This window comes from uncultured Duncaniella sp., from assembly GCF_910578445.1.
Taxonomy (GTDB): Bacteria; Bacteroidota; Bacteroidia; order Bacteroidales; family Muribaculaceae; genus Duncaniella.
Window position 1 is genome coordinate 57,672 of record NZ_CAJTQC010000008.1, and the last position, 48,629, is coordinate 106,300.

Annotated in this window: 41 protein-coding genes and 2 tRNA genes (1 of these 43 only partly in view); 7 read left to right on the forward strand and 36 right to left on the reverse strand. The window is 47.8% G+C overall.

Annotated elements, in window-relative coordinates; translation table 11 throughout:
• The 9 genes from recQ to QZ311_RS05295 form a co-directional block, all read right to left on the reverse strand.
• Positions 1–966: the start of a DNA helicase RecQ gene (recQ, locus tag QZ311_RS05255; protein WP_297064997.1), read on the reverse strand. Its footprint begins 1,209 nt before the window's first position; the window shows 966 of its 2,175 coding nt (coding positions 1–966); the start codon lies at positions 964–966; its stop codon lies beyond the left edge, outside the window.
• Positions 967–1,043: 77 nt separating this feature from the next.
• Complete coding sequence (clpX, locus tag QZ311_RS05260) at positions 1,044–2,312, reverse strand: ATP-dependent Clp protease ATP-binding subunit ClpX (protein WP_297065000.1); 1,269 nt, start codon at positions 2,310–2,312, stop codon at positions 1,044–1,046.
• Between the two features lie 18 nt (positions 2,313–2,330).
• The gene (clpP, locus tag QZ311_RS05265) at positions 2,331–3,017 is read right to left on the reverse strand and encodes an ATP-dependent Clp endopeptidase proteolytic subunit ClpP (RefSeq protein WP_297065003.1); all 687 of its coding nucleotides are present in this window, start codon (positions 3,015–3,017) and stop codon (positions 2,331–2,333) included.
• 89 nt (positions 3,018–3,106) lie between these two features.
• Positions 3,107–3,640, reverse strand: coding sequence for an RNA methyltransferase (locus QZ311_RS05270; RefSeq protein ID WP_297065006.1), 534 nt, complete (start codon positions 3,638–3,640; stop codon positions 3,107–3,109).
• Between the two features lie 180 nt (positions 3,641–3,820).
• Positions 3,821–4,081, reverse strand: coding sequence for a 50S ribosomal protein L27 (gene rpmA / locus QZ311_RS05275; RefSeq protein WP_123614463.1), 261 nt, complete (start codon positions 4,079–4,081; stop codon positions 3,821–3,823).
• 23 nt (positions 4,082–4,104) lie between these two features.
• Positions 4,105–4,425, reverse strand: a complete 321-nt coding sequence (gene rplU, locus QZ311_RS05280) for a 50S ribosomal protein L21 (protein WP_297065011.1) — start codon at positions 4,423–4,425, stop codon at positions 4,105–4,107.
• Between the two features lie 290 nt (positions 4,426–4,715).
• Positions 4,716–4,789, reverse strand: a tRNA-Pro gene (locus tag QZ311_RS05285).
• A gap of 192 nt (positions 4,790–4,981) precedes the next feature.
• Positions 4,982–5,055, reverse strand: a tRNA-Pro gene (locus tag QZ311_RS05290).
• Positions 5,056–5,226: 171 nt separating this feature from the next.
• Positions 5,227–6,351, reverse strand: a complete 1,125-nt coding sequence (locus tag QZ311_RS05295) for an AI-2E family transporter (RefSeq protein WP_297065014.1) — start codon at positions 6,349–6,351, stop codon at positions 5,227–5,229.
• Positions 6,352–6,499: 148 nt separating this feature from the next.
• On the opposite strand from QZ311_RS05295, the gene QZ311_RS05300 reads away from it, so the two are divergent.
• Positions 6,500–7,924 carry an MFS transporter gene (locus tag QZ311_RS05300; protein ID WP_297065105.1) on the forward strand — a complete coding sequence of 475 codons (1,425 nt, stop codon included), beginning with the start codon at positions 6,500–6,502 and terminating at the stop codon, positions 7,922–7,924.
• A 91-nt stretch (positions 7,925–8,015) separates the two neighbouring features.
• Here QZ311_RS05300 and rodA read toward each other — a convergent pair whose 3' ends face one another.
• The 9 genes from rodA to bamD form a co-directional block, all read right to left on the reverse strand.
• Positions 8,016–9,476: a rod shape-determining protein RodA gene (gene rodA / locus QZ311_RS05305; RefSeq protein ID WP_297065017.1), complete on the reverse strand. Its 1,461-nt coding sequence runs from the start codon at positions 9,474–9,476 to the stop codon at positions 8,016–8,018.
• A 52-nt stretch (positions 9,477–9,528) separates the two neighbouring features.
• The gene (gene mrdA, locus QZ311_RS05310; protein ID WP_297065020.1) at positions 9,529–11,391 is read right to left on the reverse strand and encodes a penicillin-binding protein 2; all 1,863 of its coding nucleotides are present in this window, start codon (positions 11,389–11,391) and stop codon (positions 9,529–9,531) included.
• A complete protein-coding gene (locus QZ311_RS05315) occupies positions 11,388–11,906 on the reverse strand; it encodes a rod shape-determining protein MreD (RefSeq protein WP_297065022.1) in 519 nt (172 codons plus the stop codon). The genes mrdA and QZ311_RS05315 overlap by 4 nt, the downstream gene beginning before the upstream one ends.
• 5 nt (positions 11,907–11,911) lie before the next feature.
• A complete protein-coding gene (gene mreC, locus QZ311_RS05320) occupies positions 11,912–12,766 on the reverse strand; it encodes a rod shape-determining protein MreC (protein WP_297065025.1) in 855 nt (284 codons plus the stop codon).
• Positions 12,767–12,914: 148 nt separating this feature from the next.
• The gene (locus QZ311_RS05325) at positions 12,915–13,934 is read right to left on the reverse strand and encodes a rod shape-determining protein (RefSeq protein ID WP_297065028.1); all 1,020 of its coding nucleotides are present in this window, start codon (positions 13,932–13,934) and stop codon (positions 12,915–12,917) included.
• A 95-nt stretch (positions 13,935–14,029) separates the two neighbouring features.
• The gene (gene purH / locus QZ311_RS05330) at positions 14,030–15,574 is read right to left on the reverse strand and encodes a bifunctional phosphoribosylaminoimidazolecarboxamide formyltransferase/IMP cyclohydrolase (RefSeq protein WP_297065033.1); all 1,545 of its coding nucleotides are present in this window, start codon (positions 15,572–15,574) and stop codon (positions 14,030–14,032) included.
• Positions 15,575–15,846: 272 nt separating this feature from the next.
• Entirely contained in the window at positions 15,847–16,122 is a 276-nt protein-coding gene (rpsO, locus tag QZ311_RS05335; protein WP_123614454.1) for a 30S ribosomal protein S15, read from the reverse strand.
• 157 nt (positions 16,123–16,279) lie between these two features.
• Positions 16,280–16,615 carry a DNA-directed RNA polymerase subunit omega gene (locus QZ311_RS05340; protein WP_123614453.1) on the reverse strand — a complete coding sequence of 112 codons (336 nt, stop codon included), beginning with the start codon at positions 16,613–16,615 and terminating at the stop codon, positions 16,280–16,282.
• Between the two features lie 54 nt (positions 16,616–16,669).
• Entirely contained in the window at positions 16,670–17,470 is an 801-nt protein-coding gene (gene bamD / locus QZ311_RS05345) for an outer membrane protein assembly factor BamD (protein ID WP_297065037.1), read from the reverse strand.
• Between the two features lie 195 nt (positions 17,471–17,665).
• Here bamD and QZ311_RS05350 point away from each other — a divergent pair, with 195 nt between their 5' ends.
• The gene (locus tag QZ311_RS05350; RefSeq protein ID WP_297065040.1) at positions 17,666–19,183 is read left to right on the forward strand and encodes a family 10 glycosylhydrolase; all 1,518 of its coding nucleotides are present in this window, start codon (positions 17,666–17,668) and stop codon (positions 19,181–19,183) included.
• Positions 19,184–19,653: 470 nt separating this feature from the next.
• Here the strand turns inward: QZ311_RS05350 and QZ311_RS05355 are convergent, their stop codons facing one another.
• The 7 genes from QZ311_RS05355 to panC form a co-directional block, all read right to left on the reverse strand.
• The gene (locus tag QZ311_RS05355; protein ID WP_297065043.1) at positions 19,654–19,875 is read right to left on the reverse strand and encodes a hypothetical protein; all 222 of its coding nucleotides are present in this window, start codon (positions 19,873–19,875) and stop codon (positions 19,654–19,656) included.
• Positions 19,876–20,076: 201 nt separating this feature from the next.
• Complete coding sequence (htpG, locus tag QZ311_RS05360; protein WP_297065045.1) at positions 20,077–22,119, reverse strand: molecular chaperone HtpG; 2,043 nt, start codon at positions 22,117–22,119, stop codon at positions 20,077–20,079.
• Positions 22,120–22,302: 183 nt separating this feature from the next.
• Complete coding sequence (locus tag QZ311_RS05365; protein WP_297065048.1) at positions 22,303–23,397, reverse strand: CapA family protein; 1,095 nt, start codon at positions 23,395–23,397, stop codon at positions 22,303–22,305.
• A 70-nt stretch (positions 23,398–23,467) separates the two neighbouring features.
• A complete protein-coding gene (gene folD / locus QZ311_RS05370; protein WP_297065051.1) occupies positions 23,468–24,349 on the reverse strand; it encodes a bifunctional methylenetetrahydrofolate dehydrogenase/methenyltetrahydrofolate cyclohydrolase FolD in 882 nt (293 codons plus the stop codon).
• Positions 24,346–25,680, reverse strand: a complete 1,335-nt coding sequence (gene ffh, locus QZ311_RS05375) for a signal recognition particle protein (protein ID WP_297065053.1) — start codon at positions 25,678–25,680, stop codon at positions 24,346–24,348. The genes folD and ffh overlap by 4 nt, the downstream gene beginning before the upstream one ends.
• A gap of 89 nt (positions 25,681–25,769) precedes the next feature.
• Positions 25,770–26,126, reverse strand: coding sequence for an aspartate 1-decarboxylase (gene panD / locus QZ311_RS05380; protein WP_123614444.1), 357 nt, complete (start codon positions 26,124–26,126; stop codon positions 25,770–25,772).
• The gene (panC, locus tag QZ311_RS05385; protein WP_297065059.1) at positions 26,123–26,971 is read right to left on the reverse strand and encodes a pantoate--beta-alanine ligase; all 849 of its coding nucleotides are present in this window, start codon (positions 26,969–26,971) and stop codon (positions 26,123–26,125) included. The genes panD and panC overlap by 4 nt, the downstream gene beginning before the upstream one ends.
• 302 nt (positions 26,972–27,273) lie before the next feature.
• Between panC and recR the strand changes: the two genes are divergently transcribed.
• Entirely contained in the window at positions 27,274–27,903 is a 630-nt protein-coding gene (gene recR / locus QZ311_RS05390; protein WP_297065063.1) for a recombination mediator RecR, read from the forward strand.
• Between the two features lie 34 nt (positions 27,904–27,937).
• On the opposite strand, the gene QZ311_RS05395 is transcribed toward recR, so the two are convergent.
• From QZ311_RS05395 to QZ311_RS05415, 5 genes are all read right to left on the reverse strand, one after another.
• Positions 27,938–28,453, reverse strand: coding sequence for a GNAT family N-acetyltransferase (locus QZ311_RS05395; RefSeq protein WP_297065065.1), 516 nt, complete (start codon positions 28,451–28,453; stop codon positions 27,938–27,940).
• A gap of 83 nt (positions 28,454–28,536) precedes the next feature.
• A complete protein-coding gene (gene trxB / locus QZ311_RS05400) occupies positions 28,537–29,481 on the reverse strand; it encodes a thioredoxin-disulfide reductase (protein ID WP_297065067.1) in 945 nt (314 codons plus the stop codon).
• Between the two features lie 148 nt (positions 29,482–29,629).
• Positions 29,630–30,259, reverse strand: coding sequence for a LolA-like putative outer membrane lipoprotein chaperone (locus tag QZ311_RS05405; protein WP_297065069.1), 630 nt, complete (start codon positions 30,257–30,259; stop codon positions 29,630–29,632).
• A gap of 29 nt (positions 30,260–30,288) precedes the next feature.
• Positions 30,289–33,222: a DNA translocase FtsK gene (locus QZ311_RS05410; protein WP_297065072.1), complete on the reverse strand. Its 2,934-nt coding sequence runs from the start codon at positions 33,220–33,222 to the stop codon at positions 30,289–30,291.
• A 211-nt stretch (positions 33,223–33,433) separates the two neighbouring features.
• Positions 33,434–37,009, reverse strand: a complete 3,576-nt coding sequence (locus QZ311_RS05415; protein ID WP_297065074.1) for a LamG-like jellyroll fold domain-containing protein — start codon at positions 37,007–37,009, stop codon at positions 33,434–33,436.
• A gap of 327 nt (positions 37,010–37,336) precedes the next feature.
• Between QZ311_RS05415 and QZ311_RS05420 the strand changes: the two genes are divergently transcribed.
• On the forward strand, positions 37,337–37,840 hold the full coding sequence (locus QZ311_RS05420; RefSeq protein WP_297065077.1) for a flavodoxin: 504 nt from the start codon (positions 37,337–37,339) through the stop codon (positions 37,838–37,840).
• Between the two features lie 103 nt (positions 37,841–37,943).
• Positions 37,944–38,099, forward strand: coding sequence for a 50S ribosomal protein L34 (gene rpmH, locus QZ311_RS05425; protein WP_107031019.1), 156 nt, complete (start codon positions 37,944–37,946; stop codon positions 38,097–38,099).
• A gap of 234 nt (positions 38,100–38,333) precedes the next feature.
• Here rpmH and QZ311_RS05430 read toward each other — a convergent pair whose 3' ends face one another.
• From QZ311_RS05430 to rsmG, 4 genes are all read right to left on the reverse strand, one after another.
• A complete protein-coding gene (locus QZ311_RS05430) occupies positions 38,334–38,939 on the reverse strand; it encodes a porin family protein (RefSeq protein ID WP_297065083.1) in 606 nt (201 codons plus the stop codon).
• A 120-nt stretch (positions 38,940–39,059) separates the two neighbouring features.
• Positions 39,060–40,955 carry a biotin/lipoyl-containing protein gene (locus QZ311_RS05435; protein WP_297065085.1) on the reverse strand — a complete coding sequence of 632 codons (1,896 nt, stop codon included), beginning with the start codon at positions 40,953–40,955 and terminating at the stop codon, positions 39,060–39,062.
• Positions 40,956–41,083: 128 nt separating this feature from the next.
• A complete protein-coding gene (locus QZ311_RS05440; RefSeq protein WP_297065087.1) occupies positions 41,084–41,725 on the reverse strand; it encodes an MBL fold metallo-hydrolase in 642 nt (213 codons plus the stop codon).
• Positions 41,722–42,342 carry a 16S rRNA (guanine(527)-N(7))-methyltransferase RsmG gene (gene rsmG / locus QZ311_RS05445; protein WP_297065091.1) on the reverse strand — a complete coding sequence of 207 codons (621 nt, stop codon included), beginning with the start codon at positions 42,340–42,342 and terminating at the stop codon, positions 41,722–41,724. The genes QZ311_RS05440 and rsmG overlap by 4 nt, the downstream gene beginning before the upstream one ends.
• Positions 42,343–42,550: 208 nt before the next feature.
• On the opposite strand from rsmG, the gene QZ311_RS05450 reads away from it, so the two are divergent.
• Complete coding sequence (locus QZ311_RS05450) at positions 42,551–43,390, forward strand: S1-like domain-containing RNA-binding protein (protein WP_297065094.1); 840 nt, start codon at positions 42,551–42,553, stop codon at positions 43,388–43,390.
• Positions 43,391–43,491: 101 nt separating this feature from the next.
• On the opposite strand, the gene QZ311_RS05455 is transcribed toward QZ311_RS05450, so the two are convergent.
• Together QZ311_RS05455 and QZ311_RS05460 are read right to left on the reverse strand one after the other, a co-directional pair.
• The gene (locus QZ311_RS05455) at positions 43,492–45,501 is read right to left on the reverse strand and encodes an ABC-F family ATP-binding cassette domain-containing protein (RefSeq protein WP_297065097.1); all 2,010 of its coding nucleotides are present in this window, start codon (positions 45,499–45,501) and stop codon (positions 43,492–43,494) included.
• Positions 45,502–45,661: 160 nt separating this feature from the next.
• The gene (locus QZ311_RS05460) at positions 45,662–46,252 is read right to left on the reverse strand and encodes a helix-turn-helix transcriptional regulator (protein ID WP_297065099.1); all 591 of its coding nucleotides are present in this window, start codon (positions 46,250–46,252) and stop codon (positions 45,662–45,664) included.
• A 1,032-nt stretch (positions 46,253–47,284) separates the two neighbouring features.
• Here QZ311_RS05460 and QZ311_RS05465 point away from each other — a divergent pair.
• Entirely contained in the window at positions 47,285–48,517 is a 1,233-nt protein-coding gene (locus tag QZ311_RS05465) for a site-specific integrase (RefSeq protein WP_297065102.1), read from the forward strand.
• Positions 48,518–48,629: the final 112 nt, after the last annotated feature.

Sequence of the window (48,629 nt, forward strand, 5' to 3'; positions counted from 1 at the left end):
GCGGCCTGTCTCCTGATAGTAGCCCTCAAGCGACTTGGGCATATCATAATGTATAACAAATCTAACGTCGGGTTTGTCGATTCCCATTCCGAAGGCTATGGTGGCCACGATCACATCCACTTTCTCCATCAGGAATGCGTCCTGATTGGAGCTGCGGGTCGCTCCGTCCATGCCGGCGTGATAAGGAAGAGCCTTGATGTCATTGACAACAAGCATCTCTGCGAGTTCCTCGACTTTTTTGCGGCTCAGACAGTAGATTATGCCTGATTTGCCGGGGTTGTTTTTGATATATTTAATGATTTCCTTGTCGATGTTCTGTGTCTTCGGCTTCACCTCATAATACAGGTTCTCGCGGTTGAACGACGACTTGAATACCTTGGCATTTGTCATGCCGAGGTTCTTCTGGATGTCATGCTGCACCTTGGGCGTGGCGGTGGCCGTGAGCGCGATCATCGGTCGCGGATTGATTTCGTTGATGATGGGGCGGATGCGCCTGTACTCAGGTCGGAAGTCATGACCCCATTCCGAGATGCAATGGGCTTCGTCGACCGCATAGAAGGAAATCGGTATGGTTTTTAGAAATTCAATGTTCTCCTCTTTGGTCAGCGACTCCGGAGCGACATAGAGCAGTTTCGTGCGTCCGGCGGTGATGTCTGATTTCACCTGATCGATTGCAGAGCGGTTGAGCGAGGAGTTAAGGAAATGGGCCACATGGTCTGCCTCGCTGAAATGGCGCATTGCGTCCACCTGATTTTTCATCAGGGCTATCAGCGGGGATATAACAATGGCCGTACCTTCCATCATGAGGGCGGGAAGCTGGTAGCAGAGCGATTTTCCGCCTCCGGTCGGCATGAGGACGAAAACGTCGTTGCCGTCAAGGAGACTGCTCATGATAGCTTCTTGGTTGCCCTTGAAGGAGTCAAAACCGAAATGCTCTTTAAGTGCGTCGTGAAGTCGTTGATTCATGGGATATGCTTCAGGTTGGTGGAGGAGTGAAATGTGAGATTAGAGGGGAGTATGTGATGTGCGTCGGAGGTCTCCGCTCAGCCTATGTAGGCTTTGCGGATTTTCTCCTCGGCAAATGCGCGGTCGATGACCAGCTCTTTGATGTCGGTCGACGGGGTCTCATACATGGGGTCCATCATGATGGTCTCCACAATCGTACGCAGTCCGCGTGCGCCGAGCTTGTATTCAATCGCCTTGTCGACAATGAATTCAAGAGTCTCGTCTGTGAATACGAGCTTGACGCCGTCCATGGCAAAAAGCTTTTCGTATTGCTTGGTAATAGCGTTTTTAGGCTCTGTGAGTACTCTCAAAAGGGCTTCGCGGTCAAGCGGGTCGAGATGAACGAGCACCGGCAGGCGGCCTATTATCTCAGGAATGAGGCCGAACGATTTGAGGTCCTGAGGCGCAATGTATTTCAGGTAGTTGTCAGAATCGACCTTTGACCTGACTGATGAGCCTGTGAAACCTACGACGTGAGTGTTGAGGCGATGTGCGATTTTACGCTCGATGCCGTCAAACGCGCCTCCGCAGATGAAGAGAATGTTCTTTGTGTCTACGGCAATCATTTTCTGCTCGGGATGTTTGCGTCCACCGTTCGGCGGGACGTTGACAATTGAACCCTCAAGCAGCTTGAGCAGGCCTTGCTGTACACCTTCGCCCGACACGTCGCGGGTGATCGACGGATTGTCACCCTTGCGGGCGATTTTGTCGATTTCGTCGATGAAGACTATTCCGCGTTCGGCTTTGGCCACGTCGTAGTCAGCGGCCTGAAGAAGACGGACAAGCAGGCTTTCGATGTCTTCGCCGACATAGCCGGCTTCGGTGAGGACCGTTGCGTCGACTATGGCAAACGGCACATCGAGCTGTCGTGCGATTGTCTTTGCAAGAAGCGTCTTGCCCGTTCCTGTCGGGCCGACCATGATGATGTTGCTCTTCTCGATGTCGACATCGTCCTTGTCCTGCGCGAGACGCTTGTAGTGGTTATAGACTGCGACAGACAGGTATTTTTTTGCGTCTTCCTGACCGATGACATACTGGTCGAGGAACTCGCGTATCTCTACCGGGGTCGGGAGAGGCTTGGCTGTGTCGTCGGCCGATGGAGTGTCTTTGCGGTTTTTTGAGCCGGCAGGGCGGAGTGAAGGGTTCTCCTGATAATAGTCTTTCAGGAGGCCTTCAATCTGTTCGACACACTCGCTGCAGATATACGTGTCGCCGAGCGGACTCGGAACGAGTATGTCAGTATATGACGGCTCTTTGCCGCAAAATGAACATTTGATTCCTTGATTCGAATTGGATTTTTTTGCCATTTCGTGTCTTGGTTGTTATTATTTCTTTTCGGGGAGGAGCACACGGTCAATCATGCCATATTCCTTGGCTTCGTCTGCTGTCATCCAGTAGTCGCGGTCAGCGTCGGCTTCGATGCGTTCGAGCGACATACCCGAGTGGTCGGCTATGATTTTGTAAAGTTCAGCCTTGTATTTTAGGATTTCGCGTGCTGTGATTTCGATGTCCGATGCCTGGCCTTGTACGCCTCCGAGCGGCTGGTGGATCATTACGCGTGAATGGGGGAGAGCCATGCGCTTGCCTTGAGCGCCTGCCACGAGAAGTACGGCTGCCATTGAGGCCGCCATGCCGATACAGATGGTCGACACGTCGCTCTTGATATGCTGCATGGTGTCATAGAGACCAAGACCTGCGATGACGGAGCCACCGGGCGAATTGAGGTAGATCGAGATGTCTTTGCCCGGGTCTACGGAGTCGAGGTAGAGCAGCTGGCCTTGTACGACTGTGGCGGTGTAGTCGTTGACATCTGTGCTCAGGAAGATGATGCGGTCCATCATCAGGCGGGAGAACACATCCATCTGTGCGACGTTAAGCTGGCGCTCTTCGATGATTGTAGGAGAGATGTATGAGGATGTTATCTGTTGAGCCGAAGATGCGGCATATTGGTCGAGTGCGAGCCCGTTCATTCCGAGATGGTGCACTGCGAAATTTCTAAAATCTTTATTCATAGATGTGTAACTTGTTTTCGCTGTTTTTGTAATGTAAAGTTACAAAAAAAATCTCTTTCGGTCAAAAAAATATTTCTAAAATGTCCTATCTAAAACGAAGATAGGTGCTCGAAGAAATGCCAGATGGCTATTCCGCCTGATACAGATACGTTGAGCGAGTGTTTTGTGCCTCTCTGGGGGATTTCAAGACAGATGTCGCATTGGTTGACCACATTTTGTGCGACACCCTCGACTTCATGGCCGAGTATCATTGCGTAGCGTCGTCCGCGTTGAGGCGAAAATTCCTGTAGCTCGATGCTGCCCTTTACTTGCTCGAGGCAGCATAGCGTATAGCCGTCGCGCTGAAGCTCGGCGATGCACTCTTCGGTGGTGGCGAAATATTTCCATGCCACCGAGTCTTCTGCGCCAAGCGCTGTCTTGTGGATTTCAGGCGATGGAGGGCAGGCGCTGATGCCGCACAGCATGATGCGCTCGACTGCAAATGCGTCACACGTGCGGAAGATAGCTCCGATGTTGTTAAGGCTGCGCACGTTGTCGAGGACTACTGTCAGCGACATTTTTGGCTGCCGTTTGAAGTGCTCGATGTCTGCGCGGTGAAGGTCGCGGATAGTCTTCTTTTCCATAATGGGGTCTTTATACAAGCGGTATTGTCGGGGCGAAGAGGCTTCGAGGCCTTATGTGGCGACTCCCTGCCAACAAAGTTAACAATTTTTTTTGAAAAAATGCTCTGCAGGGGAGCAAACTTTGTTGAGTTTGCTCCCCTGCAGAGTGATAGTGTTCCGAATTGAAGTGGAAGTTGTCGTTTACGCTTCAGCCGGTTTTACGTTAATGAACTTGCGGCCTTCCTTGCCTTCAGTGAAGACAACCACACCGTCGATGAGTGCGAAGAGGGTGTGATCCTTGCCCATGCCTACGTTGAGACCGGGGTGATGCACTGTTCCGCGCTGACGCTTGATGATGTTACCTGCCTTGCAGTACTGGCCACCGAAAATCTTTACACCGAGTCGTTTGCTTTCTGACTCACGGCCGTTCTTAGAACTACCAACACCTTTTTTATGTGCCATTTCTTTTTAGGATTTTAGTGGGGTTAAGCTACAACTTCTTTAATTAACACTTTGGTGAAGTACTGACGGTGGCCGTTTTTGCGACGATAGCCTTTGCGGCGTTTCTTCTTGAAAACGATAACCTTCTCGCCTTTTACAAGGGGAGTGAGGACTTCACATACAACCTTTGCGCCTTCCACTGTGGGAGCGCCAACTTTAACTGTTTCGTCGGCCTGAGCGAGGAGCACGCGGTCGAATTCGACCTTGTCACCTTCTTTAACAGCTTCGCCGAGATAGTGAACATACAGGAACTTTTCAGGCTCTGCCTTGAACTGCTGTCCCTGAATTTCTACGATAGCGTACATTTGTTATTAATTGGTTTTCAGGTTATTCCGTCGGGCGAGCGCATTTCGCTGGGCGTTTGCGGCTTCTTTTAAGAGCCCGATACGGCTAAATCGGTTGCAAAGGTATGAAAAATCGCCTGATTACGCAAAGAAAAAGTAGATATATTTTAGGATTGATTCCATTTTTTTGTGTTTGGAGTCGAATTGTGGGCGCTGTCGTGTGTCGTCCGTTTGTGTTTTGTCCGGTGGGTGATTATAGAAATAAAAAAAAGATGAGATTCGCGAAGGAATCTCATCTTGCATTTCTTAAGTCGGGGTGACTAGACTCGAACTAGCGACCTCACGCCCCCCAGACGCGTACTCTAACCAACTGAGCTACACCCCGATTAGGAAACAAATGGTGCTTTGTTTTTCAAAAGCGATGCAAAGGTAGGAACTTTTTCTGAAACTACCAAGAAAAATCGAGAAAAAATTATGCGACTCTGAAAAATGAGGGCGAGGAAGTGGGGATTTGTCGTTTTGCGGAAATAAAAAAAAGATGAGATTCGCGAAGGAATCTCATCTTGCATTTCTTAAGTCGGGGTGACTAGACTCGAACTAGCGACCTCACGCCCCCCAGACGCGTACTCTAACCAACTGAGCTACACCCCGATTAGGAAATAAATGATGCTTTGTTTTTCAAAAGCGATGCAAAGGTAGGAACTTTTGATTTACCATCCAAATCTTATGGCTAAAATTAACTCATTTTAATTAAAATAGTATAAATGCAGAGCTGAATGTTAAATTAATTTGCAATTGACATCGCGTTGAACCGTAATGAGGCTACTGCGATTCTTGTTTTTTGGCAATTTGCCGACGATGAGTCTTCTTCTCATAAGGCCTGATAAAATATTCTTCATAATAGGCGAGGAGGAGTGTGGTGAGCGGGATGGCAATTATAAGTCCGATCATGCCGAGCAGTGTCCCCCATACGGAAAGCGACAGGAAGATAAGTGCAGGATTAAGGCTCATTGCCTTTCCGATTATTTTTGGGGTAAGCACGAGGTCCTGTATCACTTGCACTATACAATATACAGCTATCATTTTCCAGAACAGTGTCCAGAAGCTTATATCTCCTCCGACTGACACCACTATACATATTATAGTAGCCGGAATCAAGGATATGAGCTGAAGATATGGAACCATGTTCAGCAATCCTATAAACATTCCGAGTACTATGGCCATAGGTAGGCCGATGATCAGAAAGCCTATGCTGAACAGTATGCCTACGATGAATGCCACGAGGGCTTGCCCGCGGAAATATTGATTCATGGAATGTTTGACATCGCGCCCGATTTTAAAAACGACCCTGCGGTATTTCGGCATCACCATGCGTTGGAATCCTCTTGAGATCTTGTCGTAGTCAATCATTATGAACACTATGTATAGCAGCACTATCACCCAGCTGAACATGCTCATCACGAGCGAAATAGAACCGGTGATTACATGCCATGACGCTGAGAGCCCTTCTTCAAACATTTTCATCCATTCTTCGTGGGAGAGCTTGCGCGCGATAAATTCGAAATCCACATTGTTGCGGAGAAATTCGTGCAGGCTTTCCGGGATGAATGGTATTTTGATTTCGTTTTGGGTATAGCTTTTCAGAAGTGTGGCCATCTGGGAGGACTCTCTGATGATCATCGGGACTATGAAGTAGAGAATGACGAGCAGAAAAAAAGTCATCTCGAACAGTGTCACAAGCGATGCGATGACACGGCCTTTAAGATTGAGCAACTGGCGGTTGAACTGGACAAACGGCTCGAAAAGGTAGGCAATCAGACATCCTACGCAGAATGGCAGCAGGACGCCTTTGAGAATGCTGATGAGCCATATTGCTCCAACAAACAACACGCAGTTTATGACGAGCCTTACGGTTCGGTCAAGGTCGTAACGTTGACGGACAAGCATGATTATTATATTTATTATATGTATAATTTGGCCACGAAATTACTCAATATATTCCAAAATTTCATTATTTATATTAATTTTGTCAACCGTTTATCATCCATGATAAATTTTTAATAACCCTATATAAATGGAAAAAGTAAATCAATCAATCGTTGAGTCAGGCCGTCGGTTGCTTTCTGACAAGGCTTGGGCTCGATGGACAGCGTTGGCGCTGGTAGCGTCGATGATGCTGTTTGCCTACATGTTTGTCGACGTTATGTCGCCATTACAGTCATTAATCCAGACACAGCGCGGATGGTCGCCTGATGCTTTTGGCTACTACGCCGGAGCGGAATACATATTAAATGTGTTCGGATTCCTGATACTCGCAGGTATAATCCTTGACAAAATGGGTGTGCGCTTCACCGGCACTCTTTCGGCTTCGCTCATGGTGGTCGGCGCGCTCATCAAGCTCTATGCTATCAGCGACGCTTTTCAGGGAACCGGGCTTGAGATATGGCTCAATTCATGGTGGACGGCAATGCCCGGCAGTGCGAAGCTTGCGGCTCTTGGCTTCATGATTTTCGGCTGCGGTTGCGAAATGGCCGGTATCACAGTCTCCAAAGCGCTTGCCAAATGGTTTGAGGGCAAGGAAATGGCTCTCGCAATGGGCCTTGAGATGGCCATAGCGCGTATCGGTGTGTTCTTCATCTTCACCATTTCACCCCGTCTGGCCGACAGCGTGATTCCCGCGTCAGTAGTAGTCCCTGTGGCTTTCTGTTCGGCGCTTCTCTGCATCGGTCTGCTGAGCTTTATCGTCTTTACTTTCATGGATGCCAAGCTTGACCGCGAGATGGGAGCCAACAAGGTGGCCGAGGCTGAGTCTGACGAAGAATTCAAGCTTTCGGATGTCGGTGCGATTTTCGGCAGCAAGCTTTTCTGGATTATCGCCCTGCTCTGTGTGCTTTATTATTCAGCCATCTTCCCCTTCCAGCGCTATGCCGCCAACATGCTTCAGTGTAATCTCGGCATTTCCGAGACTCAGGCTTCCGACATCTTCCGCTGGTTTCCTGTCGGTGCTGCCTGTCTCACTCCTTTCCTCGGCTATTTCCTTGACCGCAAGGGCAAGGGTGCAAGCATGCTGATTCTCGGTGCTATCCTTATGATTGTCTGTCATCTTACGTTTGCATTTGTAGTCCCGTCGACCAAGAGCGAGCTCATCACTTATTCTGCCATCGTCGTGCTTGGCGTTTCGTTTTCGCTTGTGCCTGCGGCTCTCTGGCCTTCAGTTCCCAAAATCATGGATAAACGTTTCCTCGGTAGTGCTTATTCGCTGATTTTCTGGGTGCAGAATATTGGTCTGGCGTTCGTTCCCATTATGATTGGTAAAGTTATCACTTGGTCTAATCCCGGAGTGACCGACCCGATGCAGTATGACTACACTATTCCTATGTGTTGTTTTGCCTCTCTTGGTGTGCTTGCACTGATATTCGGCATTATCCTCAAGGCGATGAACGCAGTCCATCACTATGGTCTTGAAGACCCCAACATAAAAGAAGATTTTGAAGACGTCCGTATCGACGGTGAAGCGTAAATTCTTTCGTATAAAACACTAAAAGACAATCTCCCGGAAAATTATTTCAGAATTTTCCGGGAGATTGCTTTTTTTTATGCTGTAGGCGAGGTCAGAATGACCGTTCGCGTCGTGATGCGTCTATTCTCAGAAGTATAAACAAAAGGAATGTGAAGCCCCACAGGGACGAACCTCCATAGCTGAAGAAGGGTAGAGGGATACCGATTACAGGGCATAATCCGATGACCATGCCTATGTTGATGGCGATATGGAATATCAGGTAACTTGCCACACAATATGCGTAGACTCGTCCGAACACGTTGGGCTGGCGCTCCGCTATATGGATGATTCTCAATATAAGTATCAGGAACAGCAACAACACGCCGGCAGAACCGATAAAGCCTTCTTCCTCACCGACGGTGCAGAAGATGAAGTCGGTATGCTGTTCGGGTACATATTTGAGTTTCGTCTGTGTCCCGTTAAGGAATCCTTTCCCGAACAAGCCTCCTGAGCCGATGGCTATTTTTGACTGGTTTACATTGTAGCCTGCGCCTCTGAGGTCTTCTTCCATGCCAAGTGCGACCTTGATGCGCATCTGTTGGTGGGGTTGGAGTATGGACGTAAACGCATAATTGACTGAAAACAGAAATATGACTGAAACCATGGCGGCACTCACTGTTATTATGAGTTTCCTTGCCTTGGTCTTGAACATCAATAAGACGCAATAGGCAAGAGCGGCCATGATGACTGTTATGAAGAATATCATGCCGGGCACGGGGACTCCGATGATTTCAAGGGCTGTGACAATCGCACCTGTGCCGACAAACCACAACAAGACATTGCGGGCCGCTTCGAATTCCTTGCAATATATCGCAAGCATGGCCACGATAAGCACCATTATCATAATGAATACCGCAGCCTGTCCTGCCGGTATTCCTAAAAGAAGTGTCCCGGTGAATTTGACGGCTACGACAAAAAATGTCACCGCACAGACCGCTGCAAGCAGAATCAATCCGCTCATGCCTTCACGATACAGGACAAAAAATAGCGACAGATAGACAAGGGCCGACCCTGTTTCTTTCTGCCCGAGAATCAGAATCACAGGCAGGAAAATAATCATCAGGGCAAGCATGTAGTTCTTCCGGGACGCGTTGAGCACGAAATTATAACTCGAAAACAGTTTTGCGAGGCAGAGTGCGGTGGCGAACTTTCCGAATTCCGCCGGCTGTAGGCTCATAGGCCCGATTACAAGCCAAGAGCGTGAACCTTTGATGTCCGGCGCTATAAATATGGTGACGAGCAGCAGTAGCAACAAGCCGCCATAGATGACGTAGGCATAATTTTCATACACTCTGACATCTATGAGCAGCAGGACGAGGCCGAGGACAAGCGACAGTCCTATCCAACGGAACTGTTTGCCTGAAAACTCGGTGAAACTTAACATGTTGGCATGGTCAAAGTCATAGCTTGCCGCATAGATGCTCACCATTCCGGCCATGACGAGTATGATATAGAGCACGACTGTGAACCAGTCGACATATCTGAATACAGAACCGCTGTTTTCTTGTTGCACTTTCTTTAGCCTTTAAAAATTGGGGAAGATTCTGATTCGCAGAGGAGCATTCTTAATGCTTCCTTGTTCCGGCGAATTGTATTGTGTTTGATTGTAACATCCGTTCTTCGAGATACTTTCGTTCGGGCGGTATGTGGCCTCGAAGATAGCGTTCCATGACAAGCGAGCCGATCGGGACACCGAATGTCGCTCCGAAGCCGGCATTTTCGACATAGACTGCAATTGCGATTTTCGGGTCATGATAAGGTGCAAAGCCCATAAAAGCCGAGTGGTCTTTGCCGTGTGGGTTCTGAGCCGTACCCGTTTTGCCGCATACTTCAATGTCAGGCAGGTTGGCGAGGCGGCACGTACCTCCTGTCACAGCCATGCGCATACCTTCGGCAATGTCGTTATACCAGTGAGAGGCGATGGTCGGAGTGTGCTTCTCAAGATATTCGGCGGGAACAATCGTATCCTGTATCTCTTTGACGACATGAGGGGTGATGTAATGTCCGCGGTTGGCTATCGTTGCACACAGATTTGCAATCTGGAGCGGTGTCGCAAGGATTTCGCCCTGTCCGATTGATATTGATATGATGGTGTTCGCACTCCAATGGCCTGCTCCATACCATTTATTGTAGAAATCGACATTTGGAATAAAACCGCGGTATTCTCCCGGAAGGTCTACGCCGAGTTTGTAGCCATAGCCCATCGAGACCATGTGTTTCTTCCAGATGTCAAAAGCGTTGGCCGAACTGCCATATTTGCCACGTTTGTCGATCATGGCTTTAAATCCCCAGCAGAAATATGCGTTGCATGAGGTCTGTAGGGCCGGTTTCAATGGTAGTGGCGAGCCATGTCCGTGGCAGCCTACGCGCAGGCCGCCTGAAATGAATCCGTGATAGCAGGGAAACATCGTGCCTGTGGTGATAATCCCTTCTTCAAGAAGAATGAGACCTTGAGTCGGCTTGAATGTAGAGCCGGGAGGATATGTCGCCTGAATCGCACGGTTGAAGAGCGGTTTGTCGGGGTCTGTCATCATTTTATTGTAGTTCGCTCCACGTTCTCGCCCGATAAGCAGGCTCGGATCGTAGGATGGTGCGGATACAAGACAGAGTATTTCGCCGGTTGACGGCTCGATGGCCACCACTGCGCCCTTCTTGTTCATCATAAGTGATTCGGCATATTGCTGCAGTTCGATGTTGAGCGATAGCTTGATGTTTTTTCCCGCGACTGCATCGCGGTCCAGCGCACCCTCCTCATAGCGGCCCTGTATGCGTCCGAGGGCATCGCGCATCAACACTTCAGCTCCCTTTTTCCCACGTAAATGTTCTTCGTAGGTATGTTCGATTCCGATGTCTCCGATATAGTCACCGGGCATGTAATAAGGGTCTTTGTCTATGTCCTTCTGTGATACTTCGCGAATATTTCCAAGGACATTTGCCGCAGTTTTGTAGTTGTATTCGCGCAGGATGCGTTTCTGGATATAGAAACCGGGAAAACGATATAGCTTTTCCTGCAGGCGTCCATACTCTTCCGCCGTGAGGTGGGTGAGCAGCTTCTGCGGTGAATAGGACGAATAGCCGGGATTGCGACGCTTGTCTCTCATGTCGACAAAACGTTTGCGCAAATCTTCGGGAGAGATGTTGAGGGCGCGACAGAAATCGAGAGTGTCGAACTCCTTTACATCGCGCGGAATCATCATGACGTCGTATGCCGGCTGATTGTACACTACAAGGCGGCCGTCGCGGTCGTAGATTATGCCACGTGATGGATACACCGCTTTGCGGAGGAATGCATTTGAATCGGCATATTCCTTGTATTTCGAATCGAATACCTGTAGATTGACAAGCCTGCAGATATATATCATGGCGATAATCACGATGAAACCGCCTATGACGTAGCGCCGTTTTTCGAGATTATAATCTTTTCTCACTTCTTTTCACTTCGTGGTGTCATGAAGCTGTCAATTCCGACCATGAGCGCCATCGAAAGTATCGTACTGAATACAATACGCAGCAGAAGGCGCACAGGATTGAAAAATGTGAACGCTTCAATCAGAAATATGATGGTACAGTAGAGCAACGTCATTGTCAGAAGGTATTTCAGATACGTTGCTGTTCCGAGCGAGTGCATTGACGGTTCCGGACGCGTCAAATCCTCTTCGCGCGGTACGTAGAGTCTGAGTATCGGTCTGCGGCACATGGCAAGTATCGTGCATGATACTGTGTTCATTCCGTATGTGTCGGAAAAAATATCCACGATCAGTCCCAGAAAAAAACTGATGGTGAGAAGCCAATTGAGCGAAAGCGTTATAGGCAAGCGCAAAATCAGATAGATGAACACCAATGGGACTGCAACATTGAACAGGCATATGTGGTTGAATACAATTACCTGAGCAAGCACCAGAATGATGCCGAGAAGGATGAATTTAAGCACCGTTTTACTCATAGGAATCAATTGATGTTTTTGATTTCGATATCCTTTTCAACTTCAGCGAGTTCCTCTTTCATGTTGTCGCGGATGACTCTTACTGTCGAAAGGGTTGAGAAATCGGTGAATAATTTTATGCGTAGCGTATAGAAGTTGTCCTCGCGGTCGCGTGAGCCGGAAAGGATTGTGCCGACAGGGACTCCTTCAGGGAAAACAGATGAATAACCGCTTGTCACAACCGTGTCGCCTTTGACAAATTTTGCGTGCTTTGGAAGCTCTTCGAGGATTGCTTCTCCGGGATCACGGCCGTCCCATACGAGAGAACCGACCTGATCTTCTCCTTTTACCTTACATGACAGTCTGAGATATGGATTTAGGACTGATATGAGTCGGGCGGTATGGTCGCCCACGACGTTTACGATGCCGACAATTCCATTCTGGTCGATTACGCCCATCTCCGGTTCGATTCCGTCAAGACGCCCTTTTTCAATTGTTATATAATTATGTGAGTGGTTGATTGAATTGTTGATTACGTGGGCAATCAGGAAATGATAGCGGGTGAGGGCTGAATCAACTGTCATTGTGTCAGCGTAGACTTTTTCCCGCTCTGCACGCAGACGGTCCTTGAGCATGTAGTTCTCAAGTTCGAGTTCCGATATGCGTACCTGCAGATCCTCGTTTATGTCGCGCAATGAAAAGTAGGATGTGACATTATGTGTGGTGTTGTAGACTCCTGACGCGACGATGTTGGCTGACGATAGAAAGACATGGTGCTGAAATGGATTGCGTGAAAACAGCAATGCAAATCCAGCCACAAGGTAGAGCGCGAACAGGAACCACGAACTGTATTTTACGAAAAACTTTAGAAGCTCGCTCAATGTAAATGGATATAAAAGCTATACGAACAGCAAAGCATAAGAGCCTGACATACAATAGTCTGATGTCTAAGCTACTTACGCAATGCTAATTCTTGGTTGTCTGTAAAGAGTCTGAATGTAGAGAGGCGGTGTGTGGAATCCGCTGGTCTTAGCGGATTAGGAACGAGAAGGTCTCGATGTTCTTCAATGCAACACCCGTGCCTTTTGCAACGGCGAGCAAGGGGTCTTCGGCAATGTGGAACTGGATGCCAATCTTGTCGGTCAGACGTTTGTCGAGACCGCGCAACATAGCACCGCCACCTGCGAGGAAGATGCCGTTCATGACGATGTCGGAATAGAGTTCCGGAGGTGTCTCGTCGAGAGCCTGCAGGACTGCGGCCTCAATACGAGAGATTGATTTTTCGATGCAATGGGAGATTTCCTGATAGCTGACGGGAACTTCCATCGGAAGCGCCGTCATCTTGTTCGGGCCATGTACGATGAAGTCTTCCGGGGGATTCTCAAGCTCGGTGAGGGCTGAGCCGACGTGTATTTTGATTTGTTCGGCAGTGCGCTCTCCGACCTTTACATTGTGGACGCGGCTCATGTGTTCCATGATGTCGTCTGTAAGGTCGTCGCCTGCAACCTGAATGCTCTTGTTGGATACGATGCCGCCAAGAGAGATGACTGCGATTTCGGTTGTGCCACCGCCTATGTCGACAATCATGTTGCCTTGTGGTGCGAGGACATCGATGCCGATACCGAGGGCTGCTGCCATAGGTTCGTAAATCATGTAGACGTCACGGCCACCTGCGTGTTCCGAAGAGTCGCGGACCGCACGGATTTCGACTTCTGTCGATCCGGAGGGAATACCGACCACCATCTTCATTGAGGGCGAGAACCAATTGCTCTTGGAGCTTGCTTTTTTTATGAGGCCACGGATCATCATTTCGGCGGCATTGAAGTTGGCAATAACGCCCTTGCGTAGCGGACGTATTGTCTCGATGCCATCATTTTCTTTGCCTTGCATGAGTTTGGCCTCGCGACCTACAGCAATGAGTTTGCCGGTGCGTTTTTCGATTGCCACAATTGACGGTTCGTCAATGACAATCTTATCATTGTGTATTATAATCGTATTGGCCGTACCGAGGTCAATTGCGATTTCTTTGGTGAATGAAAATAATCCCATTAGTTGTATTGAGGTTCGAAGTATTTTTTTATCTTTGACAAGTCCCCGAGAGTCATAAATTCGCTCAGGGACTTGTCGAAGATTATATGTAAGGATTAGTGCTTGAAATGACGGAAACCGGTTGTGACCATTGCCATGTCGTGAGCGTTGCAGTAGTCAACGCTTTCCTGATCGCGGATTGAGCCTCCGGGATGGATGACGGCTGTCACGCCCGCTTCGTGTGCGATTTCAACGCAGTCGGGGAAGGGGAAGAATGCGTCTGACGCCATTACTGCGCCATGAAGGTCGAATCCGAAAGAGTGTGCTTTTTCGATTGCCTGTTTGAGCGCATCTACGCGGGATGTCTGTCCGACACCGCTTGCAAGGAGCATTCCGCCTTTGGCGAGGACAATCGCATTGCTCTTTGAATTCTTGACAATCTTGTTGGCGAAAAGAAGGTCGGCTGCCTGCTCGGGGGTGACTGCCTTGTCGCTCACCTGTTTGAGATCATCGACAGTCTCGATTTTAAGGTCGCGTTCCTGAACAAGAGCGCCGTTGAGGATTGAACGGAACTGCATCTTGGTGTCAAGCTCTTTCTTGATGACGAGGATGATGCGGTTCTTTTTCTGTTTGAGTATTTCAAGAGCGCCGTCGGTATAAGCGGGGGCGATGATAACCTCAAAGAATATTTTGTTTATTTCCTCGGCTGCTGCTTCGTCCACAGTACCATTGGTGATGAGCACACCGCCAAAAGCGCTTACAGGGTCTCCTGCGAGAGCGTCTTTCCATGCTTCTGCGATGGTGGGACGGGTTGCAAGGCCACAAGCGTTGTTGTGTTTAAGGACAGCGAATGTCGGATCGGTGAATTCTGAAATCAGAGAGACGGCTGCGTCGATGTCAAGAAGATTGTTGTAGGAAATCTCTTTGCCATGAAGCTGTGTGAACATTGCGTCGAAGTCGCCGAAGAATGTGCCTTTCTGATGGGGGTTCTCACCGTAGCGCATTGATTTTGCATCGTCAAACGCAATGCGGAGGGCGTCGCTCTCGTCAATGGCGCATGGAACTGAGGTTGATGCAAAATAATTGTAGATGTCAGTGTCATATCCTGACGAGACTGCAAAAGCCTGAGCGGCAAACCAGCGGCGTTCTTCGAGCGTGGTTTCAGCTCCGTTGCGTTTGAGTGTCTCGGCGAGAGGCTTGTATTGTGCTTTAGAGGCTACAATCACGACATCATTATAGTTTTTGGCGGCTGCACGGATGAGCGATATGCCACCTATGTCGATTTTCTCGATGATATCTGCTTCCGGAGCTCCTGAAGCCACAGTCGCACGGAATGGATAGAGGTCTACGATTACAAGGTCGATTTCGGGAATTTCATATTGGGCTATCTGTCCCCGGTCTCCTTCGTTGTCGCGACGGTTGAGTATTCCTCCGAAAACTTTAGGGTGGAGGGTCTTGACGCGTCCGCCAAGTATCGAGGGGTATCCTGTCAAATCCTCTACGGCATCACATTCATAACCTAAACTTTCAATGAAAGAACGAGTGCCCCCTGTTGAAAGGAATTTAACACCGTCGGCATGGAGCAACGACAAAATTTCATCCAGTCCGTCTTTATAAAAGACTGAAATAAGCGCGGTCTTGATTCGTTTGTTGTCAGACATCGGTAGTAATTTCTGAACTTATTTTGGAAACTATGATTTTGAAAGTGCAAAGTTAATGAAAAATACTCACTATTTGAAGAAATTTAAGCTCAATTGTTGGCCGGTTAAATTGAAAATTAATATTCTTCTACTATGGAACGGTGATTTGCTGATGCGTTTTCCCCGGATTGCTTCTTGAACGGGCGGTTTGGATAAAAAAGAAAGTGGCCTGATTTTCGTAATCAGGCCACTTTTTGTAATCTTCAAGTAGAGATTTCCACAAATGGGGAAACTTACTTTCTGATACCGAGTTCTTTCTGAGCGATGATGGCACGGTAGCGGTTGATGTCCTTGCGGATGAGGTAGTCGAGAAGACGACGACGCTTACCTACCAAAGCCTTAAGAGCTCGAGCTGTCGTATAATCTTTGTGATTTGACTTGAGGTGTTCAGTCAAATGAGCGATACGGACTGAGAATAATGCAATCTGTGCTTCAGGTGAGCCAGTGTCAGTCTTGCCCTTACCGTACTTCTCAAAGATTTCTACTTTTTCATCAGAGTTCAAGTGCATTGATACAGATGTTTAAAAGTGGTTAATGATGTATATAAAATGAATTTTGCTCTAAAGAGCGCACAAAGGTAAGCATTAACTTTGACAAATCCAAACCTTTGCGGAAAAATCAGAGATTAAACGTGCACATCGATTCCAAAGACGGACTCGACATGGTTTAGTCCATGTTCAGGTGGTCTTTCGCCGGGTTGCGGAAATGAATCTTGTGTTCGAGATATTCCTGAGTCGCAATCAGGGTCGGTTTGGGGAGTCTTTCGTAGAAGCGGGAGATTTCAATCTGTTCGCGGTTCTCCGAAATTTCCTCAAGGTTGTCGCTGAGTGATGCGAATTCCTGAAGTTTCTTTTCGAGGTCATGTTTCATCTCGCCTGCAATCTGGTTTGAGCGCTTGGCGATGATGCATACGGTTTCATAAACGTTGCCGGTGTCCTCGCTCATTTTGATGAGGTCGCGGGTCTGAGTGTTGAGAGGTGCGTTGGTCTTCTTGTAGTCCATTATATCTCTGTGGTTTATGTAGTTGTTGCTTGTTGTTTGTTTTACTCCTTCGAATCAGTCCTTGACATAGCGCTGGGCGATTTTAAATATATTGTCGGCCTCTTCGCGGTTGGGAGTGTCTGGGTAGTTGTTGATGTAGGAGTAGTATTCGTCAATGACTTCGCGGAAGCGGTCGGCTTTCTTTTCGTCGATACTTTCGCGCGCTTCCTGATACCGGGCCTTCAGGACGAGCAGTTCGAGGTCTTCTTTATATTTCGAATACGGATAATTCTTGATGGCGTTTTTTGCGACGATTACGGCGCTTTCATAATTATTACCCTGATAGCTGCCGAGGTTGTAATAAAGCTGGGCGTTTTCGAGCTGCTTAAGTGTGAGCTTGTCCTGAAGTTCAAAGATGGCGTTCTGTGCAATCGACACTTTGTCGCTCTTCGGGAAATAGTCAAGGAATGACTGGAGCTCTTCAATAGCCTTTATTGTTCCTGACTGGTCGAGCTGGGGCTCCGGCGAGTCAAGGTAATATCCATAACCTGTGTAGAAACGGGCCAGCTCTGTGTATTTCCCTTTGGGGAAGCGGCTGTAGTATGTCTTGAAGTATTCTCCTGAGGTCTGATAATCCTTGTTCTCGTAGTTTGAAAGGGCGAGGAGATAAAGCGCATCTTCCGCTTTTTCAGATCCTTTGAATTGAGTGACGATGTCTTCAAGCGCGGTTGAAGCCTGAGTGTATTTTTTCGCTTCGAAAGCTCGTTTCGCATAATCGAGGCGATAGTTTGCGTCATTGCTTTTCAGCACACGCTGATACTCTCCACATGAGGTGAAGATCATGGCGGTGGCAAGCATGACTAAGTACTTTCGCATTTTTGTGATCACAGATTATTGGGTGGTCTTCGTGAGAATTGATTTTTCAACTTGCAAATTTAACGCATTTTTGGCAATTTCGAGCAATCGGAATCTGATATTTTTAATAAAAATAACATTATTAGCTATTATTATTGCCGAATGAGGCTAAAATTCGATAAATTCAGCTAAATTTGTCAATAAAATCAATAGATAATGGTCCATAATATTAGCATAAGACATTTTTTTATAAGCCTTCTGATATTTTCGGCGGGGTTGTGTGCACTCCCGGCGTGTGGTGATTCGCCAAAGCGAGAGATGCGCGGTGTGTGGCTCGCTACCGTATGGGGGATTGACTGGCCGTCCGTCAGTGGAACGACGCCGGCTATACAGAAGAGACAGAAAGCTGAAATGGCTGAGTTGCTTGACCGTTGTGAAGAAATGAATCTGACATCGGTCTTTTTTCAGGTGCGCGGAATGGCTGATGTGATGTATGAGTCGAAACTTGAGCCGTGGTCATCGTTCGTTTCAGGAAAAAGAGGCGTGTCTCCCGGGTGGGATCCGCTGGCGTTTGTCGTCGATGAATGTCATCGGCGCGGACTGGAGTGTTATGCATGGGTCAATCCGTTCAGATGGAGTTCGGGAACGAATTATGACAGTGAAATAGACCGGAAATGGAAAGACAGGGGCTGGCTGCTTTCACATGGGAAATATACGGTTTTTAATCCGGGTCTTGAAGAGGTCCGTGACCATATTGTAGATATATGCCGTGAAATAGTTACAGGATATGCGGTCGATGGGCTTGTGTTTGACGATTATTTTTACCCAAACCGTATCCCCGAGACATCTGCCGCTCCTGACTATGGTCTTTGGCAGGAGCAGTCACCGTGGATGAGTTTCGGAGATTGGCGGAGGGCTAATGTGCATAAAACAGTGGCCGACATACATTGCATGCTGCTTGATACGCGTCCTGATATCAGATTTGGCATCTCGCCGGCCGGCGTTGCCGGAAAGACACATACATCTTCCGAGAAATGGGGGATGCTGCCGTGTGGGGTGAAAGCTGACGACTGGCAATATAAAGAGATATATTCCGATCCTCTCGGCTGGCTCTATCAGAGAACTGTCGATTTCATATCTCCTCAGATTTATTGGCCTACCACACACTCGACAGCGCCTTATGAGCCCTTGGTGCGCTGGTGGAGCAATGCGGCCGGTCTATATGGCTGCCATTTCTATTCGAGCATGACGCTTGCTCCTCTGGAAAAGAACAATACGCCATCGCAGCGCAGTGAGCTTTTGCGTCAGGTTGAGGCAAACCGGACTCTTAGTATGACGGGCGACTTCGGGTCGGTGTTCTATAGCGCAAAATTTCTTGGCAAATTATCGCAGGATATTGCGCGTAGGCATTATTCATGCAAGGCTTTGTCGCCAATGATATGTCGCAAGGGTGTGGAAAAGCCTTTGCCTCCGTCTTCACTTGCGTTGAAAGGAGGGGTGTTGTCATGGAGCTATGATAAGTGTGGTCCTGACCCGATAAGGCGTTATGCTGTCTATGCTTTCCCGGCACATCTGTCGAAGAGTGAAATAATGGACGATGGTGGCGATGGGATAGACAATAGGTATCTTGTCAGAATCTGCTATGGCTGTTCGATAGCTGTTCCTATGGGGATGAGTTATGCAGTCACGGCGATTGACGGTAATTCGGTTGAATCAGAGCCGGTATTTATTTAAGTCATCCGGTTTTAGAGGGTGTTTAATAACAATAGTTAAAATCTGAGTGGTGTATCTTTTAGGTAAATTGTTGTAAGCGAGGAAGAAGCATAGTGCGCTATGCGACTGACGAGCTTCAAAAATTTAGCAAAAGAGACACCAAGGCTTGGGTAACTTAAAATTTTTTATTCATGAAACAGCATACAGAAGAAAAGACAATACCATCGCCTCCGAAAGTTTTGAGTGCCTATGACTCTTTATTTCAGTCACATAGCACGCTATGCTCCTTCAATTCAGAGCCATATCCATCTCAAAACTTTCGCTCAGATTTTAACTATTGTTATTAAACACCCTCTTAAAGGGTGATGTAGGAAATTTGATGTGGGCGCTCCGTCTCAGAGTGCCCACATCTGTGTTTTAACGAATCAAGATTTTGCTAATCAACTTATTGGAGTTGAAATCTGTTGACGATGCCGTGTGTCTGCATAGTGTCAGCTTGCTGTCTTAGGGTGAGTTAGACGTTTTGAATCCTGTGTCACGTAAAATCGGATGACTGCATAAATGATGTTTTGCATCGGTGTCAGTGTGTCCTCCGGATTTTGTCCGAGAATAAACTCCATGCTTAGGGCATTGCTGATTGGAGCGCGGTCGGTTGGTTGGAGAGAGTTGATTGTGTCGATGACGCGCGGACTGATGACAAATGAAGTTTTCATGATGAGGCGATTTTGAGAAGTGAGAAAAATGAGGAGGTGGTTGATTTGGGAGAATGAGTGGTTGACATTGCAAAGATAGTAAGATGTATGGGCTTAATCATTGCCCGTCTGAATTAAAATATATTAACAGTAAAAAAGCGCCACCTGCCATATATTGCAGGTGGCGCTTTTTTTATTGTTAACAGTAGTGGTGGTAATGCGTTAAAGCATCTTTACTGACCGGTTGATAAATTCATTGAGGTCACGGCCGCGGAGAAGTCCGTTGGCAAGAAGGGCGAGGTCGATGGCCTGTTTTACGACCGGTTTCTCAGAAGCATAGCGAGCTATGAGTTCTTCTTTTTCCTTGCGGTTCTTCTCGACATTGTCGGAAAGCTGCTTTTCTTCAGCCTTTTGTTCGTCGGTAGGATTGTTGTCCTTGATTTCGGAGCGGAGAACGGTAATCTTTTCGTTGTCTGCGTCAATCGAACTGTTGATTGGAGCAAGTTTTTCGGAAAGAGCCTTTTCGGCTTCGTCGAGGATTTTCGCAACAACCGGCTGAGATGTGTTGACGATAAGGTTGTAGCTATCGGGTAGTTCAGCATAGAAACTCATGCCGGGCTGGGTTGCAGCCATGTCTTTCATGCGTCGCATGTACTCATTCTGAGTGATGAGAATCGGGTTGGCTGCCGGGTCGAGTGACTCGAACGACACAAGGAAGTCGGCTTTTTCTACGGCAGGAATCTGGCTGCGGAACAAGGGGGTCAGGAGCGAAATCTGTTCCGGAGTAAGTCCGCTGTCCTTAGCTTCCTCTTTCGGGATGAGTTTTTCGGCGACATCACTGTCGACACGTACAAAACGGGTCTTTTCAAGCTTGCTTTCAAGCATTGAAATGAAATGCCCGTCGAGCTGTCCGTCCATGAGCAGGACATTATAGCCCTTCTCATTTGCCGAATGTATGTAGTTGTACTGGGCGGTTACGTCAGTTGCATAGATATAGACTACATTGCCGTCCTTGTCTGTCTGAGATGCTTCAACGAGTGTGCGGTATTCATCAAGGGTGAAGTATTTCCCCTCTGTGTCACGGAGGAGGGCGAATTTCATGGCCGAGTCACAGAATTTCTCGTCGGTCAACATGCCATACTCGATGAAAATCTTGATGTCGTCCCATTTAGATTCGAAATCAGACCGGTTTTCTTTGAAAAGTTCATCAAGACGTGAAGCCACTTTCTTTGTGATGTAGCCTGAGATTTTCTTGACGGCTGTATCGCTCTGAAGATATGAACGGGAGACATTAAGAGGAATGTCGGGAGAATCAATCACACCCTGAAGAAGCATCATGAATTCCGGAACGACCCCTTCGACAGAGTCTGTCACATAGACCTGATTGCAATAGAGCTGGATACGGTCTTTACGGATGTCAAGATTGCTCTTTATTTTGGGAAAGAACAGGATGCCTGTAAGTGTAAACGGATAGTCTACGTTCAGATGTATCCAGAACAATGGGTCTTCCTGTCCGGGATAAAGCTCATGGTAGAATTTGCGGTAGTCCTCGTCGGTCAGTTCAGCCGGCTTTTTAGTCCATGCCGGTTCGATGTCATTGATGATCTTGTCTTTGTCTGTATCGACATATTTACCGTCTTTCCATTCCTGTTCTTTGCCCGAAACGACCGGGACAGGCAGGAAACGGCAATATTTCTTCAACAGGGTGTCTATGCGTGCCTGTTCAAGAAATTCCTTGTTGTCATCATCGATATAGAGCACGATGTCCGTACCGCGTTCGGCTTTGTCGGTCGGCTCCATTGTGTATTCAGGGCTGCCGTCGCAAACCCATTTGACAGCTTCAGCGCCTTCCTTGTAGCTCAATGAGCGGATTTCGACTTTCTTGGCCACCATGAACGCGGAGTAGAAACCGAGTCCGAAATGACCTATAATAGCATTGGCAGTGTCCTTATATTTATTAAGGAATTCTTCCGCTCCTGAGAATGCAATCTGATTGATATATTTATCAATGTCTTCCGACGTCATTCCGATGCCATGATCGCTTACGGTAAGCGTGCCTGCCTCTTTGTCAATGGTGACGCGGACTTTCATTTCGCCGAGTTCGCCTTTGAATTCGCCGAATGAGGCAAGTGTTTTCAGCTTTTGTGTCGCATCAATGGCATTGGATACGAGTTCGCGAAGAAAAATTTCGTGGTCGGAGTAGAGGAATTTTTTTATGACCGGAAATATGTTTTCGGTCGTTACTCCAATCTGTCCTTTTTGCATAATATATCGGTTTAAGTTTTTTATATTTATTACTTAGAACAATATAGCAAACAAAATGCCAGAGTGGAAAACTGACAAATTCTGTTAAAAATACTGCAAAAATGACAGATTATTCTTTAAGGATTAAGTGTAAAGTATTAAGGATAAAGTAAAGGATGAAGGTTGCGGGGAAGTCCGACATGGTTATAATCCGTTGGGGACAACCGGGCGCGAGGAGACAATGGAGGTGGTGTCGCGAGGGACATTGATGTTGTGTCGGTTGAAAATATTGACCGCATTGCGGATGAAGCCTTTGCGGAAGTGTTCCATCGACTTGTGCAGCTTCCGGCTCTCCGCAGGGAGAAGTCGGAAATTATCGCCCTTCTCCAAGGCCGGTTGTGTGAACACAAGGCGATAGCTTGCACTGCATACGTATGCCCGTCCGAATATGTCGCGTGCAAGCTTGACACGGGCCATTGCTCCTCCACGGGTGTCGGTGGTGCGCATTGAAGAGATGAAGTTGCCCAATGAGTAGACTGTGAAGCATGGACGGCCTGTCGGCTGGTGAATTTTCAGCTTCATCGGTTGGATTACGTGCGGATGTCCGCCGATTATGAGCTCCACTCCTGCATCAGCAAGAAATTTTGCCAGACTTTTCTGAGAGGCGTTTGGCAGGAGTTTGTATTCTTCTCCCCAATGGATACATGCAGCTATGATCTCCGCACCTTTATTTCGGGCGTTGCTTATGTCTGATGCGATACGGGCACGGTCGATATAGTCGATTTCGATGTCGGTCCTTTTTGTAATGCCGTTCGTGCCGTATGTGTAATTGAGAAAAGCGACTTTAAATCCGTTGATGTCATGTATCATCGGGAGCAGTGAATCGCGGTGTGCGATGTTGCGATATACTCCTATATACGGCACGCCTTTCCCTTCCAGCGTATTTATTGTCCTTATGACGCCTTTGTCGCGTCTGTCAAGAATGTGGTTGTTGGCGGTCAGCAGGAGATTGAAACCGGCCTCTGTGAGTGCATCGACATAGTTGTCATGCGCACAAAACATCGGATATCCTGAATAAGGGGCTCCTCCCAGTGGTGTCTCAAGGTTTACCACTGCAAAATCGGCCGATGAGATGTATGGCGAGAGGGATGAGAAGTAAGGAGAGTAGTCAAGTGAGCCGTCGGGCTGTAGAGCCGCATCAATCTGCCGCTGATGTTGCATAGCATCACCGGCAAACACAATCTCCGCGCTGTCCTGTGGAATCAGCATGGAGAGAAGTGAGAGGAAAACAGCAATCATGCTCACGTTTTTGGAATAGGGTTATATAAATTTCAGGGATGCCCATAACGGCATCCCTGAAATATGTCGATTAATTGTAAATCTCTTTTTTTGCGGCGAGAAGGGTGTTGCGCATAAGCGAACAGATGGTCATTGGTCCTACACCACCCGGCACAGGTGTGATGAACGCACACTTTTCGGCAACGTTTTCGAAGTCGACATCTCCACGCAGTCTGAATCCGCTCTTGCGTGTAGCATCGGGGACGCGTGTAGTTCCGACGTCAATCACGGTTGCACCCGGCTTGACCATGTCGGCTGTGACGAATCCCGGGCTGCCGAGTGCGGCGATAATGATATCGGCTTCGGCGCATGCCTCTTTGATGTTGTTTGACGCACTGTGTAAAACTGTCACTGTCGCATTTCCGGGGTTGGCCTTCTGCATCATGAGCGAAGCAACGGGCTTGCCGACAATGTTGCTACGTCCGAGCACCACGCATTTCGCGCCCTTGGTCTCGACACCGTAGCGCTTGAGCAGTTCCATGATTCCCGACGGGGTTGCAGAAACGAAGCAAGGCAGACCGATTGACATGCGGCCGACGTTTACGGGATGAAATCCGTCGACATCTTTGCGATAGTCGATTGCTTCAATTATTTTCTGCTCGGAAATATGTTTTGGCAAAGGAAGCTGCACGATGAAACCGTCAACTTCGGGATCGTTGTTGAGTTCAGCAATGGTTTCAAGAAGCTTGGCTTCGGTCACATCATCCTCGTAGCGGATGAGGGTCGAGCGGAAGCCGCAGGCTTCGCATGCCTTTACTTTGTTGGCTACATAAGTCTCGCTGCCTCCGTCATGACCGACGAGGATGGCTGCAAGATGGGGGCGGCGCTTACCTTGGGCCACCATTTCTTCGACTTCAGCTGCGATTTCGCGCTTGATGTCGTCTGCTGTCTTTTTTCCGTCGATAAGTGTCATCTTCTCATTCCTTTCATGTTACGCATCATTGCCATCGGATTTTTAATGCCCGATACGGCTTTCATCATTTTGCGGGCGTCGTCAAACTGCTTGATGAGTCTGTTGACTTCCTGAATATCAGTGCCCGAGCCCTTGGCTATACGCTTGCGGCGGCTGCCGTTGAGGATTTCGGGGCGTTCGCGCTCTTCGGCTGTCATCGAGCGGATGATGGCTTCGATGCCCTTGAATGCATTGTCGTCGATGTCGATGTCCTTAATAGCCTTGCCGACACCGGGAATCATTGAAGCGAGTTCCTTCAGGTTGCCCATCTTCTGGATTTGCTGTATCTGCTGGAGGAAGTCGTTGAAATTGAACTGGTTTTTGGCTATCTTGCGCTGAAGTTCGCGGGCCTGCTTTTCGTCGTAGGCGTTCTGAGCTTTTTCAACGAGTGACACGATGTCGCCCATGCCGAGGATTCGGTCGGCCATACGCGAGGGGTGGAAAAGGTCGAGCGCATCGAGTTTTTCGCCTGTGCCGACAAACTTGATGGGCTTTGTGACTACCGTACGTATCGAGAGCGCGGCTCCGCCTCGGGTATCACCGTCGAGCTTGGTGAGCACAACGCCGTCGAAATCAAGACGGTCATTGAATTCCTTGGCCGTGTTGACAGCGTCCTGACCTGTCATCGAGTCGACAACGAAAAGTGTCTCCTGCGGTTTGACAGCTTTCTTTATTGCTGCGATTTCCTGCATCATCTGCTCGTCGACGGCCAGACGGCCGGCGGTGTCGATGATGACGAGGTCGTGATGGTTGGCTTTGGCGTGTCGGATTGCATTTTCGGCAATCTCGACAGGATTCTTATTGCCGTCTTCTGTATAGACAGGGACGTTTATCTGTTCGGCGAGAACCTTGAGCTGGTCGATAGCGGCCGGACGATATACGTCGCATGCTACAAGCAGCGGACGTTTGCCCTGTTCCGATTTGAGCTTGCGTGCGAGTTTGCCTGAAAAGGTGGTCTTACCTGAACCTTGCAGACCTGACATGAGGATGACAGTAGGGCTGCCTGACAGATTGACCTGAGCTGTCTCGCCACCCATGAGGCGGGCAAGTTCGTCATGTACAATCTTGACCATAAGCTCACCGGGCTTGATGGCGTTGATCACGTTCATGCCCAAAGCCTTCGCTTTGACTTCGTCGGTAAACTGTTTTGCCACCTTGAAGTTTACGTCGGCTTCAAGAAGTGCGCGGCGCACATCCTTGAGGGTCTCGGCTACGTTGATTTCGGTGATTTTGCCTTCACCTTTCAGTATCTTGAAACTTCTTTCAAGTCTCTCGCTTAGATTCTCAAACACTTGGAATTGCGGGGGGATAGGGGGTTAGAAAAACTTTTGCTTATAAATACTTAACGGCTTGAATGCCTGCCACCGTTAAGTCTTCCGGCTTATTCCGGCAGAAGACGGTTGGTGCGGGTGTCGGGGAAGAGCACCACAGGCTTGTGGTTTTTGGCTTCTTCGGGCGTCATCTGTGCATAGCACATGAGGATTACCACATCGCCCACCTGCACTTTGCGGGCAGCAGCTCCGTTGAGACAGATTACGCCAGAGCCTCTTTCTCCGGGGATGACGTAGGTGTCAAAACGTTCGCCGTTATTATTGTCTACTATATAGATGCGCTCTCCGGGGAAAATTCCGGCTGCGTCAAGGAGATCTTGGTCAATGGTGATGCTGCCGATGTAGTCCAGACGGGCTTCAGTGACAGTCACACGGTGGATTTTGCACTTGAGTAGTTCGAGTGTCATTTCCTTTTTGGATATTTTATGTTGTCAATCAGGCGGACATCTCCGCAGAATACTGTCACACATCCTACTGCGCTGTCTGTCGCATTCCAGTCGCTGACCGGCTGCATTGTCAGTGCGTCGACGATTTCATAATATTCCACCTCCATTTGCGGGAAAGAGTTGATTTCGTCGATAACATAGCGCTTTGTTTCTTCTACGCTATGGTCGGCCGCCCATGAGAGGCTGCCTTCTAGTGCCTTGTGGATGGCGGGGGCGATTGCTCGCTGCTCAGGTGTCAGACGGACATTGCGTGAACTCATTGCAAGACCGTCGTCTTCACGTTTGATAGGGCAGTCGACAATTTCGAGATCAAAACCCTCAAGCTCGACCATTTTTCGGATTACGGCAATCTGCTGGAAGTCTTTCTCTCCGAAATATGCACGTGTCGGGCGTGTGAAGTCGAAGAGCTTGCTGACAATCTGAGCCACGCCGTTGAAGTGGCCGGGACGCATTGCGCCTTCCATCACTTCGGCCACCGGTCCGAGAGCGAACTCGCGGGTGTCTGGCTCGGGATAGATTTCTTCAACCGAAGGGATGAATGCATAGTCAACGCCAGCTTCACGCATTAAAGCTGTGTCGGCTTCTTCTGTGCGCGGATAGGTCGCAAGGTCGTTAGGGTTATTGAACTGCGTCGGGTTGACGAATACGCTTACCACTACAGTGTCGTTCTCACGACGGGCGCGCTCAATCAGTGACAGGTGTCCTGCGTGGAGCGCTCCCATTGTAGGGACGAGTCCGATGCTGCCGTTTTCACGGGCAACGTTGAGCTTGGCTTTTAATTCTGCTACAGTGCGAATTATTTCCATTTCTTTTCTGGTATGTCTGAAATTTCAGAGTGCAAAATTAAACATTATTTGTACAACAAGCAAATAAAAAAGTTTATTGATTCCACTGTATGTTGTCCCGGATATTTATCAATATGTGTGTGCACGTAGATTTGATGTGTGTGCGAATTGAATTTTTGTGGCTTTGAGTTTGGTTCATAGACGGCGACATTCCGAATGTTGTCGAATGCCGTATTCAAAAAAATTCAAAATGAGACAGAGGCTATGGTATATTGCTGCAAATTTCGTAACTTTGAAGTTAGATTAATATATTGAACGAAAAAATGCAACAGGAATTTGCATCAAAGCTGCTTGAGGGTGCTGTCACAGAGTTGTCACGGCTGCCCGGTATAGGGCGGAAAACTGCATTAAGACTCGCGCTCCACATACTTCGTATGGATGAAGGGATAGGAGTGGCACTGGGAGAGTCTATCATAAATATGCGGCGTGGCATCCGTTACTGTTCTGTTTGCCACAACATATCTGAAACAGAAGTGTGTCCGATTTGTGGTGACGTCAGGCGTGACCGCACGACGGTGTGTGTGGTGGAAAGTGTCAAGGATGTTATGAGCTTTGAAAACACCGGTCAGTACACCGGACTTTACCATGTGCTTGGCGGCGTGATTTCACCGATGGATGGAGTAGGACCCGACCAGCTCGCGATTGATTCGCTTGTCGAGCGTGTGGCTGCCGGTGATATCAGCGAGGTTATTCTCGCCTTGAGTGCTACGATGGAGGGGGAGACTACTAATTTCTACCTTTTCCGGCGTCTTGCCGAATTCAGCGATGTCAGGATTACGCAACTTGCCCGGGGTGTATCAGTGGGAAATGAAATTGAATATACTGATGAAATTACACTCGGACGCTCGCTATTGAACCGTACCTTGTTCGCCGATTCCATACGCCGTAATTGAGGCATATGGATTGTTGGCGGCGCATTGCCAACGATTATAAGAATTTCTGATAAAGATATGCGTCGGTATATGAGTCGGCTTTACGCAACCATGATTTGAACCTGCCGGAGATTCGATAGCCTGCTTTTTCAAAAAGCCTGCGTGAAGGGATGTTGTCAGCTGCAACGGTGCTGAACAGTTGATGCAGTGAGTATGTCTCACGGCAGTATCTTGCTGTAAGTTCAAGCGTCCTAAGCCCGTAGCCATGACGTTGAAACTCGCTCGAAATCAGTATGCCGACTCCGCAGCGAGAATTGGCCGCATCGAAATCACACAAATCGAGTGTGCCGATGGTTTTATTATTCTCGTTGAGTGTTATCATCAGTCTTAGCTGCTTTGCCGAGTAGATGTCGGAATCATAATTATTGACATAGTCCCATAACTGTTTTCGGGAGTATGGGGCAAGTGTTACTCCTACGCTCCATAGGCTGGGGTCATTTTCCCACTGATAGAGAGTGTCTACGTCAATAGGCTCTAAGGCTCTTAATGAAATGATACCGTCGCTTAGCATACATATATAATTATAAAATTGTCCCGCAAGACCACCATCTCGTATTGTGATGTGCTTACGGGACAATTGATATGAAATCGTGGTTACAGACCTTCTTCGTTAAGGAAACGTTCGGCATCAAGAGCAGCTTTGCATCCCATTCCTGCGGCACAGATTGCCTGGCGGTATGTCGGGTCAGCGACATCGCCTGCAGCGAATACACCGGGTATGTTTGTCTGTGTACCGGCGTCTTTAACCTTTATGTAGCCGGCTGCGTCGCAGTCGATATACTGGCGGAACACCTCGGTGTTAGGATTGTGGCCGATAGCAAGGAAGAAGCCGTCGATGGGAAGGTCGTAATGCTGTTCGTTGCTTGTGCCGACATTCTCAACAAGATGAGCTCCTTCGAGATATTCCTCGCCATAAAGCCCTGTGGTGTTAGTGTTGAAAAGAACCTTGATATTGCTCTTGTTCAATACTCTTTCCTGCATCACTTTCGAGGCACGTAGATGAGGCTTGCGAACGATGAGGAATACTTCGGATGCAAGATTGCTGAGGTAGAGCGCTTCTTCGCATGCGGTGTCTCCGCCTCCGACTACAGCCACGCGTTTTTTGCGATAGAAGAAACCGTCGCATGTCGCGCAGGCCGAAACGCCGAGGCCTGAATATTTCTTTTCGTCAGGAAGCCCGAGATAGCGTGCCGATGCTCCGGTCGAAATGATGACGGTGTTTGCTTCAATCTCAAGTCCGTTGTTTGTTTTTGCTTTGAACGGACGGCTCGAGAAGTCAACTTCAGTTATGAGGCCTGTGCGTATGTCAGCCCCGAATTTCAACGCTTGAGTTCTGATGTCATCCATCAGTTGTGGACCTGTGATGCCGTTGGGCTGTCCGGGAAAGTTCTCTACTTCTGTCGTGATGGTGAGCTGGCCACCGGGCTGCATCCCTTCAATAACAAGCGGAGCAATGTTTGCACGCGAGGTGTAGATAGCTGCTGTATAGCCGGCAGGGCCTGAACCGATAATCAGACAGCGAGTTTTGATTTCAGCCATGATTCTTTAATGCTTTTACTAAGGTATTGTTATACAAAAAATGATTTAGAGGTTTTGCCATGAAACACGTTCATATAACGCTTCATAACGTCTGCTTGTCGCCCGTTTTTCGAAAAGTTAACGTTTTTCGACCTGATTTTTAGATGTCTCATCTGAGATCCACCACAGGTATGCCGGGATATTTCTTTGCATCGAAACGGAAATCGGATAGAGGCAGGGCATTACCGGCCACGACAGACTCGACTTTGATTGTTATGACACGGCGGTTGCTAAGTGTCAGTTCAATGGAAGTAGGGTAGAGTGTGGAGGCTGCCAATGTCAGGACGACACTTTTTATATCGTTTTTCTGATTCAATGCTGTAAGTCTTATTTTCTTTTCTGTCGATGGCGATTTAAGCAGAGCGGCCTTATATGACTTACGGAATGAATTGATGATAGCGAAGGGATTGACTTGTTGGAGTTCTTCTGGTGTTGGTTCTGTGATATTTACCTCACCTGTCTGGGTGGAATATGTCCACTGGGTCTTTCCGTCATACCATGATGAGATTTGCGGTGAAGATATGGTGAAGCGGTCGCCACATATTGTTAGAGTCCCGTTCTGTCTGTGTCCATCGGCTGTAATGACATATTTAGCAGTCAGCGATTTCGACATCTTTACTTTCGCTGCAGTCTTGTCGAGGATGGAGGTGGCTGTTTCAGCCGCATTGCATGTCAGAATCATCCCGACAAGCATTGCCAGCAGAAAAAAGAGCCGTTTATGTGATGTAATAGTGTTCATTGGGGGGTAAATTGACTTTTTGTCGGATATCAGTTGTTTTCAAGAATCCGTTCGAGTGTCATTGAATCAACAAGGACCTGTCGCGGTTTTCCTCCCTGAGAAGGCCCTACAATTCCGGCAGCCTCCATCTGGTCCATAATTTTGCCTGCTCGGTTATAACCGATGGAGTAGCGTCGCTGTAGAGAAGATGTCGATGCCGTGTCGGTGGTCACGACAAGACGTGCGCATTCATCAAACAGAGGGTCGCGGTCGCCTACGGATGCGAGTTTGCCTGTGTCGCCTGATTCGGCGATGTATTCCGGAAGTTCATATGCCGAAGGATAACCGACTTGTTCATTGATGCTGTCGCATATGGCACTTACTTCAGGAGTGTCGATAAAGGCGCATTGAACGCGGTCAAGCTTGCCGTTGTTGCTGAAAAGCATATCGCCACGTCCGATCAGCTGGTTTGCTCCGGGACGGTCTATGATTGTGCGTGAATCGACCATCTGGAATACGCGGAATGCTATACGCCCGGGGAAATTTGCTTTGATGACACCTGTGATGACATTTGTCGATGGACGCTGGGTGGCAAGAATCATATGTATTCCCACCGCACGTGCTTTTTGGGCGATACGGGCGATTGGCGTTTCAACTTCTTTTCCGGCCGTCATTATAAGGTCGGCGAACTCATCGACAATGACCACGATGTAGGGGAGAAAGCGGTGTCCTTTTTCGGGATTGAGATGACGGTGGATGAACTTGTCGTTATATTCTTTAATGTTGCGCATCGAGGCCTCTTTGAGCAGCGCATAGCGGTTGTCCATCTCGACACAAAGCGAGTTGAGAGTTGCGACCACTTTCATCGGATCGGTGATGATTGCTTCCTCTTCTTCAGGAAGTTTGGCGAGATAGTGGCGTTCAAGACGTGCATAGAGGCTGAATTCAACCATTTTAGGGTCAATCAGCACGAACTTCAATTCAGCAGGGTGTTTCTTGTAGAGAAGAGAAGCGATTATGGCATTGAGGCCAACGGATTTACCCATACCTGTTGCACCGGCCACAAGCAGGTGTGGCATTTTGCAAAGGTCGGCCATGAAAACCTCATTGCTGATGGTGCGTCCCATCGCCATCGGAAGATCCATATGGCTGTTTATGAATGTCGGCGATTCAATTATCGAGCGCATTGACACAATCTGTGGGTCTTTGTTTGGAACTTCGATGCCGATTGTTCCTTTACCCGGGATTGGCGCGATGATTCGTATTCCGAGTGCTGCAAGGCTGAGTGCGATATCGTCTTCAAGACGTTTGATCTTTGCGATGCGCACGCCTTCGGCCGGAATAATTTCATAAAGTGTGACAGTCGGGCCGACTGTGGCTTCGATTTTTGAAATCGGAATTCCGTAATGGTTAAGCGTATCAGTGATACGGATTTTATTCTCTTCCATCTCCTGAGCATCGACACTCACCCCGGAGTTGTTGGAGGGACGCAGGAAGTCGACTGATGGAAATTTATAATGCGAAAGATCTGCGCGAGGATCGAACGGAGCCATATCGACAACTTTCTGCTGTGACCGGACGGCTTTGTCAGACGCGAAAAGGGGCATCTCGGTATAGTTGTCTTTTGTCTCATCTGTCGTTTGATTTTTGTCGGCAAATAGAGGCGAAAGATTGTCGTTCTCATCATTTGCGACAGATTCGCCATCGGAGCAGCAGTCGTTTTCTTCAGTGCCGGACTCATCCATGACCACCGTTTCCCCAAATTCGTCATCTACAGTCGGAATTTCAGCATCAGAAGTGCTCTGAGACTTTTCGGATTCGGTTGTCTCTGTTGTTTCAGCTTCCTGAGTTGTAAAAAGGTTTTCGGTTTTCACCGGTTTTGCGATAGACTTTTCAACGGCTTGCCTCGGAACTGGCTGTGCTACGCCGTATAGTGGCTGCTGTGGCGCTTGTGGATACAATGGCGCTGTGGTGGCTTTGAGGTCCTGAAGACGTTGTGCTTCTGCTCTTTCAGCCTCTATCCGTTCTTCTTCGGCAATGCGGGCGGCCTCGGCGGCTCTGAGTGCTTCTTCCTGAGCTTCCTTTTCGCGACGCTCGGCTTCTTCGGCTTCTCGTATCCGTTCGCGTTCTGCACGTCGCTCGGCCTGACGCGCACGATATGCCCTTATGCCTTCCGACATGTAGTCGGTTATATGTCTGAGCTCTTTCAGGTAGAGTATGACGACAAGACCACCCATTATAAGGCTTAAACCGAGTGCACCCCAGAATCCGGTGAATATCATGAGCTTTTCGTTGAGCAGGTGACCGTGCTGGCCGCCCCAATAGATTGGAGACGACAGCTCATATGTAGCGAATCCGCAAATCACTGATAGTGCGACTGCTGTCAGGAGGCAACGCAATGTCAGTGACCAGAACGGAGGACGATACACTTTTAGCATCGACAGACCACACATGGCAAGGTAGTAAATCAGTATGAACGAGCCTATTCCGAGCCACTTGTATATCAGGGTGTGTGCCAGCCAAGCCCCCAACGGGCCTCCGGCATTCTTAATCATGTCCGGATCAAAGTCACCGTTGAGCAGTGCGCTCTGGTCGTTGCCTATGTGGGAGAAATATGACATTGCAACTATCAGCGAGTAGCCGGCCGCAATTATGAAGACTATTCCGAGAAACATCACTGTGCGTGAGTCTCCGATGAGTCTTAGGGTTCTTGCAAACGCTGAAGGTGATTTTTTCCGTCTGCGGTGGCTGCTTTTTGGCGCGCTTGAGGCTGGAGCTGGAGCAGGAGCAGGCTCTGGTCTGACTCCGGAAGCCGGATTTCCTTGATATCCGGCGTTGGTATTAATCGGCTCTTCGGCTAAGCCGCCCTGATTGGCAGTCGGTGCAGAGGTATATTGGGAGCTGACTCCGTTAAGCATGGCTTCGGGGTCAAACGCAGTATCGGTATACGACGATTCGTCTATAGGGGAATATTGTGATGGCATAGTTGTAAATGAAGTGTGCTTTTTCATACTGAAAAAACGGAAAACAAAATTACAATTTTTATTTCAGAAAAAAAATCTCAGTATAAAAATCATCAATGAAAAATTACTATTCGACAATTTTGAAGTATAAACTGTCTTTGTCCCCCTCAAAAAACAGCCCGCAACCAGATGTTCTGGCTGCGGGCTCTGTAGGATTGGTCAATACTTTGATTTAGCGTTTGACGAATTTGTAGTTGCGGACAGATGTGCCGTCTTCTACGACGAGGATGTATATTCCCTGCTGGAGATTGTCGATGATGTCTGCGCGATCGACTCCGACTGCCGTACGGATGATGCGTCCGCTGAACGCGTCAACGACGGTATAGCGTGCGTTGGCCGATTCGGAGATGATATCTTCAATCTCAGAGAGACGTAGGAGCATGTAGTTAGCTTCAACTTCTGCTGCTGAAAGGGCTTTCGGATAGATGATGAGTTCGTCGATGTCTCCTGCAAATGTGCGGTTGCCGGACTCGTCGTCACCTCCGATAAAGAACAGTTCTGTCTCGGAGAAGTTGATTGCGCCTGTTGCCACATTGTTCGCACCGGCGACTTCCTTGCCGTCAACATACAGCTTCATGGTCTTGTCGGCCACATTGCGCACACATGCGATGTGATGCCATTTGCCATCGAACGCATCCGCTGCATCATCAAGCTTACAATCTGTTTTCTTTACATTGTCGTCGATTGAGAAGCTCAGATATCCGTTCTTGCGCTCAAGTCCGATCCAATTGCCTGTGCCTCCGGGGACATTTGTCGTGTTGTGGGTTCCGATGCAGAAGAGATAGCCGTCTTCGTCCGTAGAGCGGGCCCACATCTCGATTGTGAAGTCGTTTTCTCCGACATTTATCGCGTCATATATCGGTTGTGTCAGGAAATAGCTGTCATCAAACTGTATTGCGCCGGCTTTCAGTCCGTCGACTGAAATGGCTGTGCCATTTTTGACGCTTGCTTCACCATATGCGAGGTTAGGAGTCGTTTCACCGATTTCATCCATCGGGAAATATGCGACGTATTCACCTCCGGTGGCTTCGTAATGTTCCTTGACCTTGCTGGCGCTCATGACTCCGCGATATATCGAAAGTTCGTCAATCAGACCGACATATGAGTTGTCAAAAGCAGTTACATCGCCGATGACGAGTGGTTCGCCGGGGGAGGATATGCTTGTGGTCGGGTCATCGCCATCTGCCACGAGTTCTCCGTCGACATACATGAACAGATGTTTTGCAACGACATCGCGCGACACGACAATGTGATGCCATTCTCCGTCAAAGTATTTCTCTGCTCCGGTGACTTCAATCTGCTTTTTGGTTACATTGTCGTCAACAGCGAAGCGAAGCTCTTTTGAGCCCTTGTTGTCTTTGAATTCGATGCCATACCAGTTGCCTGAGCCGTTTGATGGCGAAATCACACCCTTGTTGAGAAGATAGCAGTTCTTGTCAGATGTGGAATTCATCCAGAGTTCGATAGTGAATGACTTGTCTCCGAAGTCGATGAGTTCGTAATCATCCTGTACGTATCGGTTCGTGCCATCCAGCTTGAGCGCCATGCCTTTTTTGCCTTCCACTGCTTCGCCGGACTTGCCGTTGGACACGGCTTTTCCGCCGATAAGGTTAGGAGTATCTTCTCCGATTTTATCGAAAGGATAGTAGGCGACAAGTTCAATCGACGTGTTCTGGCGCACATTGATTGTGGCTTCAAGCATCGCGTTGGTGTCCTCTGCTGCGCCTGTGGTCATTATGCTGAACGAGTATTCGCCAACACTTGTGGGCGTTCCGCTGATTGTTCCTGTCAATGTGGCCGGGTCAAATTCATAGTTCAGGCCATCAGGAAGACCTTTGATTTCGGCGCCGGTTGCACGTATCACTTTGAATTGGATAGGCTGGATCGGGTCGCCGGCGTATATTACCTGACTTAGCGAACCGGAAATGATTGAAAGTGCTCCGTGGGTGTTGAACGCTTCTTCAAGGTTGTAGCTGAGGTGAGGGGGCTGGTTGTATGCTACATTTTGCCATGCCACGGCTACTCGATACTGGCGGTCCTGCATCAGTGTCGGGACTTTGTAGTCGGTCGGGATTGTTGTCGTAAATATAAGCAGGTCGGACTCGGTAGAGCTGTCGTGGAGTATTATTTCTTCGCGCCAGTCTCCGAAAAGGTCGGCCTGAAGATTAGGCGTAGCCTTGGTCGTGTTGCATGACGCAGCGTTGGAATACTGGTTGAAATTGACAAGCGTGTTAATCTTTGTTATTTCATCGTTTGCCTTGCTCACTGTCGTTCCGTCGAGAAGTTCGTCAAGAAGGTCTCCGTCCCAGTATACACGGAAGTTTACTGAAGGTCGTTTGGCTGAAAGTTGCTGGCCGTTGTTGAACACCTTGTTGGTCGAAGACCAGTACTCGTATCCGCGATATTTCGACGAGATGTTTGCCGCAAGTCCGCGTCCGATGTCTTTGCCCGATTGTGGCTCGAAGAATAATATTTCACCGGTCTTGGCATCGCGAATCTCAGTGTCATATTTGTAGCTGCTTGAGGTCTCTTCATGGGGCATGAATACCTGTAGGCCTTCACGGTCCGGAAGCATTTGTGCCAGATGTAGCGCATCGCCGTGGCCGGCTCCTGTGCGGTAAAGGAGTGTTCCATCTTGGTCGATGGAGGCTGCCCCGTAGACTATTTCATCAAAGCCGTCGCCGTCAACATCGCCTATGGTCAGTGAGTGTGCGCCTTCGCCGTATGCACCCTTCCCTTTTTCGGTGGATGCGTGAAGCCATCTTTCTTTAAGCTGCTTGCCGTCGAAATCAACGGCCCAGAGATATGAATGGGTGTAATAGCCGCGACAGAAAATCGCACTTGGCTTCTTGCCGTCGAGATATGCTACTCCTGCGAGATAGCGTTCTGAACGGCCTCCATATGAATCGCCCCAGCCGTTTGTCGATTTGTCGAATGGATGTGAGTTACGTGGCGGGTTGTATGCGATTGTATGGATTGCTTCGCCTGTCTTGCCTGAGAATACAGTCAGGTACTCAGGGCCTGTGAGTATATGACCTGTCGAATTGCGATAGTCGGCATCTGCTTTGTCATCTCCCATCAACACCGGTGTCCCCTTGCCGTCAATTGTTCCGGGTGCGGTTTTGCAAATCATTTCCGCACATCCGTCTCCGTCGAAGTCATAAACCATAAATTGGGTGTAATGGTTGCCGGAACGGATGTTCTGTCCGAGGTCAATGCGCCATAATTGCGTGCCGTCAAGTTTGTAGCAATCGATTATCGTATTGCCGGTATAGCGGTAAAATGAATTGTCGGCGGCATTTGTCGGATGCCATTTGACAATCAGTTCCCATTCGCCGTCGCCGTCCACATCTCCTACCGACACATCGTCGGGGGTGTATGTGTAGTCGCGTTGTTCATCCTTTCCGCCGGCAGGCGACTTCCCGCCTTCGGGACGATTGAGGTGCACTTTGCGATAGGGTGTTTCCCAGACAGAGACTTCTGATGAAGTTTCTGAAATCTGGTCGTTGAGCAGCGACTTTATTGTGTACTTAGACGCTGTCGTTCCTTCTGCATCGGTGATGTTGGTCTTGTTCTTGATTGGAGTATCATTGATCTTCACTCCATCGCGATAAACATCGAATGTCATGTCTTTGTCATCACTGATGAGTGAGCGCCATGAAACGAAAACTCCTCCATCGGTCTTGACGGCTACAACCCCTCTGTCAAGTTTTTCTGCTTGAATCTTATGGGAATACTGTGCTGACAATGTTAATGACGCCAGTAAAGCCATGCAAGAAATAAAAGTTTTTTTCATGCTAAATTTAAAGTATATTGATTTATAGTTGAATTGTCTCAGTAACAGAATCGTTGTTGTCAGTGGCAGAGATTGACAACTGGCTTATTGTATTCAGGCGATACTTTATGCCGAAAAATGTGATGATATTATGACACAAAAGTAATGAATTTTGCGCAAAAACACAAATTGTTTCTATTAGCGAACCTAAATTGATGACAAATGTTAATCTTATACAAACGGATGAAAAATCATAGACAATCCAGTTCATAAATAATTAAAACTCCATTTGATGTCTGTATGAAAAAAATAGGTATATTCTACGGTTCTACCACCGGCACAACTCTTGAGGTCGCTCAGGAGATAGCAAAATGTCTTAATGTTAAGCCGGAAGATGTCCATGATGTGGCATCGGTATCTCCATCAGTTGTAGGTGACTATGAAATGTTGATTCTTGGAGCGAGCACATGGGGCGCCGGTGATCTTCAGGAAGACATGGCTACGTTTATTGACGGGCTACAGGCTTTGGATCTCGAAAATAAAGAGGTTGCTATATTTGGTTGTGGCGACGAGTCGATGTCGGACACGTTCTGTAATTCGGTAGGTGGGATCTATCATCGCTTACATGACACCCATGCGATGTTCATCGCGCCATTCAACAACGATGGATACAATTACCGGCATTCCGAAAGTGACGTTCATGGCCTGATAGTCGGTCTTTGTATTGATAATGTAAATCATCCTGAAATGACATCCGAACGGGTAAAAGCATGGTGCGATGTCATAAAAGAGGAAATTATTTAAAAGAATTATGTTATAAAATGTGAAAAATATTTGACCGTATAAAAATTAATTCATAAATTTGCACCTCAAAATGCGGAATAACAAAAAATAAACATATACGGCAATGAAAAGAACATTTCAACCTTCTAACAGAAAGAGAGTTAACAAACACGGATTCCGTGCACGCATGTCTACCCCCGATGGTCGTAAGGTCCTCGCTCGTCGTCGCGCTAAAGGTCGCGCTCGTCTGACCGTTTCAGACTCAATCGCAGGTAAGTAATTATCTCTTTTTCAAATCGTAAGATTTTCAGCCCGGCAGAATCTTCTGTCGGGCTTGATTGCTTTGTTGTTGTCGGTTGTGTATTTTGGCTATAGATTATGGTGTATTATACCACCGTGATAATTTAGATTGTTTCATTCCGGCGCTTTCACGCGTTGTCTTTTTAACAAAAAACCTCGGAGTCCGCCGATAGTAGAGGCGGACTCCGAGGTTTTTATTGAATTGTCCGATATGTTAGAATAGATATGCGAGAGAAATGGTCCAGTAGCGGTTCTTTCCCTCAATTCCGGCGTTTTCAGCTCCTGAGAAAGTAGTAACGGCCTTTGTCAGACCAAGACCATAGCGGGCATTGAGGTCGACGTGGCTAAAGAGTTGCACACCGAAGCCAAAGTTCAAAGCCCAGTCTACAGATTTGTTCTTGTAGGCTTCTGAAATGTTGCGACGGCTTGTGAGGAACGACACGCTTGGGCCGACTCCGAGATAGGGGATGAGCACTTTGCTTACGACAGGGAGCGAAAATTTATATTTAAGATTCAAAGGAATCTCGATATAGTCGCGGTTGTCTTTTGAAAGTTCGTTTTCTTCAAGGAATTTTGTGTTGCGACGGACATACATCGCTGAGATGTCGGCTGCTATTCCGATTACGGGCACTGTAAATTCGCCCATGAGACCTGCGGTCCATCCGGTCTGATTGTCAGCATTCACGACATCTTTGTTGAAGTGCATGTCGTTTACAGTGAGACCGACTTTCGGGCCGAATTTGAACTGAGCGTTAGCCGGTAATGCTGAAGCTCCGACAATCATCAGAAGTGTAAGCATCAATGCTTTGATTGTTTTCATAAAATAAAAATAATTAATAGTGATAGGTTAAAAATAATTACAACATTCACCCGTATGTGTGTCATTTATGGCACACATACGGGCGAGGTTTTCTCGATATGTCGTTTTTCTGACTATATGTCAGTCTTCAAATTCTATTAGGGGAACATCATTGGCGACTTGTTCGTCAAGGTTGACAAGTACACGCTTGACAGTTCCCTCGATGTCAGATTCGATGTCATTTTCCATTTTCATCGCTTCGTAGACAAGCACCGTGTCTCCCTTCTTGACTTTTTGTCCCGGTTTTACCCTGATGTCGACTATGCGTCCACACATCGGAGCTGAAATCACAGGGCCTGTGACGGGATCTGCGACGGCAACGGTCTCTTCCTTGACCTCTACAGGCGCTTTGGTGGCTTCTTCAGCTTTGAATTCCTCTTCACGGCGACGGCGCAGGAATCCTTTGGCTACCGCAGGGAGGAGTTCAAGCAGCAGATATTCTTCATTGTTTGAAGCCAATTGTTTGTTTCCAAGCTCCGGGAGAGATGGATTTTCCGGTTTAGAGTATTTGCTGACGTCATATGGGCGCTCTTCGGCACTGCCGGTGATTTTCTCGCGGAATGCGGGGTCGATTGCCACGGGTGTATGTCCGTATTCACCTTTGACAAGCGAAATGAACTGGTTTGACTTGTTCGTGTAATCAGGCTTGCCGTTTTTGCGGTCAAGTGCCACGAGGACAGCTTGATTGCCTACAATCTGGCTTGTGGGGGTTACAAGCGGAATCAGGCCTGCATCACGGCGCACCATAGGAATCAGGCGCATTGCATCTTCAAGCAGGTCTTCGCTCTTGAGTTCGCGGAGCTGTGCGACCATGTTGGAATACATTCCACCGGGAACTTCTGCGGTCTTGACGAGTTCGTTGGGTTTCGGGAATCCGAAATAGGCTTCGATTTTGTGGCATGCGTCAAGCAGAGCGGCTTCGTCGCCGGCTTTTGCAAAGTCAATCGCGCTGTCGAAAAGAGCGAGTATCTCAGGAGGCAGCTGGTCTTTGAGCGGATCGAACGGGCGCTGCATATTGTCCTTGTGCAGATCGAACTGGGCAAGCGCCTTTCGAGCCTCAAGAAGTTCGTTGCGTATGCGCCCGACGGCTTCCATGTTGACTTCAACCTCGACACCCATGCGCTGACAGAAAATCCATATCAGTTCGATGGCTGGAGCGGCAGAGCCTCCGCCAAACCACCAGATGTTGGTGTCAAGGATGTCGACACCGTTGATGATGGCCATGAGGGATGATGCAAGGCCATAGCCGGGAGTGCAATGGGTATGGAAGTCGACAGGCACTTTCACTTCTCGCTTGAGAGCCGATATGATTGAAGCGGCTCTGCTTGGATTGACGAGGCCTGCCATGTCTTTGAGGGTGATTATTTTTGCGCCGAGGGCTTCCATCTGGCGAGCCTTGTCGACGAAGTATTCGTCTGTGAAAATCTTTTCAGGAGCTGATTTTCCTGAGAACATTGATTTGAGCTTGCCAAAGAAGCCGCCTTCCTCTGCCGGTTCTTCCTGTTTGGGGTCGACCGTGTAGCACACTGCGCCGTCGGCGGTGCCGCCAAGACGGTTGATGAGTCTGATGGATTCTTTTACATTGTCTATGTCGTTGAGCGCATCAAATATGCGCATCACGTTGAGTCCGTTGGCTATGGCCTCTTTATAAAATCCTTCGAGAACAGAATCGGGATAAGGAACGTAGCCGAACAGATTGCGGCCGCGCGAAAGGGCTGAAAGAAGAGCCTTCGGATGTTCGCTCTTTGAATCCATGGCTTTTGAGAAAGTGCGCAGGCGTTCCCACGGGGATTCATCAAGATAACGCATCACGGAGTCGGGAACAGCTCCGCCCCAGACTTCCATGATGTAGAAATTGGCATCTTCATAGAAGGGGAGAAGCTTGTTGATAGTCTCCTGATTCATTCTGGTTGCAAAGAGTGACTGCTGTCCGTCGCGCAACGTAAGGTCGCGGATTTTAAGTTTTGGTCGTGTCATAGCAATGTGACAATTTACGTTATTGTGGGGGATTTTGTCGGCAGACGGGATGGTCGGGTTGGCCTTCGGGCTGTCGTTTCGTTCGCAAATATAAATGATTTTATTTAATTAAAGAAAAATTTCCTTAATTATTTTAAGAATGGATTCGATTTTTTCTCGTTGCCGATTGTCGTTTCTCCGCCATGGCCTGAAAGCACCACTGTTGAGTCCGGAAGAGTCAGCAGTTTGCGCCTGATTGCATCAGCAAGTGTTGCATAGTCACCCATCGGAAGGTCTGTGCGGCCCATAGATCCGGGGAAAAGGGTGTCGCCGGTGATGACGAAGTTTGATTCCGGGCAGTAGAGTGCTATCCCTCCGGGAGAATGCCCCGGCACGCCGAGCACATCAATGCGTTCTTTCCCGAGAAATATTGTGTCGCCGTCATGCAGCTCGACATCGATGCTCTGTGGCTTGAGCGGCATGCGGAGTCCGAAGCGGCATGATTGCTCAGGCAGGGATTCTGCAAGGAAGGCATCGGCCGGGTGTGCCTTGATTTCGAGTCCATATTTCTCTTTTATATATGTATTGCCGAAAATATGGTCAAGGTGCGAATGCGTATTGATGAGTTGCGTGACCTTGAGTTTCCTGCTTTCAATAAAATTGTCGAGTGCATTGCGCTCTTGGTCATCAATCATGCCCGGGTCGATGATTGCTGCTTCCGATGATTCGGGATCCCATACGACATAGGTATTTACCCCGAACATGTTGAATACAAATCTGCTTACTTTCATAGCTTTACATAAATTAAGTCTTTGGTTTTGAAATATTCTTCCGTGAAATAATCGCTGAGCGGAACATCGATCAGCGGGCGCTTTACGCGTCCGAGCTCACTCGCCAGTTCGCCTCCTTTGAGGCATATAAGTCCGTTGGGCAATTTGTTGCGGCTTTGTTGCGCTACATTGCGGGCTGAGATTTTGACAAGTTCGTCGAGCTGCATGACTGCGCGCGATATGATATAGTCGGCCTTCAGTTTGCATTCGCCCATGTCGCCGTGCTGGAATGTTACATTGTCGAGCCCGAGTTCATCGGCGATTGCTGCTGCAACCTTTATTTTCTTTCCTATGCGGTCGATAAGATGAAATTTGCATTCCGGCCAGAATATGGCGAGAGGTATTCCGGGGAAGCCTCCTCCTGTTCCAAGATCAATCATCTGTGACCCATCGACGGGAGTGATGAATTTGGCTATGGCCAGTGAATGTAGGATGTGGTGGGTGTAGAGGTTGTCAATGTCCTTTCGTGAAATAACATTGATTTTGTCATTCCATTCCGGATAGAGTCGCCCGAGTGCTGTGAAGCGTTCAATCTGTTCGGGGGAGAGGTCTGGGAAATATTTCAATATCTCGTTCATGAATTATTTGGCCGTTAGTATAGATGAATTTAACAAAGATACATGGTCGGACGTTTAGATTACATGGCAACCATTATTTTTTGCGGTCAATACGTCCGGGATGAAGCTTCCCGGGGACTGTGCGATTGCAAAATTATAGGTAATTTGTGAGATATTGGTTAAATTTGCCAAAAAAATATATAAATTCGCTCTTTTTATATAAGACAAGATGCTAAAAATCGGAAAATACAATTCTCTGCAGGTTGCGCGCAATGTTGATTTCGGCGCATATCTTGCTGACAGCGATGGAAATGAAGTCCTTCTGCCTGCCCGTTATATATCTACGCCCCTGCAGCCCGGGGACGAAATGGAGGTTTTTGTCTACAAGGATTCTGAGGACAGGCCTGTTGCGACAACCGAGCGTCCTTTTGCCGAAGTCGGGGAGTTTGCCTATCTTCAGGTGACGCAGGTCAACAACACAGGTGCGTTCCTTGACTGGGGGCTGATTGGGAAGGAGCTGCTTGTGCCTTATAGGGAGCAGAAAATGAAACTCACCAGAGGAATGGTGGTGCTGGTCTATGTCTATCTCGACAATGCTTCGCAGCGTGTGGTGGCTTCTGCTAAAATTGAGAAGTTTATCGGAAACGGTTTTCCGCGCTACAGGCTTGGCCATAAGGTGGAGGCTCTTGTGTATAAACGTACCGAATTGGGCTATAAGGCGATTGTCGACAATCTTTTTCATGGTATGATTTACGAGAGTGAGCTCTATGCTCCGCTTGAAATAGGGAAAGTCATTCCGGCCTATGTCAAACAGGTTAGGGGCGACGGCAAGATTGACCTTGTGCTTAGTGGCGGCGATGATGGACGCGTGGATGCATTGATGGAGAAAATCGTAAAGCGCCTTGAAGACCAGCCGGAGTGTTTTCTGCCGATTTCTGATTCGGCGTCCCCTGAAACGATACGAGCTACTTTCCAGTGTTCAAAGAAGGATTTCAAGAAAGCGATAGGCCATCTTTACCGGCAGCATAAGATACTCATCACCGACGGCGGAATCCGGCTTGTTGTCTGACGGACGGATTGACGGTGCATGTGGTGCAGCCGCTATACATACACGAAGGCGCAGGTTCTATGTTGACCTGCGCCTTCGTGTATACATATCGGCTGATTTTTTTATTTGGATATCTCGTCCAGTTCCAAGGATGCCAGTTCCCAAAGTGACATCGCGTTTTCGAGTTGCTTGGTGGTTGTTGCATGGCGGTCATATATATCTGCGGGAGGATTGCCGCCTGCTATGATTGACTCGATTTCGGAAATCTGTTGTTCGAGACGGCCTATTTCGGCCTCGGCCTCTTCGACCTTTTTGCGTGCCTTGCGGACGAGCTTTTCATGTTCGCGCTGTTCGGCATACGAAAGCTTTCTTGCAGTAGCTCCTGTCGGTGTCTGGGCCGCTTCGGCTTTGGCGTTGGTTGAGGGTCTGGCCGATGTCTGCGGCTCTTTCCCATTTTGGCTTGTCGCAGTCTTCGAGTCTGTCAGAGGTCTGATGGTGTTTCGTTCAAGCTCGGTGAGCGATGCCAGCTTTTTCTTTTCGAGGAACTCGTATATTCCTCCGAGGCATTCTTTCACTTGGCCGCCACCGAATTCGTAGACTTTCTCGACGAGACCGTCAAGGAATTCGCGGTCATGGCTGACCACGATGACTGTCCCGTTGAAATCCTTGATGGCTTGTTTGAGAATGTCCTTGGTCTTCATGTCGAGATGGTTGGTCGGCTCGTCGAGAATGAGAAGGTTGACAGGCTCAAGAAGAAGTCTTATCATGGCCAGTCGGGTTCTTTCGCCGCCTGAGAGCACTTTGACTTTTTTGTCGGAGGCTTCTCCGCCAAACATGAATGCCCCGAGTATATCGCGGATTTTTGTGCGGATATCACCGACGGCCACACGGTCGATGGTGTCGAAGACAGTCAGATCTTCGTCGAGTAGCGTGGCTTGGTTCTGGGCGAAATATCCGATTTTTACATTATGCCCGATTTTGAGAGTGCCGGTGAATGGGATTTCGCTCATGATACATTTTATGAGCGTGGATTTTCCTTCGCCATTTTTCCCGACAAACGCCACCTTCTCGCCACGTTTGATTGTGAATGTGGCATGGTCAAACACTTGATGGTCGCCGTAAGCCTTGCCGACATTATCGGCTATCACGGGGTAATCGCCGGAGCGTGGGGCAGGGGGAAACTTGAGGTTTAGGTGAGAAGTGTCGACCTCGTCGACTTCGATGCGTTCGATTTTTGCAAGCTGCTTGATGCGGCTCTGCACTTGCACGCTTTTGGTGGCTTTGTAGCGGAACCGCTCGATAAAGTCCTCGGTGTCCTGAATCATTTTTTGCTGATTCTGGTAAGCGCGCATCTGCTGTTCGAGCCGTTCCTGTCGCAGAACAAGGTATTTTGAATAGTTGACCGAGTAGTCATATATTTTACCGAGCGAGATTTCGATGGTCCGATTTGTGACATTGTCGATGAATGCGCGGTCATGGCTGACGAGCACAACTGCATTGGCTTTCGTGATGAGGAAATTTTCGAGCCACTGGATTGACTCGATGTCGAGGTGGTTGGTCGGTTCGTCGAGCAGCAGTACGTCTGGTCTGCGAAGGAGGATTTTGGCAAGCTCGATTCGCATGCGCCATCCGCCGGAGAATTCTGATGTGGGGCGGTTGAAGTCGGAACGTAGGAATCCGAGTCCGATTAGTGTTTTTTCCATCTCGGCTTCGAAGTTCTCGCTCTGTTCCATCGCGAGCCTGTCGTTGAGTGATGTCATGGCTTCGATCAGCTCCTGATAAGCGTCCGATTCATAGTCCGTGCGTGTTGCCAGCTGATGGTTTATTTCATCAAGCCGGGATTTCATGTCGTCGACATGGCTGAACGCGCTTCTCACCTCGTCGATGACGGTCGAAGTGTCGCTGACGGTGATGTGTTGAGGCAGATAGCCGACAGTCGTGTCGCGGGGCATTGCGACATTTCCCGAAGTCGGCTTCTGCAATCCTGCGATGATTTTTAGCATCGTCGATTTTCCGGCTCCGTTTTTACCGACAAGTGCTATCTTGTCTTTGGAATTGATGATGTAGGATATGTTGTCAAAAAGACATTTTGCGCTGAATTCTACCTTGAGGCTGTTGATGGATATGCTCATTTATGCAGTGATAGTCTCGATAATTGTTTTTTTTGTTGTCCCGGGTGGGTATGAAAACCGGTCTGCAAAATTACTCAGAATATTGCAGATTGCCAAAAGGAGTGTCGTGTGAGTGATTTAATCCGCAGCTACGTTGCCGGATGGTTCTGTTGGCGTCGCGTTATCTCATGAAAGGATGGCCGTGGTTGGGGTCGGGAATAAATGATTCATAGGTGCAGTCGTCATAGTAGACCACAATTCCTGTGACTCTTTTGCCTCTGCTCGATGATGATGTTGGAGTGGTGTCTGACTGTGGAGGCTCTGTTTCTCCGGCAATATGATTGGCAAACTCTAAAGGTTCGGCCTGAGTGTCTGTCGGGCTTGCGAATGTAAATGTGTTGGTGGCTGTGGACTCCTGATTTTTTTCTGCGACTTCATCGTGTAAATTTTCATTGAAGTCCAAAGAGAAATCAATAGTCTGATTGTCAGAAGATTCGTTGTTATAGGACTCGTTTTTTGCCTGATTTTTAGGCTCTGAGGTTTCAATATTTGCATTGCTCACCATATTTCCCTCGCCAAACATCAGCCATACGATGTTAAGGTCGGGATATGCCGAGTGGATTTTACTAATTATTTCATCGCTTACCTTTTTATTGCGCCCTGCAAGTAGCTGACTACCTGTGGGGCGGGGGATAGCGCATTCATCGGCAAACTGAGTGACGCTAATTTGTCTGGAGTCGAGAAAGCGTTTGAGCCTTGAAACAAGATCCATAATGCAAATTTTTATAGAATTTGGTTTTGTAATTTGATGCAAATGTAATTAATTAATTTGTAAACTCCAAATTTATAAATGAGAATAGAGTTGTTTGTTAATTTGAACTGTGGTTGTAAATGGGAATTTGGATTTGTGAATTAATGAGGATGCACTGGTAAGAGGGTGCAATGTGCTAATTAAAGATATACTATAAATAAATGTGGATATAATCTTGTAGATATGGATGCTACGTTCAATAATAGCAAGCTGGGGGGTTTATTGGATAAAATCGCTTGATCTCGCTATTTATACTTTGAGTTGTAGTTGAGATAAAATTACTATAATTCAGATAATTAGCATATTAATTTTTGATATAAAAAATGTTAATGATAAAAATTGGCGTTTAATTTGCGTATGTAAAACAAAACTTGGTGTTATTTACATAAGTAAAATATGAATTATATCAACCTGTTTGGAAACAACAATCTGAACCCATAATCAAGTTTGCATTTGCAAAATAATAAAATTTGCAATTTGCAATTTCAAAACAGCACTAAATTTTCAAAATTCAAATATTCCGAACTGTAAATGTAAAGCGTGAGTTTGAAATATCAAACGAGATTTGGATTCAGATGGAGATAATATATGTAATCAATATTTACAATCACATATGAGTACACATCCGACTGATGTTCATAGTTATAACAATATTACAGCAATAAATCTCTATGGATTAACATAAATTTGCTATAAATATTTGGCATTTAAATCTTGTTTCATATAACAGCTGCCAATTAACTGAATATTAACTTAAAATCGATATGCAAATATGAGGCTGTATAGTAATTTGAACCGATCCCTAAAAGTTATTATTGCTTTCCGATAAAACATTAAATCGCCAATAACGCGCTGATATATAGTTATGTTCACGGAGCTTGCCGCCATTTTCATTCCGTAAAATCAATATCTTATGACACTGCCGGAGGGATGCACTTTTCGGAGTGTGTCCCTTTGCTGTATCTTATAGACAAACAAAAACACAAAAAACAAATGGCTTCGATAAAAGTAAAGTTTCGTCCCTCTACTGTCGCAGACCACGAGGGCACAATCTACTACCAGATTATCCACGAAAGGAAGGTGCGACAACTCCTTTCGGATTACAAAGTATTCCCGACGGAGTGGGATGAATCCCGTTCAATGGTTACGACCACACAGAAAAGTGAGCGCAAATCGTTCATACTCTCAATTCGAGAGCGTATCCGCTGGGATGTTGAGAGGTTGACAAAGATAGACCGTAAGTTGGATGCCAACGGTCTGTCATACACTGCTGATGATGTTATCGAAGAGTTCAACCGATACTCGGATGAATACTCCCTGTTCAACTACATGGAGAGCATCATCGCCAAACTCAAACAGAATGGCAAAGTCAGGACTTCGGAGACCTACAAGTCCACTCTCAATAGTTTCAAGAAGTTCTTGGCAAACCAAGCGTCTGAAGACGATTATCGGGAAAATGAAGATATAATGCTCGACTGTCTGACCTCCGAGATAATGGAATCATACGAGGCATGGCATCACAAGCGTGGTGTAGCGCCCAACACCATATCATTCTATACCCGCATTCTCCGTGCCGTATATAACCGTGCAGTCGAAGATGGCATCATCGAGAACCGCAACCCGTTCCGAAAGGTCTATACAGGAGTTGATAAGACTGTCAAAAGAGCGTTGCCATTACCTGTCATCAAGAAGATAAAGGCATTGGATTTATCTCTGAATGCTTCACTGGGCTTCGCCCGCGATATGTTTCTTATGAGTTTCTGCCTCAGAGGAATGAGCTTCATAGACATGGCATTTCTGAAAAAGACGGACCTCAAAAATGGTTACGTCACCTACCGCCGTCGCAAGACCGGTCAGAAACTAATCATTGAATGGACAAAAGAGATGCAGATGATTCTTGACAAGTACCCCAAGAACGAAAGCGACTATCTGCTGCCCATCATCCGTAATCCCGGTATCAACGAGCGATGCACCTACCGCAACGTAGGCTACAACATCAACCACAATCTGAAAACCATAGCCGGAATGGTCGGCGTTACAATCCCGCTGACCCTCTACGTCGCCCGCCACAGCTGGGCATCCGCTGCCAAAGCCAAGGGTATCCCTCTGTCAGTAATCAGCGAAGGCATGGGCCACGACAGCGAAACCACCACCCAAATCTATCTCGCCAGCCTCGATACCTCCGTCGTTGACAAAGCCAATTCCATTATTCTCAAAAGCCTTTAGAATATGCCTCAGTTTCCATCTCGGAGATTGAGGCTTTAATGTTTAGAACTGTCCAACTCTTTAAATAAGAGAGTCTTATTCGATATGTAAAGTTGGCTATTTTTCTGCAAAT

What these genes read in the sequence shown, in the direction of transcription:
- QZ311_RS05440 (WP_297065087.1), bottom strand. Translation starts at nt 41,725, where the DNA reads ATGAAAGTAAGCAGATTTGTATTCAACATGTTCGGGGTAAATACCTAT.
- clpP (WP_297065003.1), bottom strand. Translation starts at nt 3,017, where the DNA reads ATGAATAAAGATTTTAGAAATTTCGCAGTGCACCATCTCGGAATGAAC.
- bamD (WP_297065037.1), bottom strand. Translation starts at nt 17,470, where the DNA reads ATGCGAAAGTACTTAGTCATGCTTGCCACCGCCATGATCTTCACCTCA.
- QZ311_RS05350 (WP_297065040.1), top strand. Translation starts at nt 17,666, where the DNA reads ATGGTCCATAATATTAGCATAAGACATTTTTTTATAAGCCTTCTGATA.
- QZ311_RS05430 (WP_297065083.1), bottom strand. Translation starts at nt 38,939, where the DNA reads ATGAAAACAATCAAAGCATTGATGCTTACACTTCTGATGATTGTCGGA.
- rplU (WP_297065011.1), bottom strand. Translation starts at nt 4,425, where the DNA reads ATGTACGCTATCGTAGAAATTCAGGGACAGCAGTTCAAGGCAGAGCCT.
- htpG (WP_297065045.1), bottom strand. Translation starts at nt 22,119, where the DNA reads ATGCAAAAAGGACAGATTGGAGTAACGACCGAAAACATATTTCCGGTC.
- folD (WP_297065051.1), bottom strand. Translation starts at nt 24,349, where the DNA reads ATGACACTTATCGACGGAAAAAAGACAGCAGACGACATCAAGCGCGAA.
- QZ311_RS05325 (WP_297065028.1), bottom strand. Translation starts at nt 13,934, where the DNA reads ATGGGATTATTTTCATTCACCAAAGAAATCGCAATTGACCTCGGTACG.
- panD (WP_123614444.1), bottom strand. Translation starts at nt 26,126, where the DNA reads ATGACACTCGAACTACTCAAGTGCAAAATCCACCGTGTGACTGTCACT.
- QZ311_RS05435 (WP_297065085.1), bottom strand. Translation starts at nt 40,955, where the DNA reads ATGACACGACCAAAACTTAAAATCCGCGACCTTACGTTGCGCGACGGA.
- QZ311_RS05460 (WP_297065099.1), bottom strand. Translation starts at nt 46,252, where the DNA reads ATGGATCTTGTTTCAAGGCTCAAACGCTTTCTCGACTCCAGACAAATT.
- rpsO (WP_123614454.1), bottom strand. Translation starts at nt 16,122, where the DNA reads ATGCACTTGAACTCTGATGAAAAAGTAGAAATCTTTGAGAAGTACGGT.
- QZ311_RS05450 (WP_297065094.1), top strand. Translation starts at nt 42,551, where the DNA reads ATGCTAAAAATCGGAAAATACAATTCTCTGCAGGTTGCGCGCAATGTT.
- QZ311_RS05365 (WP_297065048.1), bottom strand. Translation starts at nt 23,397, where the DNA reads ATGATTGCTGTTTTCCTCTCACTTCTCTCCATGCTGATTCCACAGGAC.
- QZ311_RS05455 (WP_297065097.1), bottom strand. Translation starts at nt 45,501, where the DNA reads ATGAGCATATCCATCAACAGCCTCAAGGTAGAATTCAGCGCAAAATGT.
- QZ311_RS05340 (WP_123614453.1), bottom strand. Translation starts at nt 16,615, where the DNA reads ATGGACTACAAGAAGACCAACGCACCTCTCAACACTCAGACCCGCGAC.
- QZ311_RS05315 (WP_297065022.1), bottom strand. Translation starts at nt 11,906, where the DNA reads ATGAGTAAAACGGTGCTTAAATTCATCCTTCTCGGCATCATTCTGGTG.
- QZ311_RS05410 (WP_297065072.1), bottom strand. Translation starts at nt 33,222, where the DNA reads ATGCCATCACAATATTCCCCTATAGACGAATCGTCGTATACCGATACT.
- QZ311_RS05405 (WP_297065069.1), bottom strand. Translation starts at nt 30,259, where the DNA reads ATGAACACTATTACATCACATAAACGGCTCTTTTTTCTGCTGGCAATG.
- recR (WP_297065063.1), top strand. Translation starts at nt 27,274, where the DNA reads ATGCAACAGGAATTTGCATCAAAGCTGCTTGAGGGTGCTGTCACAGAG.
- QZ311_RS05270 (WP_297065006.1), bottom strand. Translation starts at nt 3,640, where the DNA reads ATGGAAAAGAAGACTATCCGCGACCTTCACCGCGCAGACATCGAGCAC.
- purH (WP_297065033.1), bottom strand. Translation starts at nt 15,574, where the DNA reads ATGTCTGACAACAAACGAATCAAGACCGCGCTTATTTCAGTCTTTTAT.
- QZ311_RS05465 (WP_297065102.1), top strand. Translation starts at nt 47,285, where the DNA reads ATGGCTTCGATAAAAGTAAAGTTTCGTCCCTCTACTGTCGCAGACCAC.
- rpmH (WP_107031019.1), top strand. Translation starts at nt 37,944, where the DNA reads ATGAAAAGAACATTTCAACCTTCTAACAGAAAGAGAGTTAACAAACAC.
- rpmA (WP_123614463.1), bottom strand. Translation starts at nt 4,081, where the DNA reads ATGGCACATAAAAAAGGTGTTGGTAGTTCTAAGAACGGCCGTGAGTCA.
- QZ311_RS05420 (WP_297065077.1), top strand. Translation starts at nt 37,337, where the DNA reads ATGAAAAAAATAGGTATATTCTACGGTTCTACCACCGGCACAACTCTT.
- trxB (WP_297065067.1), bottom strand. Translation starts at nt 29,481, where the DNA reads ATGGCTGAAATCAAAACTCGCTGTCTGATTATCGGTTCAGGCCCTGCC.
- panC (WP_297065059.1), bottom strand. Translation starts at nt 26,971, where the DNA reads ATGGAAATAATTCGCACTGTAGCAGAATTAAAAGCCAAGCTCAACGTT.
- QZ311_RS05355 (WP_297065043.1), bottom strand. Translation starts at nt 19,875, where the DNA reads ATGAAAACTTCATTTGTCATCAGTCCGCGCGTCATCGACACAATCAAC.
- QZ311_RS05295 (WP_297065014.1), bottom strand. Translation starts at nt 6,351, where the DNA reads ATGCTTGTCCGTCAACGTTACGACCTTGACCGAACCGTAAGGCTCGTC.
- clpX (WP_297065000.1), bottom strand. Translation starts at nt 2,312, where the DNA reads ATGGCAAAAAAATCCAATTCGAATCAAGGAATCAAATGTTCATTTTGC.
- QZ311_RS05395 (WP_297065065.1), bottom strand. Translation starts at nt 28,453, where the DNA reads ATGCTAAGCGACGGTATCATTTCATTAAGAGCCTTAGAGCCTATTGAC.
- rsmG (WP_297065091.1), bottom strand. Translation starts at nt 42,342, where the DNA reads ATGAACGAGATATTGAAATATTTCCCAGACCTCTCCCCCGAACAGATT.